Here is a 46,041-nt window from a genome sequence, read left to right on the forward strand (position 1 = left end):
TTCATAGTTTTCGTAGGCTTTCTCTGGGAGACCTATATTATACCCCTAATGTAATAAACATAACCTAAACTCTACTATTTCAAAGAACAATTTTTATCTTTTTTTCTTAAGTCAACGACATTGATATTTGTATTATTAATTTCGTCCAAAACAAAATCTATTTTTTTAGCAGTTTGATTGTTAAAAGTATCAATTCTCATTTCAATTTTATTTAAATCCAATCTAATACTATCTATTTGCTCCTGCTTTATCTTAGTTTCCCCAGAGATAAAGTTTTTCAAATTTGCTACGGAACTGATGACTGACACCATAAGTGCGGAAAGTGCTATTATCCATTGTCTTCTATATCTTTGTTCTTCCCTTGCAATAAAACCTCGCTTGCAAAAACGTTTAAACTCATCTGTTGGAATAATATTCTTAATACAATATTTAAGCAATAAATCAATGTACCTCTCGTCTTCGATTTCACGTTTCATTCCACTTTCAGTTCCTTTTCCAAAACTAGTAATTTCAGTTACTACTTTTCTGCCGTCTTCAATTTTAAATAAACTACTTGTTTGATAGGTTAAGAGAAATCCTTCCTTTTCCAAAAGCTCTATAAGGGATATTGTTGTAAATAATATATCTTCTATCTCAAATATCCATTCATTAATAGCCTTAATAACTGGAAGGTTAAAGTGAATTGTTACTTTTCTAGGATTAAAGCATACCGAAATGCATACTCCTTCGAGTTTATCTTCAATTAATTTTGTTAATGAAATATGCTGCCTATCAGCGGGCAGAGATGAGTTGCGGACATTTTCATCTTTCTTAGTAAGAATTCTTTTACAAAGGCTTTTTTCGAATTTACTCAGTAACCTCATTGTTCAGTAATTAATTATATTGTTCATTGTCCTCTGCTTACCACTAACATTTCTGCGGCAAAAGCTGTTAGGGAATTAACTGCAACTTTTCATTCCACTGTAAACTTTTACTAAAGTACTAAAAACTTGCTTTTCTGTGCATCTGCCCCAATAGATTTTACCACGTGTTGGGTGCTGGCTTTTTTTTCTTCAATTCTTATTATCGTTAAGTAGAGAACCTATTAAAATACCTGCTAATACAATCCCCGTGCTTACTAATATAACCTTTCCGATATCTTCATTTAAACTTTCTCTTACAAATTTTTTATAAGTCTTTAGTTGCTGTGGTTTATAATCTGGCTTAACTGCAAATGGCAAATTAATAGCCCTATCATCTGAAATGTAAATCTCTGGTCGCTGATTTGGTTCATTTTTTTGAGTATTAATCTGTGCTGTTTTGAAAACTTCAGCAACATTAAAAATTGGTTTATTCTCCCTTGATATTTTGTCTTTTACTACATGTAATAAACTTGAAGAAAACAAACCACCATAGTCATAACCATAGTCCATTGAAGCGTTTCCTTCGGAGGTTGCAAATAACAAAACACGAGCCGTTTGAATTTTTGAGATATGTTCTTCATACATTGCTCTTGCTTTAATTGGATTTGGATTTGGGAAGTTTATCCCTTCTAATAAAGGTACACCAGCAAATCCAATAAATTCGGGGTAACTTCTACAAGCGTCAATTATTGTTATTTGACGTTTTGCTCGCGTTGCTAAGTGTTTTTTTACTTCTGGTGCTTGATCTGAATTAAATATAACTCTTGGATTCTTATTTATGTCAGTATATCCATGACCCGAAAAATAAACAAATGCAAAATCAACATTTTCACAAGCACTTAAAGATGGTGAAACTTGTTCGAAAGTAGGGTTGAATGGAAAAGTTATAATTTCTTTTTCTGTCCAACCTCCACCAATAGATGATGTTAAAAAACCATATATATTTTCAATATCAGTTTTAACACCTGATAAATAATTACCAGCTTTGGGTGTTTTGGGGTCAGAGGGGCTTCCAATAAGCAATGCTAATCTTCTCATATACTTGTTTGTTTTTAACTTCTTTGTTGATTTTTCCACAGTAAACTCATTGTGAGAATCATTCTAAACTTGCACACAATTCATTTACAGGTCATATTATACCAAACTTATCCACCCATTCTTGATGTATAACTTTAGTTCTTATTATCCTTCACAAAATTAATCTTTTCCACCAATCATCAAACAAAACTTCTATTTTTTATAAACAAAAAAGAGTGTGTTTCAAAAGTTCGAAACACACCCTTTTTATTTGTACTCCTTATTTGAGGAGATTTCTAAATATTCAAATCTCAGAGGCTAAACTTTTCTATTGATACAGCCCCTGCTTGGCATTACGAGATGGTTACTGCATCGGAGGTGGAGTGTTTCTCATCGTTCTCCTTATCCTTACTCCTACCATTACGGGCAGCAATGGTGGTTTTGTAGTAGTTTATCATCTCGTTTACCTCACCAACAAATGTGGCAACGGTTGGTTTTGCTACGCCAAGAACTACAGAGGCATTTATCTTATCCACAATCCTATTGTATATTGGGTCAATAGCCTTGCGGGTTATCCGAACATCACCGTTATCGCGACCAGCATATTCGGTGTTACGCTCGTTGAATGCAGCCTGAAATTCATCGTTTTGCTTTTTCATCTCCGCAACCCATGATGTTATACCAACTTTTTGCAAGTGGTTAGCGTTGGGCCTCTGCATAAGAGTGGTTAGCAGGTTAGTCATGGCAGTACTCTCCGCATTGTACGATAGGTTGCGGATATCCCCGAAGTTGTCAATAATTCGCATTATTACCTCGGCGCTTGCAACCTCATCCGCAAAGGGGCTTAGAATGGTTGCCTTCACTTTTAGGTTAATGGCATTCCATGTTTTGTCGCGTACTAAATCCTGCTGCTCAATGCTTTTGGATTTACTACTGCCCATCTCCATTCGCATGGCGGTTTCCTGAACGCCTATGCTGGTATTAAACTCCAAAACCTCGCTATCGATTCCTAATTCGGCAGCGGAGTGCTTTGTAATTAGAGCATTAAAATCGCTCATGTACTGATGATGTTCGTTATGACGTAAACGAACCAAACTAATACCTTCAATTTTAATCATAATTTTAAATGCTTTTTAATATTGTATTATAAAATTAAAAAGGATTATTTAATTGACCAATAGCCCTCCGTGGTTTTAAGAATAATTAGCTGTAGGTGCATGTTTCTTGCCTAAAACTGGGGTGAGTAAAAAACGGCGGTTTTTTCTTTGCCACAATCTCAGGCGAGTAAAAAACAGCTGTTGAAGCCTTGCCCTGAGTTTTAGAAGCAAAAAAACAACGGTTTTTTCCTTGCCAGAATCTCAGGCAAGCAAAAAACAGCTGTTGAAACCTTGCCTTGAATTTTAGAAGCCAAAAAACAACGGTTTTTCCTTTGCCAGAATCTCAGGCAAGCAAAAAACAGCTGTTGAAGCCTTGCCTTGAATTTTAGAAGCCCAAAAAACAACAGTTTTTTCTTTGCCAGAATCTCAGACGAGTAAAAAACTACGGGTTAAGCTATACCAAGAGTTTTGGTATAATCTCTTTCAATGAATCAATAGATCTTTGATTTTGTATTGGTGCGGTCTGAGATCGCTATTTAGTTACGACGAAGTTATGGTTAACGCCTAAATTTTTACAAGCAGGGAGTTAACTTCGTCGAATTCCCTGCGGTCGTTTGACTTTAGCTCCACAATTTGTCAAATAGTTTGTCATAACCACGCTGATTATAAAACTTTGTAAACTCTAAATTGTCAGATGCTGGAAATTCAATTTTGATTTCTTCTGAAAGGTTTTTCAAAACTTTGTCGCCAACTGATTTTGAAAACTTTCCTCTCAATGCTTTCTCATACCAAGTATGCAAATCACTTTCTGTTACGATGCTTTGTATTTTAGATTTCCAACCGATTTGATTTAGCAACGAAACAATAAGTTTCTGTTCGCTGTCTTTGCAAACAATTACAATTCTATCTGCCGAAACTGAAGTAACAATATTTTCTGCAAGTTCTTCAGTCAGGGATAAATGTTTAATTTGAATTACAAGTCCGAAGTTAGCCCACATATCAAGTCCTCTGTCTGCTGCATTTGTAACGCCAACACGATTTATTCTTGCTGGCACTTTCATTTTATTTTGTTTAGGAGTAAGACGAATAACTTTTTGCGCAAAGTCCTCAAACTCTTTGAAAATGTCTTCCTTTGCAGGGTTCATACTTACTTCAACTGAAACTTCCAACGCTTCAACAAGTGCAGAGAAAAGAGAAAACACAATTATCTCATAAATTTTATCAATGCTTCTTCTTAACCCTGGCTCATTCCAAAACAGTGCAAGAAACTCATCAAGTTTGAAATTGTTTTTATCGTGTGAATTGCAATAGTCATTTCCTGTTGACATTTGAGAAAACCTTTCTGAAAATCTGCGGTAGATATACGCCTCTACAATTCCTTTTTTATTACGATTTTCTTTCCCAAGCACAACTAATGTTGAGGGTGGAATAGCATTTTCATTAAAAATATCGTCTTGGTATCGTGCTGAAGAAGTGCTTGTTCTGCCCAAAAATTTGTTGCAAATAACATCTCTCCACCGCTTTGAAACATTGCGATAGGTTTGTAAATCAGAAAGAGTAATATCTTTTTCCGTTCTATCTCTGTGTAGAATTTCTGCAATTTGAATTGGCTTGTAAAGATGAACTCTTGCTTTAGAGATTACTTTATCAATGGACTGCTTGGCTTCTTTTATATTCATTTTGCGGTACTAATAATTTTAGTTGAACTGCTTCTTTTCTTGCTGTTTCTTGGTTTTTCAAAGCACTTATAATTTCGCCTGCAATGGCTTTAATAACTGGAACAGAAACCGAATTTCCTGCAACTTTTCTTGCTTGTGAATATGGAATATTTATTTTAAATGTGTCTGGAAAACCTTGTAAACGCAACATTTCTCTGTCTGTTAGTCGCCTTACGCCATTTACAACAAGGTAATTATAACTTCCTCCTGCTCTTAATGCACACGAATAAGGTAATGCAGAAATATTACCACCAATGTTTTCGTGCCAAACAGACGGATAGGGAGGAATGCCCTTAACCGCATTTAATCTTTTTTCTTTCAGTTGGTCTGATAGAAAATAACTTTTAGGAATGTCTTCGTCCTTTTGTAAAATAGTTGTCAATGGTTGATAATAACCAAGTGGTTTAGGAAACTTAAAATGAATAGGGTTGCGAAAACCTACTATGTAAATGCGTTCCCTTTTTTGTGGCACACCGAAGTCAAGTGAATTAAAAACTTTATGATAAACAGTATAACCAAGTCCTTTTAGTTTTTCTAAAATAGTAGCAAAAGTTAGTCCTTTGTCATGTGTTGTCAAACGCTTTACATTTTCTAATAAAAACGCTTGCGGTTTTTTAGCTTCTAAAATTGCTTCAATGTTGAAGAATAAAGTTCCTCTTGTGTCTGCAAATCCAAGTCCTTTTCCAGCAATACTAAATGGTTGACAAGGAAAACCTGCCAATAAAATGTCATGGTCTGGAATGTCTTGTGGTGCAATTTCATTGATGTCGCCAAAAGGCTTTTCGCCAAAATTTGCTTCATACATTGTCTGCGCTGACTTGTCCCATTCTGATGTAAAAACATTTTCACAACCGTATGCCTCAAAGCCAAGTCGTATGCCACCAATACCTGCAAAAAGGTCAATTGTTTTATATTTTTTTATCATTCAGTTTTATCTTTTTCTATTCGTCCAAAAATAGTCATAATACTTGCTTGTTTTCTCGTTTTTGTTTATAAGTTATGAACGTTCAATGTTAGCACGGGCTGTTTTTAGGGTTCTAACTAACGTTTTTGTAAAATACTGCAAATCATGTTGGTATAATTTTCAGATCATCTGCAGTTAAATCAAATTTAGCGATTTGCTTTTGAATTCTTTTCACAATACCAAGTTTTCTTTTTTGATCCAGAAACAGGTATCCTTCCGGATTGACGTACGGGGTACCTTTAACGACCATATTCCATATGATGACGGCAAGCTTTCTTGCAGTTGCGCTGATTGCAGAAACACGCCCTTTCCTAAAGTTGATCCGTTGAAAAAAGTCTCTCAGGGGCGTTGATTCCTTCAGATTTCCTATAGCATTTGCTGCATTCCTTAGCGCTATTTTAAGCCTGTTGCTCCCTTTGGGAACTCTGCTCGAAAGCACTTTTCCTCCGCTAACCTTATTGTTTGGAGCTAACCTGAGCCAGGAGGTGAACTGTTTTGCTGTAGGGAATTTTCTGATGCCTTCAACGCCGACTTCGCTCATGATTGTCAGGGCTGTAGAATAGCTCATCCCTTCAATGGCAAGCAGATCGATGCCCTCAAACATCTGGTAGGACTTCAGGTTTAGGTCAATGTCCTTGGGGGTATTTTTATTGACCCTCTTGTAGGTTTTCGGTTCAATGAAGTGCTGCTTCTTGTTGTCATCCTGCTCAATAATTTCATTGAGCGTCTCCGCTATCATTTGATCGCATTCCGATACCTTTTTTTGAAGATGGTCATACGTGTCAAGCTCCTGTTTGAGCGCAAACAGGTAGTCTTTTCTGCCATTGGTCTGAAGCGCTTTGGCAATTTCTGCTTCACTTCTTTTACAGTTCCCGTGGCGAAGGGAGGCTAATTTCTCGGGCCTGGTTTCTCCCCCGCAGATGGCGCGAATGATGCTTAATCCGGTCAACCCACACGTATCTTTTACCACAACGTCTAACCGGAGGTTTAGCAGGCGCAGGTATTTTTGCATCTTCTTGGACGTGGAGGCTGCCGAATGCAGCAGATTTGCCCTTTGACGGCAGTAGGTGCGTAGCTGCTCCGTTTTACCATCGGGGAGAAAGCTGCTGGTGAGCAACCCTAGGCTGTGCAGCTTTTGTATCCACTGACAGTCCTTGATATCTGTTTTCTTGCCTTTGATGTTCTTGGTGAATTTACCATTGCACAGGATCACGTGAAAACCTTTTGAGATCAGAATGGCGTAGAGGTTTTGCCAGTAGGTTCCGGTGCTTTCCATGGCAATCGTTTTAATCTCGTTCTCGTTGAGCCATTCGGCCATTTCAAAAAGATCCTGATTAAAAACACCGAACTCCCTGATGTCCTGTTCCCGCTGCCCAACTGCCACCCAATGAGAGCGGCTTCCAATATCAACCCCCGCAGCATGAGGGTTGACTATTTCCATTGAAATCTCTTTTTCTTCCATCGTTTTTGGCTATAAAAAGCTCTTAGGAGATGTGCTTTGGGCAAAGTAATTATTCTAATCGGGGTTGTAAACCACCACTGAAGTCATCGCAAACATCTCAACCAGGATTGCGCCCGTGCTTTAATGCAACAGTTTAAAAATCGGCCTTACAAAGAGCTGACACAAAGATAAAAAGTAGATGGTAATTTTCCCACGTTAGCCTCGGAAGTCAATGGTGTGGTATAGGGTGGATTGCGCCTAACACGTTTATATGTCTGTTTTTTTTCAAACCTCTACACCCATTTATATCTATAGGTCTGTTTTTTAATATCCTTTTACAAATTTAGTCTTTCCCACCAATCGTCAAACATAACTTCTGTTTTTTATAACTATAGGCAGTTACTACCGATTGGAAATATATTCATCATCGGCATAAACCAAATTTGAAGTTAAGGATTTTTGGGGTTATATCCTGCTTGTAATTGCTACACTGTAACCCCGTCAGGGTTTCGAACCCTGACGGGGTTTGCGTTAAACCCAAGAGTTATATATAATTTTGGAGGATTACCTTCTTGCCAGCGTATGCTAAAAAGGTTTATCCAATTTGATATAGTTTATCAGCTTATCGTTGGAGTTTAGATATTCCGCTGAGCATGGGTTACCGTACAATGCTCGTTCAAGGTAATTGTTAATACCCTCGTTAAATTGTATTTTACTATTTCCGGCTGGGTTGCTATTACCATTCTCAATATTCGATAAATCAATTGTGAATGGCATCCTGAAAACAATACCCGAATTCTTCAACTTGAATATTAGGGGTGTTAGCCCTCTCCCTGCTATCCTGCTGGGAGGGTTTCCTATCAGCTCCATCGATTTACTATTCGGGGTAAGTGATGTTAAACTGCTGGCAGCCGAGTATGTATCTTCGTCCTGAATTACGTATATCTTCCTAAATATTTTGGAATTATTCTGCAATGGCTTTATGGTATCGGTTGAAGCAGAAATCTCAATAAATTTATAGGATCCTATAGATACATTGGCTTCGGCGCTGTCTTTTATATTATATAAATTCAAAACCCTCTTGGTTGGACTGTTATTTAAAGCACCTATACTGCTCCTCACAACAACAGGTTCGGCTAAAACGCTCTCCAGTATCTTTTGCCAAACAACATCCTGCCCTCCCCTATTGCTCCTAACATCTAGCACAACTTTCGTTATGCTATCGTTGAGCTTATCGTGAATTAATTTAAAGTAATACTCTTCGTTAAACATAAAGGGAATCCTAAGATATAGAATATCTTTACCAATAACCTCGGCAAAAGGTTTACTGCACATACTTTCGTGCTCCTTCAAAAGGATTTCGAGCGGCTGGGCAAGGTTAATTGTTACAGTGTTTTCGCCAATTGTTAGGGTGAATTTACGGATTCCCAATTCGGGCATCGCCAAAAAAAACATCTCCGAGTACCATTTCCTATGGCTCTCGTCCCACCTTAAATCGTAAAAATGATACTTATACTTTGAAACAAAAGAGTCGATGCTAATATCATTAATAGCCCTAACCTCAAGCCCCTCCTTAATCTTTGCTCCATTGTAATTGAAAGGACGGACATTGTAGTACTTTCCATCAATATATTTCACCCTTAAACCACACTTTATTTGTGAGTAGATGCTGTCGTAAACGAGTTTAAAGTATCTGTCGGCGTTGAGCGTATCGGCTAGGGATACATTGCCAAAACTGGCTAGGTTGCCAAAGCGTTTGGTGTATAGGATGATGGTTGATTTGTCGGCAAAAATCAGGTGACCATCGTTGAGCACGGCAAATGCCTGTTTCATTATAAACGCAAAGTCTTTGGCTGTTTTGGCGTTTGAAATTCCTTTCCCAATGCTGTTTAGCTCTTTGTTAGCTTCAATACCAGTTTTCTGCTCCAGCTGCGGGCGCAATGCGTAGTAATTGTTTACGATGGTGGTGAACTGGTTGTAATCCTCCATCATCGCATTCTGCGATAATACTTGTGCTGTTGTTGCAAGTGGGTAAAGAAGGCTTAAGCCTATAAATAAAGATTTAAGGATTCTGGACATTATTCTTAATTCTATAGTGGTTGAAGAGGAAAGTATTAAGGTTGTTCTTTATATCTGCACACGTATTGGCCTGCTCGTTTCTATGTACGCTTTCAATCCTAGCGTATGGGCATCCGCCATCGCAAATTGGGAAGTAGAAACATTCTTTGCACTCTTGGAGCGATAAGGGATCGGCCTCAACTAGGTATTCGATGTATAGATCCGATGCTTTTAGATTGAAGATATCGCCAATGGTTTTGTCCTCAACCCCAATATCGTTCCAGCATTTGTAGAGTTCACCTTTAGGGCCAACAACAAAGCTGTTGATATGACGGGCAGTACATTCGCCAAATCCCGATTTTGGGTAGAATGCCAACGGTATTTTATATTTATCGTACTGCTGCGCCATAAACTCCAGCTTGTCCTCCTTTTGGAAAAGGCACGATGAGTTACACTTGGTTGAGTAAATATCGGTAACATACCCAGGATGTACGGATAGATTATTTGTGGGGATTATTTCTTTTAGGTGATAGTAGAGCTGGTGATATTCGTCCTGATTATTCTTGTCGACATTAACCCTAAGGGCTACCTTCATCTCGGGGATAATTTCAAAAAGGGTGGTTAAGTTCTTTATAATGGTTTGGAAGCTGTTCTTGTGCTGCTTGTGGGGTCGCCGTATATTGTGGGTTTGTTCAAGCCCATCTAATGTAATCTGTAGCTGTGTTATCTGGAGAGATTTAAGATTAGATATTACATTTTTATCTAATAGATACCCGTTAGTAATCATTGCTGCTTGATAGTTGATACCCAATTTTAGAATCTCTTCGGTAATTTTCTGTACCTTTTTATACGCGATCAATGGCTCACCGCCGTACCACGTTACACGCAAAAACTCAATGTTTTTATGGTTTTTAATGAAATTAATAATTCCATCAATAACCTCCTCGGACATTTGATGCTCCGATGTTAAGTGATCCTTTTCGTAGCAATACTCACATGCAAAATTGCACGACATGGTGGGCGCAATGGTTAAAGTTAAGTACTTTTTCTCAAACCTTGAGAGTAATCTCTGTAGCTTGATTTTGTTGTATATAGCCGAGTCGTTCTCAACAAGGATATTTTCTGCCTTTAGCCTCTCAATACTCTCAGGGTCTAAATCCAGTTTGCCAGCAGCGCAATCCTTCATAACCTCGTAATCATCGGCATTTAGCTTTATAAAATTATTGGTATACGAGTTATACAAAAAATACTCTTTATTATCGGTTTCGAATAGGTAGTTATACTTTGACCATTTCATACAATTAAATTAAGCTTGATTAGAAAAGTAAACTTTAATAATAGTGCAAAACGTAAGGGCTGCCCTTAACAGCATTTGTGCAGCGACAGCCCGAATAGGTTTAGCATAAACTGCTTTTGCAGATACAATCTGGAGCACAATTCCAAGCATCACAACCCCACCATGGATCGCATTGGGTATCTACCTCAGCAAACATACCCCCTTTTAATTCGGACATTGCTAAATTCGACAATCGAGCATCAATCTCTTTTTGAGAATCTTTCTTTTCAACAAAGTTGAATTCCTTTAATGTTTTCATAATAAACAATATTTTGGTTTGTTGTGTAATAATAAAAATATATATCCAATATTCTATATTTTAATACAATTTATTTGCGTATTTCAAAGGCAATAAACTAAGAAAACTGCAAAAAAGAAGGGCTGCCTTTAACAGCATTCGTTTTCGGGCAGCCCTTGAATAGGTTTAGCACAAACTGCTCTTGCAAACACAGTCTGGAGCGCAATTCCAAGCATCGCAGCTTCTCCATGGATCGCATGGAAGAGCAACTTGCTCTGCCAATACACCTCCTTTTAACTCAGACATCGCTAAATTCGACAACCGAGCATCAATCTCTTTTTGCGAATCTCTTTTTTCAACAAAGTTGAATTCCTTTAATGTTTTCATAATAAACAATTATTTGGTTTGTCCTGTAATAATAAAAATATATATCCAATATCCGATAATTTAATTCACTTTATTGTGCAGGTTTCATAGGTTATAAACTTTAAAGCAAGCAATAAAAAAGTAAAAGGATATATTTTAGACATTGTATTAGATTAGGCTGCTTTGAGTTTGATAAGAGTCCCGAACTTTTTAAAAAGTTCGGAACTCTAGGGTTTAACTTCTTTTCGAGGATTAAATTTTCTGAGTAAACTTTAGGTATAACAGTTGTTGCTTAATCTGTATAAAGTCTTTTGAATGACTCAACTAGAAATATTTCGCCAATTAATCGTGCTGTCATTGCATATAAACTTAAGAAAGGGGCAAAACAAAGGGCTGCCTTCAATATATATTTAAAGCAGCCCTTAAAAGTTTACAATGAATCGATTTTACTAATAAGGTTTTAAATCAATAGGTTGTGGAACAAAAGGCTGTGGATCGAAAGGTTTTGGATCAGCAATTGCTAGGTTACTCTTGCAAACACAGTCTGGATTGCAATTCCAAGCATCGCAACTGCTCCATGGATCACATGTTCCTAATGCACCTCCTTTTAATTCTGACATTCCTAAATTCGACAATCGAGCATCAATCTCTTTTTGTGAATCTCTTTTCTCTACAAAATTGAATTCTTTTAATGTTTTCATAGTATATAATTTTTTAGATTGTAATGTAATATTAAAAAATATATACTTAATATTCGATAATTTAGACCGATTTATTTTGCAGGAATGATTAATTGCAAATTGGAAAATAATCAGGCATAAAAAAGTTGCGAGATTATATATTGAATAGCGCAATTAGAGTTAATTTGCTTATTAAATATTCTATTGCGAATAATAGAATTTTACCGAATTATTGTAGACAAAAAAATCAATATTTGATACCTTTAGATATGGACTACATCGAACTTAAAATTACGGTAGAACCAACAAGTCAAGAAGTAAGCGAGATAGTTATTGCGCAGCTTGCCGAAATTGGTTTCGAAAGTTTTACCGAAAACAATAGTGGAATTAATGCTTACATAAGGATCTCCGATTTTACGGATGAAACTAAAGCCAAATTAAATGAACTTTTTCTCCCAGATAATATTAGAATATCCTACCAAATAGAGCAAATTAAGGATCAGAATTGGAATGCACAATGGGAATCGAGTTTTGAGCCAATTAATGTAGATAATAGATGTTTAGTTCGTGCTTCGTTTCACAAGAATACCTCAGAACTGGAATACGATATTATTATCGATCCTAAAATGGCTTTTGGTACTGGACATCACCAAACCACATATTTGATGATTGAACAAATACTTAAGGCTGATCTAAAAGGAAAAACTGTACTTGATATGGGTTGTGGAACTGGAGTTCTTGCAATACTTGCAGAAATGAGAGGTGCAAAAGCCATTACTGCCATTGATATTGATGAGTGGGCATATAAAAATACCGTTGAAAATATTCAAGTTAATAATTGCAGTAGAATAATACCCCAATGTGGAGATGTTCGCTTAATAGAAGGGAAGGAATTTAACGTTATTCTTGCCAATATAAATCGGAATATTCTCCTATCTGATATGAAGCATTACAATGATTCTTTATCTATAAACGGTGTGCTTATCATTAGTGGAATACTCAAAACCGATATAGAGATAATTATGAGCAATGCAATTGACTTAGGATTAATCTATCAATCCACCTCAACACGTGATGAATGGGTAACAATGTCCTTTCTAAAATCTCACTAAAAAATAGAATATGGCTATAAACTTTTCCTCCATTAACCGAAGGTTACTTTCTTTCATTATAACCCTTGTTATTATTTGTATAATAGCCATTAATGCTATAATAGCCTACTCTAGGGATGAGGGTAAATTTTCTGGCGATATTCAAAAGTTCCCTATTGAATTGAATAATATCCTTAAACAGGATATAACCAAGGAAAACGATCAACTCCTTAAAGATTTTACCAAGTTTTGGACAGTCGATTCGATTCTAATTGATGAGCAGAAAAAAGATATAGTAACGGCATCTACCAAAATGCTTGAAAAAACAATTAATAGCAAGGATCATTTTTTTAAATACGTCCAGCTAATCATGTTTTGCGGTAAAGATGAATACGCAAAGAACCAATACACATCATGGGATAAAGGGTTTCAAAACATTGTAAACGATCCTAAAATTAGTATCGTTGAAATTGATGATTTTCTATCAATCTCATTAAGTACAATTACAAAAGGAATTTTAAACGAAAAATCTGGCTATTTCTGGAAGGTAAATAAGAATAGCTATCGTTTTAATTCTGATAAAGAATTTACCATTTCATATGACTCTATAAACCTAATCTGTTCAAACAGCAAGGATAGTATTTTTATAAAATCGACCGCTGGCTCATTTAATCCATTGACCAGAATTTGGAAGGGGAATAATGGTAAGGTTACATGGGCTCGGTCAAATTACCCTGAAAACGTAATCTTTGCAATCCTTTTAAAATATAAGATTAATCTTAATGAAAACAACTATAAAGCTGATTCTGCAAAGTTTATAAACCACGATTATTTTACAAAACCAACCTTAGGTAAATTAACAGATTGGCTATTAAAAGACTATAGGCCTGAATCCATACCTTACCCAGAATTCCAATCATACGATCAGTGGTTTCAAATCAAGGATCTCTTTAAAAATGTTGACTACGAGGGTGGTTTCACCATGCGTGGTTCAAAACTCATTGGAACTGGAGGCGCATCAAAACTTGCAACCATAATAATAAAACAAAACGATAAAGAATTCTTAAGAGTTGAAGGCAATATCCTTATTTTCCAACGGCAAATCATTAACTCCGAAAAGGCAAAAATTCGATTCAAATTCGATAAGGATTCACTATTTCATGTAGGCTTAAATTTTAATTACAACGACCAAAATAAAACGGTTGTTATATCTTCAACCGATAAATTGTTAACACAAAGTCCATTTAACAGTTCTTATCACAAACTCTCAATCTCATCAGGCCAGCTTAGCTGGAAAATAACGGATAATAAGATTTTTTTCGGAGCATCAACAGGTTCTGCAATAAATAGGGCAACCTTTGAATCAGGCAACTACTTTAATGAGGAAAAATTTGACCTAATGATGGGTCCTGACGAAAAACACCCGCTATTGGCTTTAGCCAACTATGCACGAAAGGTAAAAAGCAAATACTTCCTTGCAGAGGATATGGCCGGTTATCTCAGAAAATCCATAGAACAGGTTCGGATTGAAATGATGAAAATTGCAGTACAGGGTTATATTTATTATGATTTCAGTACCGATGAAATTCAGATTACCCCCAAATTATACGATGCCATTAAAGCCCGAGGGCAACTCATCGATTATGATGTTATCAATTTTAACTCCCTAACTCAGGGTAGTCTGCCTAATGCAGAGCTTAATCTGAAAACAATGGAACTTGCCATTTATGGTATTGATAATATCTCTGTTAGCGATTCTCAAAATGTATACATCTATCCTTATAAGCATCAAATTGTAATGCAAAAAAATAGAAACTTTTCTTTTGGGGGAAGCGTACGTTCGGGGTTATTCAAATTTGTTGGAAAAAAATTTCAATTTGATTATAGCAATTTTAAAATTGTTTTGGAAGATGTTGATTCATTAAAACTAGACTACAAGACAAGTCAGTATGATATGACTGGAAGGAATGTTCTTAAAACCATTAGCAGTACCTTCGAAAAAATTACTGGAGATATTTTTATCGATAAGCCTGATAATAAATCAGGATTAAAGAAGAATAAAGGGTATCCTGTATTTAATAGCACCGCAACATCATTCATTTACTATGATGATCCAGCAATTTTTGGCGGGGTGTATAAACGAGATAGTTTTTACTTTGAAGTTAAACCCTACAAATTCAACAATTTAAATAACTTCGATCAACAAGACATTAATTTTATTGGAACCCTTTATTCATCAAATATATTTGCTCCAATAGAGGATACCTTGAAGTTACGCCCAGATAACTCCCTTGGATTTATTTGTATAACTCCCCCTGAAGGCATGGCTGTTTTCGATGGAAAGGGTAGAGTTTTTAATAAAATAGATTTAAGTAACAGTGGGCTAAGAGCCGATGGTCAATTAAAATATATTACATCTACCACCACTTCCAATGATTTTTACTTTTTCCCCGATTCACTAGCCACAAAATCAACCCAATTTACAATTGATCAACAACTCGCTGGAATACAATATCCAGAAACAAAGGGTAATAAACACCGTATCAAATGGTATCCCAAACGGGAAAAGTTTTTTGCCTATCGAGGGGAACAACCCTTTGAGATGTATACTAACCAAGCCCGCCTTATGGGCAATCTCCTTCTCGAACCCCTTGGGTTAACTGGCAATGGAACCGTTAGGCTTGATAACGCAAAGCTAATTTCAAAAAAATATGAATTTGAGGCTAACGATTTTAATACCGATTCTACTAGCCTTGATTTATATGTTCCAAATTCCGATTCCGTATCATTTGAATCAACTAAGCTGAAAGCTAAAATTGATTTTCTAACTCGTCAGGGTATATTCAACAAAAAAGGGATAAGTATCTATGCCAAGATGCAGCCTCTTAGATACGAAACCCACATGGATAGAATTATCTGGAATATGGGCAATAACGAGCTAACAATGTCAACAGGAGGTCGTCAGCAGGCGGTTGAAGCCGAGAAGTTTTATGTTTCACGTATGGCCGATAAGGATAGTATTCCTATAGGATCAGTATTCTACTCAACAAGATTTAACGAGGATTCCCTTTACTTCTTCTCACCACAGGCTACATACAATTTGAAAAATTCAAAATTAAATGCCGACTCAGTTAAATACCTTCTTGTGGCTGATGCGGTTGTTTATCCAATTGATAAAAAAATATCCGTTGAGCCTTCTCTTAGATTACTTCCGCTAAGTAAAGCAACAGTTATTGCCAGCATTCCTAAACGTTACCACAGAGTTTATAACTCAGATATTACGGTTTTAAGCAGAAAGAAATACTTCGGTAAAGGCTTCTATGATTATATTGATGAAAATGATTCTATTGAAACCATCGCATTAAACGAACTTGGCGTTAACGATAAAATTATCACCTATGGGAATGGCAATATTACCCAAGCCGATAGTTTTAAACTCAGTCCCGAATTTGGTTTTGCTGGAAAGGTTTCGCTCAATTCATCAGAGAAATTTCTCTATTTCAATGGAGGCACAAGACCCATTTTCCATTGCAAAAAACTATACCCAAATCTAATTAAATTCGAAACAACCATTAATCCTGATAGTATTCTAATACCCATATCTGATGATCCAATGAATACTGGTCAAGCGCGATTAATAAATGGCAGTATAATTACCGAAGATTCCATAAAACTTTATGGTTCCCTTCTTGGTATCAGAAAAACCTATAGCGATATACCCTTTGTTCAGGCCTCTGGTTATATGAATTTCAATAAAAACAATCGGAGGTTTACAATTGGGCCATCATATAAAATTTTTAATCCCGATACCTCGGGGAATACTGTCAGTCTTCAAAAAGATTTTTGTATGCTCTTCGGCGAGGGAAATATTACTTTGCCAATAAACCTGGGTCAGGTAAAGCTAAAGTTAAATGGAAGTTTAATACATAAACTTGAAGATAACTCGCTAACATTAGATACTTATCTTCAGATAAATTTCTTCTTCAATCAACCGTCATTAATTGCAATGGCAACAGATTTAAATTCATTCCCATTACTTGACAAGGTTGATTTAGGTCGCAAAATTATTAAAAAAACATATTACGCCTTAGCAGAATCCAAAGAAGCCATAGATGCTATATCCCAAATAGGTCTCTTCGGAGCACCAACAATGGTTCCCAAAGGTCTAGAAAGCACTATAACTTTAGCAGATCTCAAACTCAAATGGAATCCACGAACAAATTCCTTCATTTCCATTGGTAAAATTGGCATTGGCACAATTGGCAATGTACAGGTTAACAAAAAAGTAAAAGGCTATATCGAAATATATAAACGGCGAAGCGGTGACTTCATGACTCTTTACCTACATCTTGGAGAAGAAAAGTACTACGTATTTACCTATACCAAGGGAACAATGCAGGTTTCATCCGATAATACTTTATTTACGGATCCAATTAAACTCATGAAATCGAGTGAGAGAAAAGTAAAAGTACCTCTAGGTCAACAAAAGTATAACTTCCTAGTTGGTACAAGAAACGAACTTAATATTGCTCGTAAACGCTACAAACAACTTCTGGAAGGGGATGAAAACTTGGATGAAACTTCTGATAAAGATAAAACATCAGTAGAATCTGAGGAGCAAGAAAAATCGAAGGAATCAACTACTGAAAATAATACTGAGACAAAACCTGTGGATTAATCTAAAAAACAAGGAGTTTATTGCTTGATACTGAAAATAAGAGTTCTAATTATAAATGACCTTTTCTTGGGATTTCCAATACCTCAAGATCTTTGATATCAGAACCATCTATGGTAAACCTTAGTGCTGTTCGAAATTTATGAAAACCAAAAGTTCCTGCAGCACCCGGATTCATATAAAGAAACCCCATTTTCTTATCGTACATCACCTTAAGGATATGGGAATGTCCACATATAAATAGTTTTGGTGGGTTAGTTTCAATAATTGAGGATATTGTTGGTTCATATTTTCCGGGAATCCCACCGATATGAGTTATAAATACATCAACTTCTTCGCATTTAAACCTCTGGATTTTAGGGTATACAACCCTCAATTTATGATCATCTATATTTCCGAATACTGCTCTAAAGTTTTTAAAACTCGCTAATTTATCTGCAATTTCTAAACTCCCTATATCCCCTGCATGCCATAGCTCATCACAGTTTTCAAAAAATGATGCTAGGCTATCGTCCCAATAACCATGTGTATCTGAAAGTAACCCTATTCTTAACATTTTGATTTTTTATAGAACGATAAAGGTAACAACACTTTCAAAATCGGTATATTTGAAACAATAAAAAGATTCCAATTCGTTAATCCATTATTTAATTTTTGATTTCATCAACAATGCAAATATTTTACGCTCCAGATATTTCTGATAATTTATACACCCTCAACGAGGAGGAATCAAAGCACTGTATTCGCGTTTTAAGGTTAGCTTTAGGCGATGAAATCACATTGGTTGATGGATTGGGTGGTCTATTCAAAACTCGTATTGTAAAGCCCGAAGTTAAAAGATGTCAGGTAGAAGTTTTTGAAACCATTAAGGAATATGAGAAACGCAATTTCTATCTACACATTGCTATTGCTCCTACAAAGAACATTGAACGCTATGAATGGTTTTTAGAGAAAGCAACCGAAATTGGTATCGATGAAATAACACCATTGCTTTGCGAACACTCGGAGCGTAAGGTTATCAATAACGAAAGACTCGAAAAGATTATTGTTACAGCAATGAAACAATCCATTAAAGCATACATTCCAAAACTAAATCCCTTAACACCTTTCAAACAATTCATTCAAGCACAGGCACCCGAAAGCACATATATTGCTCACTGCCAAAGGAAAGGATTAAATCATCTAAAAAACGAATTGAATTCAACCAAAAAAACCACCATCCTAATTGGCCCTGAGGGTGATTTTAGTTCTGATGAAATTAGTAAAGCAACCCAATTAAATATTAAAGAAATAAGTCTAGGAAACTCTCGCCTAAGAACTGAAACTGCTGGAGTTGTAGCATGTCATATCGTTAATCTAGCGAATAGCTAATATTTATCGAAATAAATAGAGGTTGTCTAAAAAACTTGAAAAAGTTTCCCGCAAAACTCGCTGAGAGAAAACGCAAAGACCGCAAAGTGCTGATTTAATGAGTTATATTCTTTGTGATCTTTGCGAAAAACTTTGCGTTCTTAGCGTGAACCCTTCTCTTTAGACAATCTCCATTCTATTTCCCTATCACAAAATCCAATACATTTTGGATATCCTTTTTGTGAGTTTTGAATAGTTCAGTATTAGTACACTTCAAACAGGTTACTGTACTAAATCTTTTAAACTCAAAATTGAGCATTTTGGCCAAAATACTCCCAGCCATGAAAACTTCGCCAATTTCAAATTCATGGTTTCCGCACCTGGGGCATGAGTATTTAGTTCTTATTGTCATTTTATTCATGATTACTGGTTTCATCCGTTTCTTTAGCTGATTTCACCTTATATCGTCCCGCTTTTTTCAAAGCTTGATCTATTATCCATTCAAGCTGACCGTTGGTACTACGAAACTCGTCGGCTGCCCATTTTTCAACGGCTTCCAACTTTTCTGGAGCAATCCTAAGAACGAAAGATTTCTTATCAGCCATAAATTATTGATGGAGTGTTCCTGTGTTTACAACTGGACGAGCCGACTCGTCGGAGCATAACACCACCATTAAATTACTTACCATAGCAGCTTTTTTCTCCTCATCTAAATGAACAATCTGTTTCTCCGACAGCTGCTCTAGTGCCATTTGAACCATTCCAACCGCACCTTCAACAATTTTGCCACGTGCTGCTACAACAGCAGTTGCCTGCTGACGGCGTAGCATAGCTCCTGCAATCTCCTGAGCATATGCAATGTAGTTAATCCTAGCCTCAATAACGTTTATACCAGCAATATTAAGTCTTTCTCTAAGTTCAGTTTCCAAACGATGATTAACCTCCTCACCTCCTGCCCTAAGGGTAATATTAGCATCCTCAAGTTCAAAATTGTCATAAGGGAACATACCTGCAAGTTTACGAAGCGCAGCATCACTTTGCACTACAACAAAATGCTCGTACTGATCCACATCAAATGAGGCTTTAAAAGTATTCTCAGCCTTCCAAACAAGTACTAAGCCAATCATTATTGGGTTGCCGACCTTATCGTTTACTTTAATTGGTTGGCTATCGAAGTTTCGAGCCCTTAATGAAATACGCTTCTTTAAGTAAAAAGGATTTGTCCAGAAAAATCCATTTACCTTAATTGTTCCCACATACTTTCCAAAAAGAACAAGTACTGACGATTCATTTGGATTTACAATGAGAAATCCAGGTGCAATAAATGGAACTACAATCAAACCGATTGCGAACAAAGGGTTTTCTGTTAATACCAAAGCAGTAATTATACCTGCTAATAGAAGTATGAGTACCGAAAACATAAGGTACCCAGACTTAGGGTTGAAATTTTTTTCCATAGCATTATGATATTATTTTGATATCACAAATATATCACTCAAAAAATCTAAAAGCAAGAAAAAAGCCGGAAAAATTTCCGGCTTAGCAAACATTCGCTTTTTTCAATATCGTTTTTATAATCTCATCAGGTAGTTCAGGGGTACTCTCAATTAATTGATTAATCTTCCTTGATAACCAGAAATCATATTCAAAAGTAAGCTCTAAATTAGTAAACGAAGTATGTTCTCTACCTGCAAAATATGTATATTGAAAAAAATAGGGAGTAAATTTTTTATCCATAGGCTATCCGTTATATTTTTAGAATAAAACGAATGCCATATAATATTATTATACTATTATTAAGAAATATTATTACTTTAAAACATAAAGTTTGGAGTGACTAGAATACTTAAAGTGCCTAGAGTTTACTATTTCAAAACTTTAGGCACTCCAAACTCAAGGCACTTTAAGAACTTTAACTGGTAAGAATCATTTTATTTTCCACCATAATCTTTCGCATATTGATAATAGCATACCTCATTCTTCCCAACGCAGTATTTATACTTACATTGGTTTGCTCTGCTATTTCCTTATAACTCAAATCCGAATAATGACGCAAAAGAATAACCTCACGTTGATCCTCTGGGAGTTGTTCAATTAATGCTCTAACATCCGTTAGAATCTGCTCAAATACAATTTCTTCTTCAACAGTTTTATCCGAATACCTTGGATGGTTTAAAATATCAACCTCATAAGCATCTTTCGATAACATTTTTGACTGCTTCTCCCTCCTAAAATGGTCGATAATAAGATTATGTGCTATACGCATAGCCCATGATGAGAACCTATTGGTATCAATATACTTACCCTCTTTTAGGGATTTGATAACCCTAATAAATGTTTCCTGAAAAATGTCCTCGGCCACAACTTGCTTTTTGACAAGCAGAAATATATAACTATAAACTCTTTTCTGATGTCGTCGGATTAATACCTCAATTGAAGATTGTCTGCCATTTACAAACTCGACTACGAGTTCATAATCGCTTGAATTGTTAGCATCCACAACTACCTCCTAACTTTTTTGGTTAACGGGTAGAGATGTTCAATAGGCAGACAGTTTAGTTAAAGTTATTGTTACGCAGTAATTATATGCAATTAAACAATTTTTTAGGAAAATTAAAAACTCTTTAAGCAAAAAATCTAAACTTTTGTTTAAAAAAGATTGTTCCTATACTAATTAATTACTTTTACTTATGAAGTATCTATAAGGTTTCACTAATAGGGAGAATAATAGTAATGGGTAAACTCATTCCGGCAAATTTCTATATAATTATTAATAAACTAATACCTTTGTAGGTCAATAAAAAAATGATGCCGAATAAAGAATCAAAGAATATAATCGCCATAAGGGGTGCTAGGGTTCATAATCTTAAAAATATCAGCCTCGATATTCCAAGAAATAAGCTAATCGTTATTACTGGGCTCTCAGGATCAGGAAAATCATCACTGGCGTTTGATACTCTGTATGCAGAAGGTCAACGCCGCTACGTAGAGAGCCTATCATCTTATGCCAGACAATTCCTTGGAAGAGTATCAAAACCTGAAGTTGATCTTATTTCTGGAATTCCTCCAGCCATAGCTATAGAGCAACGTGTAAATTCACGCAATCCAAGATCAACCGTAGGTACATCAACAGAGATATATGATTACTTAAAACTCCTATTTGGTAGAATTGGAAAGACCTACTCCCCCATTTCAGGGAAACAGGTAAAAAGACATTCGGTTACTGATGTGGTTGAGCATATTACCTCCTTTGAGGATGAAACAAAAGTGATTCTTCTTGCACCCATAAACCTAAATGGGAATGGGATGATTAAAGAAAAATTAGCCGAACTTGCCAGAGAAGGTTTTACAAGGGTTGAGGTTGGAGATCAGATTATAAGGATTGATGAAGAGAAGACCCGTGATTTGTTAAAAATATCCGAAGCATCTCTTAGATTGATAATTGATAGATTTGCAGTTTCTCACTCCGATGATTTTATTAGCCGATTGGGAGATTCAGTTCAAACTGCATTTGCAGAAGGCGATGGGAAATGCTTTCTAAAGATTTATAAAGGTGAAGAGTTGATTGAAGAGATCTTCACAAATCGCTTTGAAAGGGATGGAATTAATTTTGAAGAGCCCAATGAGCATTTATTTAGTTTCAATAATCCTTTAGGAGCTTGCCCTCGGTGCGAAGGGTATGGTAAAATCATTGGTATTGATGAGGATCTCGTAATTCCTAACAAAAGTTTATCGCTTTATGAAGAGGTTGTAGTCTGCTGGAAAGGTGAAACGATGAGCTGGTATAAGGATCAGGTAATTAAATTTGCTGATAAAAATGATTTCCCAATTCATAAACCCTACCATAAACTTAGTGAACAACAAAAGCATATTTTGTGGCATGGAACAAAAGATTTTGATGGGATTTATACGTTTTTCAAACATCTGGAGGAGAAAAAATATAAAATCCAATACCGGGTAATGCTTTCGAGGTATATGGGTAAAACCATTTGCCCTGAATGTAAAGGTGCTAGGTTAAAGAAAGAAGCATCGTATGTAAAGGTTAATGGCTATATAATTCAGGATCTAGTTAACAAACCCGTATCAGAACTCATTCAAATTTTCGATAATTTTAAAATAAGCGACCACGATTATAAAATTGCTAAAAGAATTCTCACAGAAATCAAAAATAGAATCAACTACCTTAATAATGTTGGTCTTGGATATTTAACCCTTAACCGTTTATCTACAACACTGTCTGGAGGAGAATCCCAAAGAATAAATCTATCTACATCCTTGGGAAGTAGCCTTGTTGGTTCATTATACATTCTTGATGAACCAAGTATAGGACTTCACTCACGAGATACTCAATTATTAATAGGTGTATTAAAAGATTTACGCGATTTAGGTAACACCGTTGTAGTTGTTGAACACGATGAAGAAATAATAAGATCCGCAGATTATATAATAGATATAGGCCCTTTGGCAGGAAGGCATGGAGGTGAAATTGTTTTTCAAGGTACTAAGAATGAGATTGAAAAATCAAAGGATAGTCTTACCGCTAAATATTTAAATAAAACTGAAAACATACCAATACCACATCCACGAAGAAAATGGTCAAATTATATAGAGGTTCAGGGAGCAAGAGAAAATAACTTAAAGAATATCAGCGTAAAGTTCCCGCTTAATGTGATGACTGTGGTTACTGGTGTTAGCGGCTCAGGAAAATCATCTCTGGTAAAAGGTATTCTATACCCAGCAGCATCAAAACTACTTGTAGGAACGGGTGATCGCCCAGGACAACACGATCAAATAAAGGGTGATATACACCTTATAAAGGGTATTGAAATGGTTGACCAAAATCCAATTGGCCGATCATCTCGAAGCAATCCAGTTACCTATATAAAAGCATGGGACGAGGTGCGTAAACTCTTATCGGATCAACCCTATGCGAAGCGAAGTGGTTACAAGCCCTCACATTTCTCCTTTAATGTTGAGGGTGGTAGATGCGAGGAGTGTCAAGGCGAAGGGGTAATCACTGTTGAAATGCAGTTCATGGCAGATGTAACATTAATCTGTGAAACTTGCGGAGGTAAACGTTTTAAGGAAGATGTACTTGAAGTAAAATACAAAGGAGCCAATGTTTTTGACATCCTTGAGATGACAGTTAGCCAAGCAATTGAATTTTTCGAAAGTGAGAAGTCATCCACAGAACGAAAGATTAATGAAAGGCTAAAGCCCCTCCAAGACGTTGGTTTAGGATACATCAAATTAGGTCAATCATCGAGTACACTTAGCGGAGGCGAAAGTCAAAGGGTGAAATTAGCCTCATTCCTTCAGAAAGATCAGGCAATTCAACCTCACCTTTTCATTTTCGATGAGCCTACAACAGGATTACACTTCCATGATATTCGTAAACTTTTGGATGCATTTAATGCTCTCCTTCAAAAAGGGCACAGTCTAATTGTTATTGAACACAATATGGAGGTTATTAAGTGTGCCGACTGGGTAATTGATTTAGGTCCTGATGGTGGAGACAAGGGTGGAGATTTAGTATTTGAGGGCACTCCCGAGGAACTTTCTAAATCATCCAATTCTATAACTGGATCATTTGTAAAAATCAAATTGGAAGAATTATTGGTAAAAAAATAGTCGCATTAGTGCGACTATTTTTAATAATATTTTAATTCTGCTTTACTCTGTTTTCAAACCAAACATTATTGCAACACATCCACTTACAGGTATATCTGTATTCTTTTCATCGCTAGGAATCTTAACTACAATTATGAGCTGCTGTGTAGCCTCAACTTTAAAATCCCACGAAGTTGCATAGTTGTTATTGGCATTCGTATAAAGTAACTTTTTATCAACATCAAGAATTTTAAACTCAACCTTATGTAACGATTCCTCGCAGCAAATTGAGATTCTATACTCTTGTCCAGCATAGAATGTTTTAAAAAGTTCAGCATCCTCACCCTCAGTAAGAATTGCAGCATTAAAGTTCCCATCATGTATATATGGAGCAAGCTCTTGCTTGCATATCTTCTTTGCAAAATTCTTACACTGTGCAACACCGGAGAATGATGCTCCCAGCAACAAACTGACAATAGCAATGTAAGCCAGTGATTTCATATTGAGATTTAAGTTATTTTATAAAATATATTTATTACGAATCTCAGAAACTTTGGATTTGAGTTTCGAAAAAACTTCAGGGCTAACTGACGATACATTTTTTGATCTCAGAGTTGTAACCCCGCTTTTTTTATCTGGTATAGCCTCAACCCCCGAAACCGAAATCTGAACCTGTTCGTATATTAGTTTAATAGCATTGATATCCTCCATAACAGATTTAATATCTGGATTATCCTTGTTTTGATTAAGTAAATTTACAACCGTATTCAATGATAATTTTTGATCAATAATTCTCTCAACTAACTCATTGTCTGTAGAATTAAAATTATCAACTAAGGTTGTTGCAATATAAAGACCCTCTACCCAACCACCAACTAAAATAATCGAACCTATTGCTACTCTATCGTTTTCTTCTAGGTTTGAGTTAGTATTTAGCAAAGTTTCAGAAATTATATCAAGAATAACATCCCTATTATTCACATTCTCCTCCAATCTTTGAATAATGGAATTATCTATAGCATTAAGTATGCCAAGTCCTTCAGCCATCTTTTTTGAAGCAGTCATAAACTTAATTGATGCTTGTGTTTGATCGAAGAGGCTTGAGTAGCTTAGGTCTGTGCTATAAATACCCAAATTTAGAGCCATACTCTTATTTGTGCTATAGCGAGAAGTATTATCTACAGAGTTAAGAATCTCCTCATTATACTTGGCTCCAGCTCTTTTAAGAATCATAGCTGTTTCAAGCGGCGAAGGCAAGGAGTAAAAAATTTGTTTTGCAGCCTTAATTCCCTTAATGGCAACACTATCCTGAGAAGGAGAATTCATATCAACTTCCACTTTATCTCTCTTTTTACCATCGGACGAGCAACTTATAATAAATAGCCCGAATACAATTAGATAACTAACCAATATTTCTGCACGTCCTGTTGACATTTTTACCATACACCTACACTTTTATTTGGTAAATATCTTGAAAACATTCTATTCAACAAGTAAAAATAATACTTTTTTCAAATGATGACACTTAATTTTGCTTTAATCTCTGTTAATAAAAGCTTGTAAATCATTTTGTATCATCTTATCAGGTAAATAAAATACTGATAATATGATATTTAATATTTTATTATGCCTAATGGTTAAATTAAATGAATATTTAACTTTGCACAAATTTTTCAATCAATATGGACATTCCAAACTATCAATTTTCAGAAAAACAGCAAGTAGTTACTAAAAACCTAATTTCCATGAATGACGAACAGGTTATTTCGTTAATTCAGGAATTTAGGGTAAATGGTGAACTTTTTATTGTTGAACCATTAATTGAAATGCTTTATTCTAATAGAGGTCAAGCGCTAAAAAACTCGATACTTGAGTTTATACGGGATATTAAAAACCAAGTTGCAGTGATAATAATCACCAAGTCTATTCAAAAACACATTACAGATAAGTATACTACTGGTTTGGTTTCAGCATGTTGGCAAAGCAGTCTTGATTTTAGTGAAGAGTTACCCGTATTCTTTGATATTCTATTCAATGGAGATTATCAGACTGCGTTTGAAGCTTTTACTGTAATTGAAAATTCAATTGGGAATGTTAATCAGGACAATATTAATTTGTACATAGCGACAATTGAATCAAAGTTAAAAGTTACACCTTTGGAAAAGCAAACATTACTTACTGAAATGATGGCTATGCTTGAAAACTTTAAGAGAAATGGGAAAGATTAACTCGTACGAATTATGGCAATGTAATAACTTGTTGAACTAAACGTTACTGTTTTACCGTATAGTTTCTATACCCAAAGATACTACTACCAATTCTCACCATTGTGCTTCCTTCTTCAATGGCGATTTCATAATCGCCTGACATTCCCATAGAGATTTCTTTAAAATCTGGAATATCTATGAAACACAAATCCTTAATATGTTTAAATGTATTAGTTAAATAACGGAACTCTGATTTTACTTTCTCTATATTTTCAGTAAAAGAAGCCATACCCATTAATCCAACCACCCTAATATTTTTCATTTTCTGATACTCAGGAGATTTTAGAAGTTCCTCAAGCTCTTCGGATGAAAGTCCAAACTTTGTTTCTTCTGTGGCAATATACATCTGAAGCAAGCAATCAATTATCTTACCTTCTTTTTCAGCCTCCTTATTAATTACACCTAAAAGTTTTAAACTATCAATAGAGTGAATTAAACTAACAAATGGGACAATATATTTTACCTTGTTTGATTGTAAATGACCAACCAAGTGCCATTCAATATCTTTTGGCAAAACTTCGTATTTCGTAACCATCTCCTGAACCTTATTCTCACCAAAAATCCTTTGTCCAGCATTATATGCCTCCATTACAACCTCTGCTGGATGGGTTTTTGAGATAGCTACAAGCTTTACATTAGCGGGCAAACTCGATTTAATTTTCTTAAGATTTGAATTAACGCTCATACGTGAAGGTTTTATACAAAAATAGTAATGATTAGTACAAGTAGCAAGAAAGATCTAAAACCCAAAAAGACAAAAAAAAACGAATAGTAATTCTACACCGAACCTGATAAAAATTAAGAAGCCCCAAAAATCGGGGCTTCTATTATCTATTCAAGTTCGTGAATTACAAGTCCACTCCGTAACTTTGGTTCAAACCAAGTTGTTTTTGGAGGCATAATGTTACCAGTATCGGCTATATCAATTAGTTGTTTCATTGAAACGGGATAGAGAGCAAATGCGACCTTCATCTCACCGCTATCAACACGCTTACTTAATTCGCCTAAACCACGAATACCACCAACAAAATCGATACGCTTTGATGTTCTTAAGTCTTTAATATCAAATATGGGTTCAAGAACCATGTTTGATAGGATTGTTACATCAAGAATTCCAATAGGATCGTTATCGTTGTAAGTACCGGGTTTTGATGTTAATGAATACCACTTGCCTTCAAGGTACATGCTAAAGTTATGTAGTTTACTTGGAGAGTAGATTTCTTTACCCATCTCTTTAACATCAAAACTCTTATTTAATTTTTCGATTAGCTGAGCAGATGATAAGCCATTAAGATCTTTAATTACTCGATTGTAATCAATAATCCTTAACTGATCATCTGGGAAAATTACTGCTAAAAAGTAATTATACTCTTCCTTCCCAGTATGATTTGGATTAGCAGCCTTCTTTTCTTGTGCAACTCTTGCTGCTGCTGCAGTACGATGATGACCATCAGCAACGTATAAAGCGGGAACTTTTGCAAACAATTCAGTAATCTGCTTATTTACTGATGCATCATCTATTACCCAAAAGTGGTGACCAAAACCATCAGCAGCTACAAAATCGTAAATGGGTTTGTTATTCTTTACAACGTTTTCAACAATTTGATCCATCTCTTTAACGGCAGGGTATGCAAAGAAAACAGGTTCAATATTAGCATTCTGGTTACGAACATGTATCATTCTATCCTCCTCCTTATCCGGACGAGTTAGCTCATGTTTCTTAATTTTACCCTCCATGTAATCCTCAAAATGGCAGCAAGCAACCAATCCATACTGAGTGCGACCTTCCATTGTTTGAGCGTAAACGTAATATTTTTCCTCATTCTCTTTAACAAGCCATCCCTTCGCACGCCATTTCTTAAAATTCTCAACCGCTTTATCATAAGCTTGCTGAGTATGCTCATCGATAATGGGATCAAAATCGATTTCAGGTTTAATAATATGAAGAAGTGACTTCTCCCCTGCTTCTGCTTTAGCCTCAACCGAATTTAGCACATCATAAGGGCGTGATGCTACCTCTTTAGCAAATTCCTTGGGTGGGCGAATACCCTTAAAAGATTTTATTTTTACCATTTCTTAAATTTGATTTATTAATGCTACTAAAAAACTTTGCGCCTTAGCGTCTTGGCATTTGATTTTAAACGCTAAGACAGAAAGACGCAAAGATAAATCATAAAGAATTATTTTACTTATTTACCTGATATGTTTTATCGCCTTTCTTAATGAAGGCTACTATCTGACGAGCAGATGCAAGTCCTGCATTGATATTGGCTTCAGCAGTTTCAGCTCCCATTTTCTTTGGAGTTGAAAATACTCTACCTGGAAATTTTTCTACCAATTCTGCATTACAATCAGCCATAATATCTGTAGCATATTTCAGATCTGTACGTTCAGCAAAAGCCTTTTTTAAACCTTCCTCGTCAATAACCTCTTTACGAGCAGTATTGATAAGGGCAGCACCCTTTGGCATTTTGGTTAGTAAATCGTAATTAATCGATTTTTTAGTTTTATCGTTTGCAGGTATGTGTAACGATACATAATCGCACTTACTGTATAATTCCTCAATAGTAGCAACTACTTTAACTCCATCTTTTTCCATTTCTTCCTTAGCAACAAATGGATCAAATGCGTAAACTTCCATTCCAAAACCTTTACCATACTTTGCAACAAGTTTACCTACATTACCATAAGCATGAATACCAAGTTTCTTACCCATAATTTCAGTTCCTGTACCGGGTTGGAAAAGGCCACGTGCCATGTATATCATCATGCCAATTGCCAATTCGGCAACAGCATTTGAGTTCTGACCTGGAGTATTCATTGCAACAACTCCTTTTGCAGTACAAGCTGCTAAGTCTAAGTTATCGTAACCAGCACCAGCGCGTACAACAATCTTTAAATTTCTTCCTGCTTCAACAACCTCTTTGGAAACTTTATCGCTACGAACGATAAGCGCATCAGCATCAACAACTGCTTTTACAAGGTCATTAGGATCTGTATATTTCTCAAGAAGAGCAAAGGTGAACCCAGCTTCTTCAACTATTTTTTTGATACCCTCAACTGCAACCTTTGCGAAAGGTTTCTCAGTTGCTACAAGTACTTTTGCCATGTTGGTTATTGTTAAGTTAAATTAGGTTTTTAGGTGATATAAAAAAGGTTGAACAGCATTCAGCCATTCAACCTTTCTATTTTATCTATATTAATTAAGCATTTTGCTTTTCAAATTCTTTCATACAATCAACTAAAGCCTGAACGCTCTCTATTGGACAAGCATTGTAAATAGAAGCGCGGAATCCACCAACTGAACGGTGTCCCTTAATTCCAACCATTCCTGCTTTCTTAGCAAAATCCATAAATGCAGCCTCTTTATCCTTATATTGCTCAGCCATAACAAAACAAACATTCATGATTGAGCGATCTTCCTTAGCGGCAGTACCCATGAACATTTTGTTTCTATCAATTTCAGCATAAAGTAAATCGGCTTTTTGATTATTGATTTTATGCATTGCAGCAACGCCACCTAAAGATTTAACCCATTTCAAAGTTTCGTACATAACATAAATTGAAATGACTGGAGGTGTGTTGTACATCGAATTATCTTTAGCTTCTTCGCCAATATGGGTTTTGTAATCCACCATACTTGGAAGTTTTCTTTCTGCTTTTCCCAAAATATCTTTACGAACAATAACGAAAGTTACACCAGCAGGACCAACATTTTTCTGAGCTCCGCCGTAGATTAATGCATATTTCTTAATATCAACTGGACGACTCATGATATCAGAACTCATATCAGCAACCAAATTAATAGGGCAATCGATATCAGTTTTTATTTCGGTACCATAAATGGTGTTGTTGGTTGTGATGTGGAAGTAATCAGCATCGGTAGGAATTTTATAGCCTTTTGGTACATAGCTGAAATTCTTATCAGTAGATGAGGCAACAACTTCAACCTCTCCATAGAACTTAGCTTCTTTTATGGCTTTTTTAGCCCAAACACCAGTTTCTAAATAAGCTGCTTTTTTCTTAAGTAGATTTGCTGCTACTGCATAGAATTGTGTTGAAGCACCACCACCAAGAAACATTACCGCATATTCATTGGGAATGTTTAACAGATCTCTCCAAAGTTGCTCAGTTTCAGCCATTACTTTTTCCCAACCTGGGGTACGGTGAGAAATTTCTAACAAACCGATTCCGGTATTGTCGAAATCGCGAATGGCATTGATTGTGGCTTCAATTGCTGGTTGTGGCAGTATACAAGGACCAGCGTTAAAATTATGTTTTTTCATGTTATATATACTTTTAATTTGTAATTCAAATTTTATTGCAATGTCAAAATTCTTACTTATTTTTTAAAATTCCTAGTAATTAGGAATCAAAGTTTGCCAAAACCTACAAAAACTATAAGTTGTGTTCATAAAATAATAAAATTTAGAATTTCACAATAAAAAAATTCTATCACTTAATTGGAATAATTCGGTCGCCATTTAAAATAGGTACAATAGAGGTGGTATCTAAAGTCAAACAGTATCCGATCACATCATCTAATCCAAGTTTTTTAAGTCTATGTTTTTGTGCTGCCTTTTCTATATAAGTATTCAAATCATCCTTAGCTATTCTCCACATATCAATAGCGGTGTATACAGAATCGCACTTGGTTGTAAAATTTTTATTGTCAAGAAGGTTTTTAGATAATAACCCTGCGAGTAATGAATCTTCGATACAAAATTTCCCCTTCCATCCTGAACAAAGGATAATTACATCTTTACCTTGACCTAAAAGATAATTCGTTACTGCTGATATATTTAAAAACGATCCAATTATAACCTGATCAGCTTCTTTTCCAATGGTGATTGCATTTGTACCGTTTGTAGTACTATATACTATTGTTTTACCACTTACAACTTCTTTGATAAAGTAAAATGGTGAGTTCCCAAAATCGGCAAAATCTAACTTTTTACCATCCCTTTCGGCAACAACCATAAAACCCTGTTCCTTGTATCTTTGAGCTTCGTCAACACTTCTAACGGGAATTATTTCCTTTACCCCATTATGAAACATGGTACAAATTACAGAAGTAGCCCTAAGGACATCGACAACAACTACAATTTTGCCTTTACAATCGTAGTGTTTAAAAAGATCTGTTGAAAAACTTACCTCAATTAAATTCATGAATAATTGTTAATTAATTGCCCGCAAATGTAGTAAATAAGACAAAAAGTTATCTTTTAGTAAAGAATAAAAAAACATTTTTATCTTCATGTAAAGTCTTCTTGTGGTTCTGAAATCTGAACAATTTCCAATAAACCTTATCAAAAACTCAATTTACCTTAAATTAATGCATTCCAGAAGGATTCAATAGTAAACATCAAAATCCTGATTATTAAAATTTTCACTAATAAACTACCTCGCAGCAGAGCTGTCGAGGTATTATTTGGAAGCCATTTATTCTATCGAAGCAGAGCTTCGAGGAATTAACCTAAAGAGATTAAATTATAGTAAAAAAGGGTTCCTAAATCGGAACCCTTCAAAAAATTATGAGGTTATATTATTTAGCCAAATGAAATGGTGGTTTTACAACCTTTGCTTTAAGTTTCTTGTCTCTAATACCAATATAAATTTCAGTACCTTCTTTCCAGAATCCTTTTTTCAGGTATCCCATGCCTATGCCCTGTTTGCTCATTGGAGACATGGTACCCGAAGTTACATGGCCTATTTCATTCTCCTGAGCATCGAAAATAAGGTAATTATGGCGAGGAATACCTCGATCAATCATAATAAATCCTTTCAACATTTTATCGGTGCCTTCTTTTTTATGTTTCTCCCAAATATCACGATTGATAAAATCTTTGCCATCAACAAATTTGGTTATCCAACCTAAACCAGCCTCAATCGAAGAAACTGAATCATCCATATCGTTTCCATACAAACAAAAACCCATCTCCAAACGAAGGGTATCGCGAGCACCTAGACCAATTGGTTTAATACCAAACTCCTTGCCTGCTTCAAAAACAGCCTTCCAAAGTTTTGGTGCATCCTCGTTAGCACAGTAAATCTCGCATCCACCAGCTCCGGTGTAACCTGTTGTAGCAAAAATCACCTCCTTAATACCAGCAAATGGAATCATTTTGAATGTATAATACTCCATATCAACAACATTGGCAGTAGTTAACTTTTGCATCGCCTTAAGTGCAAGAGGTCCTTGTATTGCTAATTGTGCGGTTTCATCAGAAGCATTGTAAAGATCTTTTCCAATTACTAAGCCAAATTTTTTACTGTTTTCACAAAGCCAATTCCAATCCTTTTCCATATTAGAGGCATTCACTACTAATAGGTATGTTACGCTATCAACACGATAAACAAGGAGATCATCAACAATACCGCCCTTACCGTTGGGGAAGCAGCTGTATTGCACCTTGCCATCGAAAAGAACAGAGGCATCATTACTTGTAACATATTGAATAAAATCCATAGCTTTAGGTCCTTTCACCCAAATCTCACCCATATGGGTTACGTCAAAAACGCCTAGTTTTTCGCGTACAGTGATGTGTTCATCATTGATTCCCGAATATTCAATTGGCATGTTATAGCCAGCAAACTCAGCCATTTTTGCACCTAAATCGATGTGGTATTGTGTAAATGGAGTAGTTTTCATGTGTTTAAATTTTTATAATTAGATGTTTGATAAACCTTAATTTATAGTTGTTTGCAAATTTTCACGTCAACTCACATGGAATACCCATACTTTAAATTATTGCATTTGGTAAGAAGTATTAAATGGGCATTTCATAATAAATTTACAGTTGATTTTTTTTGAAATACAAAACTACATTTTTTTTAATAATCATCAACATCGTTTTTTTTACCTCTTAAAAACTAGGGATTGCATTAATCAATGGTTGAAATGGTTTACTCTAATTTATCGAAATAATATGCCAAAAAACATTTTTTTTTCATTTTAATGCTTGAAAGATGAAAGGTTAATTTATTTTTGCATTAAGATAATAATCATCAATCAAAAAAATAATTGTACTTATAGATCTATAATGGAGAATTTTAAACATATAAATCTTGAGTATTTGAAAGAAATATCAGATGGTAGTACGGATTTAGTTCGTGATTTAATAAGCATGTTTATTAATCAAGTCCCTACTTTTTCCGAGCAATTAGATAATTTTTACCAGAATGGCGATTATATTTCACTTGGTAAACTTGCTCACAAAATTAAGAGTTCAGTTGCAATGATGGGAATTAGTGAATTAAGTGCAGATATGAAGGTTCTTGAGAATATTGCCAAGGAAGGTAAAAATGTCGATAATTATCCCGTATACATATCAAAGTTTAAAAGTATTTCTGGTGAGGCTATAATTGAACTAAATAATATACTAATCAACTTAAAATAAAACCAAAGCGCCATGCTTAAATTAGATAATATTGGAAATGTAATGGTTGTATCCTTCAACCTGGACAATAAGATAAATGTTACTGTATCACAAAAAATAAAAGTTGAGGTAACAAAACTTATCACTCCACATTCAAAACTAGTGATGAATCTTGAAGGAATCAACTATATTGATAGTACTGGATTTGGTATGTTGTTATCCATTCTCCGAACATGTAAGACCAACCAAAGCCTACTTAAACTCTGCAACATCTCCCCAGAAGTAATGGAACTGGTTAAACTTTTACAGTTGCAAACTGTTTTTGATATTAGAAATAATTTAGATGATTGTCTGAAAAGTTTCGATTAATTTCGATCTGTAAATAAAAAAGCCGTCTCAAAAGTAAACTGAGGTGGCTCTTTTAAGATCAATTGAATGTATTTTACCTAAATACTAACTCATTACTATCAAAGTAATCGATAGTAATAATTTTATCCTTATCCACTTTACCTGCAAGAATTTGCTTTGATAGTTCATTAAGTATATGCTTCTGCATCAACCGCTTTAAAGGGCGTGCTCCGTATAAAGGGTCGAATCCCTGATTAGCAATCCAATCGATAGCACTATCGGTAATTTCAACAGTTACATTATTCTGTGCAAGCATGTGTTTTACCCTCTCAAATTGCATTAGGACAATTTGACGAATCTCTTTGTGGCTTAAAGAGGTGAACATTATTATCTCATCCACACGATTCAAGAACTCTGGCCGGATAGTTTGTTTCAACAAGTCGAAAACCATTCTACGTGTACGTTCAAAGGCTTCTTCGCTATCCTTTGGTTTTACAGATGCAAGGTTCTCCTGAATAATATGTGAACCAATGTTTGAGGTCATAATGATGATTGTATTCTTAAAATCAATCGTTCGACCCTTATTATCCGTTAAACGACCATCATCTAATACTTGAAGTAGAATATTAAAAACATCAGGATGCGCTTTTTCGATTTCATCGAGAAGTATTACTGAGTAAGGTTTGTGCCTTACAGCCTCGGTGAGCTGACCACCCTCATCGTAACCAACGTAACCTGGAGGTGCTCCAATGAGTCGTGATACGGAATGACGCTCCTGATACTCACTCATATCAATGCGGGTTATCAGATTCTCATCGTCAAATAGGAACTCGGCAAGAGCTTTAGCAAGCTCCGTTTTGCCAACACCAGTAGTACCTAGAAATATGAACGAACCAATTGGTCGTTTTACATCTTGCAATCCTGCTCTACTCCTTCGAACCGCATCTGCAACTGCAGAAATCGCCTCATCCTGTCCTACAACTCGCTGGTGAAGTTCTTCCTCAAGTTTAAGCAATTTATCCTTTTCGCTTTGCAACATTCTGCTAACAGGAATACCTGTCCAACGCGAAACCACCTCGGCAACATCCTCAGCATCTACCTCCTCTTTTATCAAAGCATAGTCCGATTGAATTGTTGTTAACTCCTTTTTAAGGTTTTCAATGCTATTTTCTGCCTCTTTGATTTTTCCATATCGCAGTTCAGCAACACGACCATAATCGCCTCGACGCTCTGACTCATCTGCTTCTAGTTTAAAACTTTCGATATTCTGTTTATTTTTTTGAATAGAGTCGATGATATTCTTCTCGTTCTGCCATTTAGCACGAAGCCTAGTTCTTTCCTCGTTAAAATTGGCTATGTCTTTACCAAGATCATCCAACTTCTCCTTATCCCCTTCGCGTTTAATAGCCTCTCGTTCAATCTCAAGTTGCTTAATCTTACGTTCAATTGCGTCAATATTCTCAGGTACTGAGTTCATCTCAAGACGAAGTTTTGAAGCAGCCTCGTCAATCAAATCAATTGCTTTATCGGGCAAAAAACGGTTAGTTACATAACGATTAGAAAGTTCAACAGCAGCAATGATCGCTTCATCCTTTATACGAATGGAATGATAACTTTCATAGCGTTCCTTTAGTCCTCTCAAAATTGATATTGCACTAAGTATATCAGGTTCATCAACCATAACGCTTTGAAAACGTCGCTCGAGTGCTTTATCCTTTTCAAAATACTTCTGATACTCATCGAGTGTAGTTGCGCCAATTGCACGAAGTTCACCACGGGCAAGTGCTGGTTTAAGGATATTGGCTGCATCCATTGCTCCATCGCCTCTTCCTGCCCCAACAAGTGTATGAATTTCATCGATAAAAAGAACCACCTCACCATTCGATGAAACCACCTCTTTGATCACTGATTTTAAACGCTCCTCAAACTCTCCCTTGTACTTAGCACCAGCAATTAGGGCTCCCATGTCAAGAGAAAATATTAGTTTTGATTTTAAATTTTCAGGAACATCTCCGCTAACAATTCGATGAGCAATGCCCTCTGCTATAGCAGTTTTTCCTACACCTGGCTCACCAATCAGAATAGGGTTATTCTTTGTACGTCGATTAAGAATTTGCAAAACCCTTCGGATTTCATCATCACGGCCAATTACAGGATCAAGTTTGCCAGAACGAGCCATTTCATTCAGGTTGATTGCAAATCGGTTAAGTGCATCGTAAGTCTCCTCAGCCGTTTGGCTATTAACTTTGGCACCTTTTCTAAGTTCTGCAATAGCCAATTTCAACTCTTTCTCAGTAATACCAGCATCCTTCATCATCTGTGATACTTGATCACCAGCAGTAAGAAGACCTTGAAAAATATGCTCAACAGAAACGAACTGATCTCCTAATTCCTTACTAAAATCAATAGATTTTTGAAGCACCCTATTTGCTGATGAACTTAAAAATTGATCGCCACCACTTACTTTCGGGTAGGATTCGAGCATTTTAGTGAGCACTGCATCAAAGGTTGAAGGGTTTACCCCTAATTTTCTTAGGATGAAACCAACAATGCTCTCACTTTGACTTATAATACCTTTAAGCAAATGTACAGGTTCAACTGCTTGATGGTTGTACCCTTGTGCAATTGAAAAGGCTTGTTGAATAGCTTCTTGAGATTTTATTGTAAAATTATTCAGGTTCATAACATATAGATTTAAACATACCTAGATATTCAAATCAATTGCCAAAGCAAAATAGAAGCCAAAAAGACAGTGGTACTAGCAAATGTAAGCCATTTTGACGCATCAACTTTAAAGAGATAGGACAAAAAACGTGAAACTCAATTTATCCGCATCAGATAAAAATGAAAGAAACTGTATTTAACTACACATGAAGCATGTTCTTTGAGATGTTTGCTCAACTTGTATAGTACAATGGTTGATATTGAACGTTTTGCGTATGTAATCTGTGGTATTATGAATAAAACTATCATCAACACAACCTACAACAAGGTGAACAGTTAGTGCTGTTTCAGAAGTACTTAGAGCCCAAATATGTAAATCGTGGAAAGATTCTATTTTATCATGATTTGCAAAGTAATCCTGTATTGAAACTATATCGATATTTTTTGGAACTGCATCCAATGCGAGGTTTATTGAGTCGATTAGCAGATTGTAAGTGCTATAAAGGATAAAGGCTGCTATTATTAAGCTAACTAGCGGATCAATCCAACCCAGTCCAGTATAGGAAATAATAACTGCCGCCACAACAACCCCCAATGAAACTAGCATATCGGCAATTAAGTGCAAAAAAGCACTTTTAATATTTAGATCGTGTTCTCTTCCTTTTGCGAAAAGCCATGCTGTAAATCCATTAACAATAATACCGAGAGATGCAATTATCATTACTAAATAACTTTTCACCTCGATTACGGCGTTAAATCTTGTAATTGCCCCCCAAGCAATAAAACCAACTGTAACTATTAATATTAGAGTATTTAAAATTGCAATAAGGATTGTTGATTTTCTCAATCCATAAGTATACCGCTCTGTAGGCTTACGTTGTGTTATAAGTATGGCAAACCAAGAGAATATTAGAACCACCACATCGCTGAAGTTATGCCCAGCATCAGCAATTAGGGCCATAGAATTGGCAAAAAAACCGAATAATACTTCAACTACAATAAATACTAGGTTTATAAAAATCCCTATTTTCAGTGATTTACTAATGCTATTATTATTTGTATGTTGATGAGTCATTGTTAATAGAATATATCTATAAAAACGCTTTAAAGGGTATAAAGTTTAATTCTCAGCATCACACTGTGAAATAAAACTATAACACAGTGTGACACTGAGAATAAACAAATAGGCACAGAGATATTTATTTACCCGCAACTCATCTCACCAGCATTCTTTTTAGCTGCCATAAGGTTATATGCGCCCTTAACTACAACCTTTATAATAGCAAGGTCAAACTCTTTTGGTAGAATAACCTCGGTATAACCTCCATCAGATAAGCCCTTCTTGACCTCTACCATTTTGAACTCGGTGAATGGTTTGCCGTTCTCCTCCTTATCCTTTTCAAAAACAAAGATGTACTCCTTTTCATCGAATTGGATAATTGCCTCTGTAGGCAAAGTAGCAAGAGAGTTTGAAGATGTTTCAATCCATGAATTCACATACATTCCAGGTAATATGCTAGCAGAATTTTCACCTATCGAAGCATAGACTTTAACTGTTTTATCAGCATCAATCGATCTACCAACATGTGTAATGCTTGCAGTATACTGGGTTTCTCCATCAAGCATCGAAAAGCGTAACTTTTGTCCAATATTAACCTTGTTAATGTCCTTTTCAAAAAGGGTTAACTCAATTGTAAGCCTATCGGTATTAACAATTTCGAAAATAACATCGGTTGGGGCTACAAATTTTCCAATGTTAACATTCACTACTTTCACATACCCACTAATTGGCGAAGGTAATGAGACATTACGTGAGATATTATCCTCTTGTAATTTTGATGGATTAATTCCAACCATTTCAAGTTTTTGGGCAAGAGCATTCACCTGTGTTTTCAAACTTTTATAGTTTGATGTAACCTCTTGAAAATTTTGCGCAGAATAAACATCATCTTTAAAAAGTTCTTTATGACGATTGTATTCACCCTCAGCAAATTCAAGTTTACTTTTTGCTTCAAGATAGTTTTGTTGAAGTTCAATAAACTCAGGGTTTTCAATAATTGCCAATGTTTGACCCTTTCGAACGGGGCTTCCAACAACCAAATCCGTATTTCTGATAAATCCTCCGAGAGGTGCACAAATTGATGCTAAATTCTGAGGGGATACCGTAATTATTCCATTCGCTTTTACAGTATTACTCAAGGTTTTTTGTTCAATTGAACCATAAACAATGCCTGCAACTTTAAATTGATCAGCACTTAGTTCAACGATGTTTTCAGGTAACACCTCAACCTCTTTTGCTTCTGTTTCCTTTGGCTTACTGCCACATGATGTTAAGAGGATTACGCTAAATGCGAATGCGGTTAATATTTTAAATTTATTCATTTTTTCAAATTATTTATTTTTACCTACTAAAAATTCAATAGCAATTACCGATTGATTATATAAATTGAGCGTTTCAAGATAGTTGTTCTTGATCAGCAAAGCCTGCGAAAGGCTCTGGATATATGCAAGATAATCCATTGCTCCAGCACGATAACTCTTAGTCGATTGATTGATAATCATATCCGCTTGAGGTAATGCTAATTTCTCGTAGTAATCAATATTATTCTTGTACTTGCTGTATTCCTGCAATAGCGACTCAAATTCACCAGAGAGAGCAGTTTTAGAATATTCAGCGTTAGCCTTGGCAATGCTATGATTAATCTTTGCCGCTTTAATTTTTGCTGCTTGTGGGTAGAACCAAAGAGGTATAGAAATACCTGCCTGAATACCAGTGAACCTATCAGATGATGTATAGTTATGGGTTACCCCATTTATCTCCTGAGCACCAATAATTGACTGGCTAAAGTAGCCAATCTTAAAATCGGGAAGTATTTTAGATTTCTCAACCTTTGATTCGAGTCGAGCCACTTCTACCTTTTGCTCATAGCTGGCTAATGCAGGATTTGATACAAAAGAAATGCTATCCGCATTTATATTAATACTAAGCTTTGTCAAAACTGTATCGATTATTGATATAGTTTGCCTAGTGTTTAGGAGTGTTTGAAGTCGTTTTTTATAAATCTCAACATCAGCCTTTGTTTGCATTAAAAGGTTGCGAACTTCAAGGCTTTGAGATTCAGCACTAATCTTCTCAAGCATGTTGGTTTCGCCTGTTTGTGCCCTTCTATTTGCAGCGTTGGTAAACCCAGTGTAAAGACTATCCTGATACCTCAACAATCTTAGCTTAGAGTAGTAGTAGGTCAACTTCCACCAAGTTGTTTTCACGCCATTTACAATCTCGTTTTTAGTGATCGAAAATTCTATTTCACTACTTTTAATATTTGCTTTTGCCAACTTATACTGTCCTGTATAAACAGTGGGAAAAGCAAATGATTGTGAGATAGTTATCCCGTTATCCTTATTTGTAGAATTAAACTGACCGTATTCAATATCAATATCGGTTTTGCCAATATCCCACGACGTACCTTTAAGTGCACGCTGCAATTCAACCTGATAGCCCGCTGACCGAATGTTCAGGTTACTATCAACAGCGATTGAAATAGCCTTCTCCAGAGTCAATATCTTTGGAGACATTTGCTGAGCATTTGCATTCTGAGTGAATAAAAGGTTAATTGATATGACCCCTAAAATCAGCATAATTGGATTTGCCATGTTAATTTTTCTTCGACTCTTCCTTTGCGAAAAAATTATATATAGAACTGGCAAAACGATTAACGTTAGAAGTGTTGCTGATATTAATCCGCCAATTACCACTGTTGCCAAAGGTTTTTGCACCTCTGCTCCTGCTGAAGTAGATAATGCCATAGGCAAAAATCCGATTGATGCAACCGCAGCAGTCATTACAACAGGGCGAAGTCTGGTTTTCAAACCTTTAAGTACCCTTTCGTAGATATCAATAATTCCTTCATCCTTCTCAAGTCGATTAAACTCGGCTATCAGCACAATGCCATTCAATACCGAGACACCGAATAGCGCAATAAAACCAACTCCTGCGGAGATGCTAAAATTCATATCCCTTAACCATAGTGCTAACACACCACCTATTGCAGATAGTGGGACTGCTGAATAAATGAGCAGCGTTTGCTTAAATGAATGGAAGGTGAAGAAAAGCAATACGAATATCAGCAACAAAGCAACTGGAACAGCCACGGCTAAACGATTCTTCGCAGCTACAAGATTTTCGAACTGGCCACCATACGTTACAAAGTATCCCGGAGGTAGTTTGATACTCTTCTCGATTTTTGTACGAACCTCTTTGATAATACTCTCAACATCACGACCCCGAACATTAAAACCTATGGTAATTCTACGTTTAGTATTCTCACGTGATATTTGTGCTGGACCAGCTTTTATCTGAACATCGGCAAGTTGATCGAGGTTGATTTGACCTCCTGAAGGCAAAGAGACGTAAAGGTTTTTGACATTTTCTAAATCCTGCCTAAACTCCTTTTCAAAACGAACAACCAAATCGAATCGTTTCTCCTCCTCAAATATTACACCTGCAGAGCTACCTGCAAATGCAGTCCTAACAAGTTGATTTATATCAGAAATATTAAGTCCGTATTGTGCTATTTTATCACGATTATATTCAATCTGAATTTGTGGTAGACCTGTAACCTTTTCAACATTAATATCTTGTACACCTTGTATTGGTTGAATCAAACGCTCAACCTTTGATGCGTTTAGAGCAAGGGTTTCGAGATTATCACCAAATATTTTTATGGCAACATCTTGTCTAGAGCCAGTCATCAACTCATTAAAACGCATTTGAATGGGTTGTTGGAACTCGAACTTAACACCGGGAAGAATAGATAAGGCTTTCTCCATCTTCTCAATTAATTCCTCACGTGTTTCGGCAGATGTCCATTCTTTTTCATCTTTTAGAGTAATAATATAATCCCCAGTTTCCATAGGTGTTGGATCTGTTGGAATCTCGGCTGAACCAATTTTACAAACGGCTTGTTTAACCTCTGGAAAATTGGAAAGTAGAATCTTATTAGCCTTTTCAACCGTTTCTACTGTATTTGTAAGCGAACTACCCTGAAGAGTCATAATCCCAGCGGCAAGGTCACCCTCGTTGAGTTGCGGAAGAAACTCTCCTCCCAATCGGTTAAAAAGCCACATACTACCGATAAACATTATTATTGAGATGATCACTACCCACTTTTTGCTTCTGAGCGCAATATTTATTATTGGAGTAAAACCTCGATGGATATAATCCATGATTTTATCAGAAATATTGGGTTTATGCACAGGATTTTTGCTTAGAAACATTGCAGATGCGACGGGTACATAAGTTAACGATAGGATTAATGCACCAAATATGGCAAAGCTAACTACCTCAGCCATTGGCCTAAACATTTTGCCCTCAATACCAACCAATGCAAGTATAGGTAGATATACAATTAGTATGATAATTTGACCAAAGGTTGCAGAGCTCATCATACGTTTAGATGATGATAATACTTCATCATCGATTTGCTGTTGGGTTAATCGAATAACGCCTTGATGGTGTGTTTTGCTCATATAAATTCGATGCACAACACTCTCCACAATGATTACGGCTCCATCTACAATCAACCCGAAGTCAATAGCACCTAAACTCATGAGGTTGCCCGAAACACCAAAGAGGTTCATTAATGATATTGCGAATAGCATTGAAAGGGGAATTACAGAGGCCACAATTAGCCCTGCCCTGAGGTTTCCTAAAAGAAGAACTAGGACAAATACTACGATAAGGCCCCCTTCGATGAGGTTTTTTGAAACAGTGCCAATGGAACGACTAACCAAATTAGTTCTATCCAAGTAGGGTTGGATTGTTACCCCTTCGGGTAAACTCTTTTCAATTATAGTGATGCGATCTTTAACATTTTCAATGACTTGATGTGCATTCGCACCTTTCAGCATCATCACAACACCCCCAACGGCTTCGCCAGATGTATCGGCAACAAATGCGCCATAGCGTGGGGCACTACCAAACAGAACAGTTGCCACATCGCGAATAAGAACAGGTATTCCATGTTCTTTATTTTTTACAACAATCCGCTGAATATCCTCCAACGAGGTTGCTAAACCAATTCCTCGGATAAAGTAGGCATTTGGTTTTTTATCGATATAAGCGCCTCCCGTATTTTCGTTGTTTTTTGATAAAGCATCTAAAATATCAGTTAATGTTAGGTTCATGCTACGAAGTTTCTCAGGATTGATAGATACCACGTACTGTTTCAGAAATCCGCCATAGCTGTTAACATCAGCTACACCAGGTGTTCCAAGCATCTCACGGCGAACAATCCAATCCTGAACAGTTCTTAAATCCATAGCCGAATACTTTTTCTCATAGCCCGGCTGACGATGCAAGATGTACTGGAATATCTCCCCCAAACCCGTAGAAACAGGAGCCATCTCGGGTTTTGTCATGCCATTGGGGATTTGCTCCTCGGCCTCTTTTAATCGTTCACCTACAAGCATACGAGCTTTATAGATATCAACATGATCCTCGAAAACAATGGTAACCACAGAGAGACCCAGTCGTGAAATGGAGCGCAATTCCACCACATCGGGAATGTTAGCCATCGAAACCTCAATGGGAGTTGTAATAAACCGTTCTACTTCCTGAACGGCTAGGGTTGGAGCAACCGAAATCACCTGAACCTGATTATTGGTGATATCGGGAACGGCATCAATGGGCAAACGAACTAGCGAAAAAATTCCCCATGCAATCAGCGCAAGGGTGAATAGTCCAATAATTGCCTTATTCTTAAGAGAAAAATTAATTATTCTTTCAATCATCTTTTTTAAAAAATTAGGAGAATAGGTATTAGGTTGTTAGGCTGTTAGGTGATACATAATTATTCTCACACTAATAGTCTAATAGTCTAAAAGTCTATAGAAATAATAGTATAAAGTCAATAAATTATCCTTTACAGAATATTGACTGTAGAAAGGTTGATTAGGAAATTTTAGGCGGTTGCCAAAAGGATTGAAAGAAATTTGAGAATAATTCTTTTTGTATTGGTTCTATTATTGCTTGCAACTTCATATACGGAAGGCTATCAAAATGGATTAGTGAGATTACTACAACCACACCACAGCATGAGCAAACGCAGAATGGAGTACATGCATCGTGATCGTTATGATTGCAGGGGCTTCCTTGAGGAGAAGAATGTTCAATAACCGATTTACTTGCATAAACTATTTCATCCACACAGGGTACAGAAACCAAGTATACGATAAATATGCTGAATATAATAACAACAAACTTCATTGCTTGCAAAAGTAATTGTTTTAGATGAACTTTTCTAATGACCATTATGATTTAGTCAAAACTCCTATTTTTAACTTTCAAACATTAACTCCATTTATCTGTTTTGCTTTAATGTTATATTCTTTCACACACTGATTTAGATATTTAAAGAAAAAATGGTTTAAACTTTGAGTTATATTTTATATCTATATTCTATAAACTGATTTCTGAAATCTAATAAAATGGACAATAATAAACTTCTAAGAATCGCATTGGTTTTAGCCATAATAACAATCGTTTACAACATTGTCGAGGGGTTATTCTCGGTTTTCTTTGGAGCAAGCGATGATACTCTTGCCCTTTTGGGCTTTGGAGTTGATAGTTTTGTTGAGGTAATATCAGGAATTGGGGTACTGCATATGGTTATTCGTATGCAACACTCAAAAACTGAAACTTACGATAAATTTGAACGACAAGCACTTAAAATCACTGGAACGGCCTTTTATCTATTAACAATTGGGTTAATTGTAGGCTCATTGATTAATGTTTTCAAAGGAATAAAGCCAGAAACCACTATTGCTGGGATTATTATATCATCCATCTCAATAATCACCATGTATTTTTTGATGAAAGCCAAACTTAGAATTGGTCACAAACTGAACTCCGATGCCATTATTGCCGATGCAAATTGCACAAAAACCTGTTTCTATCTATCGTTTATTCTGCTAGGTTCAAGTTTGCTTTTTGAACTTTTTGGAATCAGGTGGTTTGATATTATCGGTTCGCTCGGCATTGCTTGGTTTGCATTTGCTGAAGGACGTGAAGCGTTCGAAAAATCTAAGGCAGAGAAAATGGGATGTTCTTGTGGGTGCCATAGTTAGTTAGTGGGTTATTAGGTTATTGGTAATTGGTTGGAGTATAGGTTACAGGTGTAAAATATTAAATTTTCAATTTTCCCACTTTGATATAAACTATAAACAATGAATTTCTTAACTTGTCAACTCAATTAATACATTTGAGTATTGACTCACTAACTGAATAACCCTGTAACTTAATACCTCACTAAACAAACAATTTAACGTCATGGAAACTACTGATAAAGTACTTAAAACCTTAAAAGATGCCGGTAAGGCTATGAAGGCTGGCGAAATTGCAGATGCTGCAGGAATTGAAAAAAAGGATGTTGAAAAGGCAATTAAGAAATTGGTTGCCGAAAACAAACTTCACTCTCCTATTCGGTGCTTTTACGATATTAAAAAGTAATGCCAACCCCGAGAAATCGGGGTTTTTTAATTATTATACCAAAGTGATTAACAATTACGTGAGTTCAATGTAAACATAGCATATTGATTCTCAGCATAGAAATAGATTGTTGCTTTGTCATGCTAAACGAAGTGAAGTATCTGTTTTATAAACTATTAGACCCTTCGCTTCGCTCAGGACCGAGCTTGCGAACCGAACGAAGTGAGTTCAGCATTCTAAGACATATGCAAGTAAAATAGAATAATTATTTTTGTGTTGCCAAATAACGACCGACGGCAAAAGTTAAGCCAAAGGTTATCTAGGGGTAGCTCAATTGCAGCTACCCTTTTTT

39 protein-coding genes are annotated in these 46,041 nt (G+C 35.9%); 9 read left to right on the plus strand and 30 right to left on the minus strand.

Annotated elements, in window-relative coordinates; genetic code table 11:
- Window positions 1-74 precede the first annotated feature (74 nt).
- The 11 genes from HOO91_20030 to HOO91_20080 form a co-directional block, all read right to left on the minus strand.
- The gene (locus tag HOO91_20030) at window positions 75-863 is read right to left on the minus strand and encodes a hypothetical protein (protein ID NOU19853.1); all 789 of its coding nucleotides are present in this window, start codon (window positions 861-863) and stop codon (window positions 75-77) included.
- A gap of 189 nt (window positions 864-1,052) precedes the next feature.
- A complete protein-coding gene (locus tag HOO91_20035) occupies window positions 1,053-1,940 on the minus strand; it encodes a caspase family protein (GenBank protein ID NOU19854.1) in 888 nt (295 codons plus the stop codon).
- Between the two features lie 332 nt (window positions 1,941-2,272).
- The gene (locus tag HOO91_20040) at window positions 2,273-3,037 is read right to left on the minus strand and encodes a hypothetical protein (protein ID NOU19855.1); all 765 of its coding nucleotides are present in this window, start codon (window positions 3,035-3,037) and stop codon (window positions 2,273-2,275) included.
- Between the two features lie 599 nt (window positions 3,038-3,636).
- Window positions 3,637-4,695 (minus strand): HaeII family restriction endonuclease, encoded by a 1,059-nt coding sequence (locus tag HOO91_20045; GenBank protein ID NOU19856.1) that lies wholly within the window; start codon window positions 4,693-4,695, stop codon window positions 3,637-3,639.
- Window positions 4,664-5,659: a DNA cytosine methyltransferase gene (locus HOO91_20050; protein NOU19857.1), complete on the minus strand. Its 996-nt coding sequence runs from the start codon at window positions 5,657-5,659 to the stop codon at window positions 4,664-4,666. Before HOO91_20050 ends, HOO91_20045 begins: the two co-directional genes overlap by 32 nt.
- 142 nt (window positions 5,660-5,801) lie before the next feature.
- A complete protein-coding gene (locus HOO91_20055) occupies window positions 5,802-7,160 on the minus strand; it encodes an IS110 family transposase (protein NOU19858.1) in 1,359 nt (452 codons plus the stop codon).
- Between the two features lie 564 nt (window positions 7,161-7,724).
- The gene (locus HOO91_20060) at window positions 7,725-9,218 is read right to left on the minus strand and encodes a hypothetical protein (GenBank protein NOU19859.1); all 1,494 of its coding nucleotides are present in this window, start codon (window positions 9,216-9,218) and stop codon (window positions 7,725-7,727) included.
- Window positions 9,202-10,494 (minus strand): SPASM domain-containing protein, encoded by a 1,293-nt coding sequence (locus HOO91_20065; protein NOU19860.1) that lies wholly within the window; start codon window positions 10,492-10,494, stop codon window positions 9,202-9,204. Before HOO91_20065 ends, HOO91_20060 begins: the two co-directional genes overlap by 17 nt.
- Window positions 10,495-10,594: 100 nt before the next feature.
- Entirely contained in the window at window positions 10,595-10,792 is a 198-nt protein-coding gene (locus HOO91_20070) for a hypothetical protein (GenBank protein ID NOU19861.1), read from the minus strand.
- Window positions 10,793-10,957: 165 nt separating this feature from the next.
- A complete protein-coding gene (locus HOO91_20075) occupies window positions 10,958-11,158 on the minus strand; it encodes a hypothetical protein (GenBank protein ID NOU19862.1) in 201 nt (66 codons plus the stop codon).
- Between the two features lie 428 nt (window positions 11,159-11,586).
- Window positions 11,587-11,838: a hypothetical protein gene (locus HOO91_20080; protein NOU19863.1), complete on the minus strand. Its 252-nt coding sequence runs from the start codon at window positions 11,836-11,838 to the stop codon at window positions 11,587-11,589.
- A 248-nt stretch (window positions 11,839-12,086) separates the two neighbouring features.
- On the opposite strand from HOO91_20080, the gene prmA reads away from it, so the two are divergent.
- Window positions 12,087-12,929, plus strand: coding sequence for a 50S ribosomal protein L11 methyltransferase (gene prmA, locus HOO91_20085; GenBank protein ID NOU19864.1), 843 nt, complete (start codon window positions 12,087-12,089; stop codon window positions 12,927-12,929).
- Window positions 12,930-12,939: 10 nt separating this feature from the next.
- Entirely contained in the window at window positions 12,940-17,586 is a 4,647-nt protein-coding gene (locus tag HOO91_20090) for a hypothetical protein (GenBank protein ID NOU19865.1), read from the plus strand.
- A gap of 49 nt (window positions 17,587-17,635) precedes the next feature.
- On the opposite strand, the gene HOO91_20095 is transcribed toward HOO91_20090, so the two are convergent.
- Window positions 17,636-18,139 carry a metallophosphoesterase family protein gene (locus HOO91_20095; GenBank protein NOU19866.1) on the minus strand — a complete coding sequence of 168 codons (504 nt, stop codon included), beginning with the start codon at window positions 18,137-18,139 and terminating at the stop codon, window positions 17,636-17,638.
- Between the two features lie 113 nt (window positions 18,140-18,252).
- Between HOO91_20095 and HOO91_20100 the strand changes: the two genes are divergently transcribed.
- Window positions 18,253-18,954 (plus strand): 16S rRNA (uracil(1498)-N(3))-methyltransferase, encoded by a 702-nt coding sequence (locus tag HOO91_20100; protein NOU19867.1) that lies wholly within the window; start codon window positions 18,253-18,255, stop codon window positions 18,952-18,954.
- 175 nt (window positions 18,955-19,129) lie between these two features.
- Here the strand turns inward: HOO91_20100 and HOO91_20105 are convergent, their stop codons facing one another.
- The 5 genes from HOO91_20105 to HOO91_20125 form a co-directional block, all read right to left on the minus strand.
- Entirely contained in the window at window positions 19,130-19,354 is a 225-nt protein-coding gene (locus tag HOO91_20105) for a GTP-binding protein (GenBank protein ID NOU19868.1), read from the minus strand.
- Complete coding sequence (locus tag HOO91_20110; GenBank protein NOU19869.1) at window positions 19,347-19,538, minus strand: Arc family DNA-binding protein; 192 nt, start codon at window positions 19,536-19,538, stop codon at window positions 19,347-19,349. The genes HOO91_20105 and HOO91_20110 overlap by 8 nt, the downstream gene beginning before the upstream one ends.
- A gap of 3 nt (window positions 19,539-19,541) precedes the next feature.
- A complete protein-coding gene (locus tag HOO91_20115) occupies window positions 19,542-20,390 on the minus strand; it encodes an SPFH domain-containing protein (protein NOU19870.1) in 849 nt (282 codons plus the stop codon).
- 82 nt (window positions 20,391-20,472) lie between these two features.
- Window positions 20,473-20,670, minus strand: coding sequence for a hypothetical protein (locus HOO91_20120; protein ID NOU19871.1), 198 nt, complete (start codon window positions 20,668-20,670; stop codon window positions 20,473-20,475).
- A 175-nt stretch (window positions 20,671-20,845) separates the two neighbouring features.
- Window positions 20,846-21,433: a sigma-70 family RNA polymerase sigma factor gene (locus HOO91_20125; GenBank protein NOU19872.1), complete on the minus strand. Its 588-nt coding sequence runs from the start codon at window positions 21,431-21,433 to the stop codon at window positions 20,846-20,848.
- Between the two features lie 308 nt (window positions 21,434-21,741).
- Here HOO91_20125 and uvrA point away from each other — a divergent pair, with 308 nt between their 5' ends.
- Window positions 21,742-24,564, plus strand: a complete 2,823-nt coding sequence (gene uvrA / locus HOO91_20130) for an excinuclease ABC subunit UvrA (GenBank protein ID NOU19873.1) — start codon at window positions 21,742-21,744, stop codon at window positions 24,562-24,564.
- A 42-nt stretch (window positions 24,565-24,606) separates the two neighbouring features.
- Here uvrA and HOO91_20135 read toward each other — a convergent pair whose 3' ends face one another.
- Entirely contained in the window at window positions 24,607-25,044 is a 438-nt protein-coding gene (locus HOO91_20135) for a hypothetical protein (protein NOU19874.1), read from the minus strand.
- Window positions 25,045-25,062: 18 nt separating this feature from the next.
- Window positions 25,063-25,986, minus strand: coding sequence for a hypothetical protein (locus HOO91_20140; GenBank protein NOU19875.1), 924 nt, complete (start codon window positions 25,984-25,986; stop codon window positions 25,063-25,065).
- 239 nt (window positions 25,987-26,225) lie between these two features.
- Here HOO91_20140 and HOO91_20145 point away from each other — a divergent pair, with 239 nt between their 5' ends.
- Window positions 26,226-26,771, plus strand: a complete 546-nt coding sequence (locus tag HOO91_20145) for a hypothetical protein (protein ID NOU19876.1) — start codon at window positions 26,226-26,228, stop codon at window positions 26,769-26,771.
- Window positions 26,772-26,814: 43 nt separating this feature from the next.
- Here HOO91_20145 and HOO91_20150 read toward each other — a convergent pair whose 3' ends face one another.
- From HOO91_20150 to gcvT, 6 genes are all read right to left on the minus strand, one after another.
- Complete coding sequence (locus HOO91_20150) at window positions 26,815-27,495, minus strand: YggS family pyridoxal phosphate-dependent enzyme (protein NOU19877.1); 681 nt, start codon at window positions 27,493-27,495, stop codon at window positions 26,815-26,817.
- 146 nt (window positions 27,496-27,641) lie between these two features.
- A complete protein-coding gene (locus HOO91_20155) occupies window positions 27,642-28,883 on the minus strand; it encodes a DUF1015 domain-containing protein (GenBank protein ID NOU19878.1) in 1,242 nt (413 codons plus the stop codon).
- A gap of 112 nt (window positions 28,884-28,995) precedes the next feature.
- On the minus strand, window positions 28,996-29,919 hold the full coding sequence (locus tag HOO91_20160; GenBank protein ID NOU19879.1) for a 3-phosphoglycerate dehydrogenase: 924 nt from the start codon (window positions 29,917-29,919) through the stop codon (window positions 28,996-28,998).
- A 94-nt stretch (window positions 29,920-30,013) separates the two neighbouring features.
- Window positions 30,014-31,096: a 3-phosphoserine/phosphohydroxythreonine transaminase gene (gene serC / locus HOO91_20165; GenBank protein ID NOU19880.1), complete on the minus strand. Its 1,083-nt coding sequence runs from the start codon at window positions 31,094-31,096 to the stop codon at window positions 30,014-30,016.
- A 169-nt stretch (window positions 31,097-31,265) separates the two neighbouring features.
- Window positions 31,266-31,979, minus strand: a complete 714-nt coding sequence (locus HOO91_20170; GenBank protein NOU19881.1) for a 2-phosphosulfolactate phosphatase — start codon at window positions 31,977-31,979, stop codon at window positions 31,266-31,268.
- A gap of 376 nt (window positions 31,980-32,355) precedes the next feature.
- Window positions 32,356-33,462, minus strand: coding sequence for a glycine cleavage system aminomethyltransferase GcvT (gcvT, locus tag HOO91_20175; protein NOU19882.1), 1,107 nt, complete (start codon window positions 33,460-33,462; stop codon window positions 32,356-32,358).
- A gap of 391 nt (window positions 33,463-33,853) precedes the next feature.
- Between gcvT and HOO91_20180 the strand changes: the two genes are divergently transcribed.
- Entirely contained in the window at window positions 33,854-34,210 is a 357-nt protein-coding gene (locus HOO91_20180; GenBank protein ID NOU19883.1) for an Hpt domain-containing protein, read from the plus strand.
- 12 nt (window positions 34,211-34,222) lie between these two features.
- Window positions 34,223-34,558, plus strand: coding sequence for an STAS domain-containing protein (locus HOO91_20185; protein ID NOU19884.1), 336 nt, complete (start codon window positions 34,223-34,225; stop codon window positions 34,556-34,558).
- 73 nt (window positions 34,559-34,631) lie between these two features.
- Here the strand turns inward: HOO91_20185 and clpB are convergent, their stop codons facing one another.
- The 5 genes from clpB to HOO91_20210 form a co-directional block, all read right to left on the minus strand.
- Entirely contained in the window at window positions 34,632-37,220 is a 2,589-nt protein-coding gene (clpB, locus tag HOO91_20190) for an ATP-dependent chaperone ClpB (protein NOU19885.1), read from the minus strand.
- Between the two features lie 177 nt (window positions 37,221-37,397).
- Window positions 37,398-38,276 carry a cation transporter gene (locus HOO91_20195; protein ID NOU19886.1) on the minus strand — a complete coding sequence of 293 codons (879 nt, stop codon included), beginning with the start codon at window positions 38,274-38,276 and terminating at the stop codon, window positions 37,398-37,400.
- Between the two features lie 128 nt (window positions 38,277-38,404).
- Window positions 38,405-39,583, minus strand: a complete 1,179-nt coding sequence (locus tag HOO91_20200; GenBank protein ID NOU19887.1) for an efflux RND transporter periplasmic adaptor subunit — start codon at window positions 39,581-39,583, stop codon at window positions 38,405-38,407.
- Between the two features lie 9 nt (window positions 39,584-39,592).
- Window positions 39,593-43,993, minus strand: coding sequence for a CusA/CzcA family heavy metal efflux RND transporter (locus HOO91_20205; protein ID NOU19888.1), 4,401 nt, complete (start codon window positions 43,991-43,993; stop codon window positions 39,593-39,595).
- A gap of 160 nt (window positions 43,994-44,153) precedes the next feature.
- The gene (locus tag HOO91_20210; protein NOU19889.1) at window positions 44,154-44,513 is read right to left on the minus strand and encodes a hypothetical protein; all 360 of its coding nucleotides are present in this window, start codon (window positions 44,511-44,513) and stop codon (window positions 44,154-44,156) included.
- A gap of 176 nt (window positions 44,514-44,689) precedes the next feature.
- On the opposite strand from HOO91_20210, the gene HOO91_20215 reads away from it, so the two are divergent.
- Window positions 44,690-45,328 (plus strand): cation transporter, encoded by a 639-nt coding sequence (locus tag HOO91_20215; protein ID NOU19890.1) that lies wholly within the window; start codon window positions 44,690-44,692, stop codon window positions 45,326-45,328.
- A 202-nt stretch (window positions 45,329-45,530) separates the two neighbouring features.
- Entirely contained in the window at window positions 45,531-45,710 is a 180-nt protein-coding gene (locus tag HOO91_20220; protein NOU19891.1) for a MarR family transcriptional regulator, read from the plus strand.
- The last annotated feature ends 331 nt before the right edge of the window (window positions 45,711-46,041 follow it).

This window comes from Bacteroidales bacterium, assembly GCA_013141385.1.
Classification (GTDB): domain Bacteria; phylum Bacteroidota; class Bacteroidia; order Bacteroidales; family Tenuifilaceae; genus UBA8529.

Excerpts from the sequence above, each read along its gene's own strand:
- HOO91_20030 (NOU19853.1), bottom strand. The coding sequence starts at position 863 with ATGAGGTTACTGAGTAAATTCGAAAAAAGCCTTTGTAAAAGAATTCTT.
- HOO91_20035 (NOU19854.1), bottom strand. The coding sequence starts at position 1,940 with ATGAGAAGATTAGCATTGCTTATTGGAAGCCCCTCTGACCCCAAAACA.
- HOO91_20040 (NOU19855.1), bottom strand. The coding sequence starts at position 3,037 with ATGATTAAAATTGAAGGTATTAGTTTGGTTCGTTTACGTCATAACGAA.
- HOO91_20045 (NOU19856.1), bottom strand. The coding sequence starts at position 4,695 with ATGAATATAAAAGAAGCCAAGCAGTCCATTGATAAAGTAATCTCTAAA.
- HOO91_20050 (NOU19857.1), bottom strand. The coding sequence starts at position 5,659 with ATGATAAAAAAATATAAAACAATTGACCTTTTTGCAGGTATTGGTGGC.
- HOO91_20055 (NOU19858.1), bottom strand. The coding sequence starts at position 7,160 with ATGGAAGAAAAAGAGATTTCAATGGAAATAGTCAACCCTCATGCTGCG.
- HOO91_20060 (NOU19859.1), bottom strand. The coding sequence starts at position 9,218 with ATGTCCAGAATCCTTAAATCTTTATTTATAGGCTTAAGCCTTCTTTAC.
- HOO91_20065 (NOU19860.1), bottom strand. The coding sequence starts at position 10,494 with ATGAAATGGTCAAAGTATAACTACCTATTCGAAACCGATAATAAAGAG.
- HOO91_20070 (NOU19861.1), bottom strand. The coding sequence starts at position 10,792 with ATGAAAACATTAAAGGAATTCAACTTTGTTGAAAAGAAAGATTCTCAA.
- HOO91_20075 (NOU19862.1), bottom strand. The coding sequence starts at position 11,158 with ATGAAAACATTAAAGGAATTCAACTTTGTTGAAAAAAGAGATTCGCAA.
- HOO91_20080 (NOU19863.1), bottom strand. The coding sequence starts at position 11,838 with ATGAAAACATTAAAAGAATTCAATTTTGTAGAGAAAAGAGATTCACAA.
- prmA (NOU19864.1), top strand. The coding sequence starts at position 12,087 with ATGGACTACATCGAACTTAAAATTACGGTAGAACCAACAAGTCAAGAA.
- HOO91_20090 (NOU19865.1), top strand. The coding sequence starts at position 12,940 with ATGGCTATAAACTTTTCCTCCATTAACCGAAGGTTACTTTCTTTCATT.
- HOO91_20095 (NOU19866.1), bottom strand. The coding sequence starts at position 18,139 with ATGTTAAGAATAGGGTTACTTTCAGATACACATGGTTATTGGGACGAT.
- HOO91_20100 (NOU19867.1), top strand. The coding sequence starts at position 18,253 with ATGCAAATATTTTACGCTCCAGATATTTCTGATAATTTATACACCCTC.
- HOO91_20105 (NOU19868.1), bottom strand. The coding sequence starts at position 19,354 with ATGAATAAAATGACAATAAGAACTAAATACTCATGCCCCAGGTGCGGA.
- HOO91_20110 (NOU19869.1), bottom strand. The coding sequence starts at position 19,538 with ATGGCTGATAAGAAATCTTTCGTTCTTAGGATTGCTCCAGAAAAGTTG.
- HOO91_20115 (NOU19870.1), bottom strand. The coding sequence starts at position 20,390 with ATGGAAAAAAATTTCAACCCTAAGTCTGGGTACCTTATGTTTTCGGTA.
- HOO91_20120 (NOU19871.1), bottom strand. The coding sequence starts at position 20,670 with ATGGATAAAAAATTTACTCCCTATTTTTTTCAATATACATATTTTGCA.
- uvrA (NOU19873.1), top strand. The coding sequence starts at position 21,742 with ATGCCGAATAAAGAATCAAAGAATATAATCGCCATAAGGGGTGCTAGG.
- HOO91_20135 (NOU19874.1), bottom strand. The coding sequence starts at position 25,044 with ATGAAATCACTGGCTTACATTGCTATTGTCAGTTTGTTGCTGGGAGCA.
- HOO91_20140 (NOU19875.1), bottom strand. The coding sequence starts at position 25,986 with ATGGTAAAAATGTCAACAGGACGTGCAGAAATATTGGTTAGTTATCTA.
- HOO91_20145 (NOU19876.1), top strand. The coding sequence starts at position 26,226 with ATGGACATTCCAAACTATCAATTTTCAGAAAAACAGCAAGTAGTTACT.
- HOO91_20150 (NOU19877.1), bottom strand. The coding sequence starts at position 27,495 with ATGAGCGTTAATTCAAATCTTAAGAAAATTAAATCGAGTTTGCCCGCT.
- HOO91_20155 (NOU19878.1), bottom strand. The coding sequence starts at position 28,883 with ATGGTAAAAATAAAATCTTTTAAGGGTATTCGCCCACCCAAGGAATTT.
- HOO91_20160 (NOU19879.1), bottom strand. The coding sequence starts at position 29,919 with ATGGCAAAAGTACTTGTAGCAACTGAGAAACCTTTCGCAAAGGTTGCA.
- serC (NOU19880.1), bottom strand. The coding sequence starts at position 31,096 with ATGAAAAAACATAATTTTAACGCTGGTCCTTGTATACTGCCACAACCA.
- HOO91_20170 (NOU19881.1), bottom strand. The coding sequence starts at position 31,979 with ATGAATTTAATTGAGGTAAGTTTTTCAACAGATCTTTTTAAACACTAC.
- gcvT (NOU19882.1), bottom strand. The coding sequence starts at position 33,462 with ATGAAAACTACTCCATTTACACAATACCACATCGATTTAGGTGCAAAA.
- HOO91_20180 (NOU19883.1), top strand. The coding sequence starts at position 33,854 with ATGGAGAATTTTAAACATATAAATCTTGAGTATTTGAAAGAAATATCA.
- HOO91_20185 (NOU19884.1), top strand. The coding sequence starts at position 34,223 with ATGCTTAAATTAGATAATATTGGAAATGTAATGGTTGTATCCTTCAAC.
- clpB (NOU19885.1), bottom strand. The coding sequence starts at position 37,220 with ATGAACCTGAATAATTTTACAATAAAATCTCAAGAAGCTATTCAACAA.
- HOO91_20195 (NOU19886.1), bottom strand. The coding sequence starts at position 38,276 with ATGACTCATCAACATACAAATAATAATAGCATTAGTAAATCACTGAAA.
- HOO91_20200 (NOU19887.1), bottom strand. The coding sequence starts at position 39,583 with ATGAATAAATTTAAAATATTAACCGCATTCGCATTTAGCGTAATCCTC.
- HOO91_20205 (NOU19888.1), bottom strand. The coding sequence starts at position 43,993 with ATGATTGAAAGAATAATTAATTTTTCTCTTAAGAATAAGGCAATTATT.
- HOO91_20210 (NOU19889.1), bottom strand. The coding sequence starts at position 44,513 with ATGGTCATTAGAAAAGTTCATCTAAAACAATTACTTTTGCAAGCAATG.
- HOO91_20215 (NOU19890.1), top strand. The coding sequence starts at position 44,690 with ATGGACAATAATAAACTTCTAAGAATCGCATTGGTTTTAGCCATAATA.
- HOO91_20220 (NOU19891.1), top strand. The coding sequence starts at position 45,531 with ATGGAAACTACTGATAAAGTACTTAAAACCTTAAAAGATGCCGGTAAG.